69 protein-coding genes (1 of these 69 running past the window's edge) are annotated in these 51710 nt (G+C 68.3%); 43 read left to right on the top strand and 26 right to left on the bottom strand.

Features of this window, described 5'->3' with window-relative positions; translation table 11 throughout:
- Together OCL97_RS06150 and OCL97_RS06155 are read right to left on the bottom strand one after the other, a co-directional pair.
- Positions 1-115 carry the 5' portion of a type II toxin-antitoxin system VapC family toxin gene (locus OCL97_RS06150; protein ID WP_377368548.1) on the bottom strand. The gene continues 260 nt to the left of window position 1, outside the view, so 115 of the gene's 375 nt are visible here — the first part of the coding sequence; the start codon lies at positions 113-115; the stop codon falls past the left edge of the window.
- A gap of 8 nt (positions 116-123) precedes the next feature.
- Positions 124-372, bottom strand: a complete 249-nt coding sequence (locus tag OCL97_RS06155) for a type II toxin-antitoxin system Phd/YefM family antitoxin (protein ID WP_377368550.1) — start codon at positions 370-372, stop codon at positions 124-126.
- 235 nt (positions 373-607) lie between these two features.
- Between OCL97_RS06155 and OCL97_RS06160 the strand changes: the two genes are divergently transcribed.
- The 3 genes from OCL97_RS06160 to OCL97_RS06170 all read left to right on the top strand — a co-directional run bounded on the left by OCL97_RS06160 (position 608) and on the right by OCL97_RS06170 (position 3010).
- A complete protein-coding gene (locus OCL97_RS06160) occupies positions 608-916 on the top strand; it encodes a hypothetical protein (protein WP_377368552.1) in 309 nt (102 codons plus the stop codon).
- Positions 917-1181: 265 nt separating this feature from the next.
- On the top strand, positions 1182-2516 hold the full coding sequence (locus OCL97_RS06165; RefSeq protein ID WP_377368554.1) for a site-specific DNA-methyltransferase: 1335 nt from the start codon (positions 1182-1184) through the stop codon (positions 2514-2516).
- Positions 2513-3010, top strand: coding sequence for a DUF5681 domain-containing protein (locus OCL97_RS06170; RefSeq protein WP_377368556.1), 498 nt, complete (start codon positions 2513-2515; stop codon positions 3008-3010). The genes OCL97_RS06165 and OCL97_RS06170 overlap by 4 nt, the downstream gene beginning before the upstream one ends.
- 16 nt (positions 3011-3026) lie before the next feature.
- Here the strand turns inward: OCL97_RS06170 and OCL97_RS06175 are convergent, their stop codons facing one another.
- The gene (locus tag OCL97_RS06175; protein ID WP_377368678.1) at positions 3027-4163 is read right to left on the bottom strand and encodes a hypothetical protein; all 1137 of its coding nucleotides are present in this window, start codon (positions 4161-4163) and stop codon (positions 3027-3029) included.
- Between OCL97_RS06175 and OCL97_RS06180 the strand changes: the two genes are divergently transcribed.
- Positions 4101-4232, top strand: a complete 132-nt coding sequence (locus OCL97_RS06180; RefSeq protein WP_377368674.1) for a helix-turn-helix domain-containing protein — start codon at positions 4101-4103, stop codon at positions 4230-4232. The two genes, OCL97_RS06175 and OCL97_RS06180, sit on opposite strands and share 63 nt — an antisense overlap.
- A 373-nt stretch (positions 4233-4605) precedes the next feature.
- Here OCL97_RS06180 and OCL97_RS06185 read toward each other — a convergent pair whose 3' ends face one another.
- Positions 4606-5442: a WecB/TagA/CpsF family glycosyltransferase gene (locus OCL97_RS06185; RefSeq protein ID WP_305338413.1), complete on the bottom strand. Its 837-nt coding sequence runs from the start codon at positions 5440-5442 to the stop codon at positions 4606-4608.
- 47 nt (positions 5443-5489) lie between these two features.
- Between OCL97_RS06185 and OCL97_RS06190 the strand changes: the two genes are divergently transcribed.
- The 4 genes from OCL97_RS06190 (at position 5490) to OCL97_RS06205 (ending at position 10664) form a co-directional block, all read left to right on the top strand.
- Entirely contained in the window at positions 5490-6287 is a 798-nt protein-coding gene (locus OCL97_RS06190) for an APH(3') family aminoglycoside O-phosphotransferase (protein WP_377368558.1), read from the top strand.
- On the top strand, positions 6287-7744 hold the full coding sequence (locus tag OCL97_RS06195) for a cryptochrome/photolyase family protein (protein WP_377368560.1): 1458 nt from the start codon (positions 6287-6289) through the stop codon (positions 7742-7744). The genes OCL97_RS06190 and OCL97_RS06195 overlap by 1 nt, the downstream gene beginning before the upstream one ends.
- Before the next feature lie 79 nt (positions 7745-7823).
- Positions 7824-9149 (top strand): cation:proton antiporter, encoded by a 1326-nt coding sequence (locus OCL97_RS06200; protein WP_377368562.1) that lies wholly within the window; start codon positions 7824-7826, stop codon positions 9147-9149.
- A 75-nt stretch (positions 9150-9224) separates the two neighbouring features.
- The gene (locus OCL97_RS06205; RefSeq protein WP_377368564.1) at positions 9225-10664 is read left to right on the top strand and encodes a hypothetical protein; all 1440 of its coding nucleotides are present in this window, start codon (positions 9225-9227) and stop codon (positions 10662-10664) included.
- Positions 10665-10678: 14 nt separating this feature from the next.
- Here OCL97_RS06205 and OCL97_RS06210 read toward each other — a convergent pair whose 3' ends face one another.
- The gene (locus tag OCL97_RS06210; RefSeq protein ID WP_377368566.1) at positions 10679-10822 is read right to left on the bottom strand and encodes a hypothetical protein; all 144 of its coding nucleotides are present in this window, start codon (positions 10820-10822) and stop codon (positions 10679-10681) included.
- A 352-nt stretch (positions 10823-11174) separates the two neighbouring features.
- Here OCL97_RS06210 and OCL97_RS06215 point away from each other — a divergent pair, with 352 nt between their 5' ends.
- The gene (locus OCL97_RS06215) at positions 11175-11678 is read left to right on the top strand and encodes a GFA family protein (RefSeq protein WP_377368568.1); all 504 of its coding nucleotides are present in this window, start codon (positions 11175-11177) and stop codon (positions 11676-11678) included.
- A 19-nt stretch (positions 11679-11697) separates the two neighbouring features.
- Complete coding sequence (locus tag OCL97_RS06220) at positions 11698-12156, top strand: Rrf2 family transcriptional regulator (protein WP_377368570.1); 459 nt, start codon at positions 11698-11700, stop codon at positions 12154-12156.
- Positions 12157-12266: 110 nt separating this feature from the next.
- Here OCL97_RS06220 and OCL97_RS06225 read toward each other — a convergent pair whose 3' ends face one another.
- Positions 12267-12941, bottom strand: coding sequence for a NifU family protein (locus OCL97_RS06225; RefSeq protein ID WP_377368572.1), 675 nt, complete (start codon positions 12939-12941; stop codon positions 12267-12269).
- A 108-nt stretch (positions 12942-13049) separates the two neighbouring features.
- On the opposite strand from OCL97_RS06225, the gene OCL97_RS06230 reads away from it, so the two are divergent.
- From OCL97_RS06230 to OCL97_RS06240, 3 genes are read left to right on the top strand one after another with little or no spacing between them, the layout of a single operon-like run.
- Positions 13050-13499, top strand: a complete 450-nt coding sequence (locus tag OCL97_RS06230; RefSeq protein ID WP_377368574.1) for a group III truncated hemoglobin — start codon at positions 13050-13052, stop codon at positions 13497-13499.
- Positions 13496-13690, top strand: a complete 195-nt coding sequence (locus tag OCL97_RS06235; RefSeq protein WP_377368579.1) for a hypothetical protein — start codon at positions 13496-13498, stop codon at positions 13688-13690. Before OCL97_RS06230 ends, OCL97_RS06235 begins: the two co-directional genes overlap by 4 nt.
- 29 nt (positions 13691-13719) lie before the next feature.
- Positions 13720-14034, top strand: a complete 315-nt coding sequence (locus OCL97_RS06240; RefSeq protein ID WP_377368676.1) for a 2Fe-2S iron-sulfur cluster-binding protein — start codon at positions 13720-13722, stop codon at positions 14032-14034.
- A gap of 3 nt (positions 14035-14037) precedes the next feature.
- Here OCL97_RS06240 and OCL97_RS06245 read toward each other — a convergent pair whose 3' ends face one another.
- The 3 genes from OCL97_RS06245 to OCL97_RS06255 are packed head-to-tail and all read right to left on the bottom strand — an operon-like array spanning position 14038 to position 16391.
- A complete protein-coding gene (locus tag OCL97_RS06245) occupies positions 14038-15195 on the bottom strand; it encodes a glutathionylspermidine synthase family protein (RefSeq protein WP_377368581.1) in 1158 nt (385 codons plus the stop codon).
- A complete protein-coding gene (locus tag OCL97_RS06250) occupies positions 15192-15932 on the bottom strand; it encodes a PspA/IM30 family protein (protein WP_377368583.1) in 741 nt (246 codons plus the stop codon). Before OCL97_RS06250 ends, OCL97_RS06245 begins: the two co-directional genes overlap by 4 nt.
- A gap of 24 nt (positions 15933-15956) precedes the next feature.
- Positions 15957-16391: a YjfI family protein gene (locus OCL97_RS06255; protein ID WP_377368585.1), complete on the bottom strand. Its 435-nt coding sequence runs from the start codon at positions 16389-16391 to the stop codon at positions 15957-15959.
- Positions 16392-16525: 134 nt separating this feature from the next.
- On the opposite strand from OCL97_RS06255, the gene OCL97_RS06260 reads away from it, so the two are divergent.
- The 3 genes from OCL97_RS06260 to OCL97_RS06270 are packed head-to-tail and all read left to right on the top strand — an operon-like array spanning position 16526 to position 18221.
- On the top strand, positions 16526-17164 hold the full coding sequence (locus OCL97_RS06260; RefSeq protein WP_377368587.1) for a DUF2491 family protein: 639 nt from the start codon (positions 16526-16528) through the stop codon (positions 17162-17164).
- Between the two features lie 18 nt (positions 17165-17182).
- Positions 17183-17596 (top strand): DUF350 domain-containing protein, encoded by a 414-nt coding sequence (locus tag OCL97_RS06265; RefSeq protein ID WP_377368589.1) that lies wholly within the window; start codon positions 17183-17185, stop codon positions 17594-17596.
- 7 nt (positions 17597-17603) lie between these two features.
- Positions 17604-18221 carry a DUF1190 domain-containing protein gene (locus tag OCL97_RS06270; RefSeq protein ID WP_377368591.1) on the top strand — a complete coding sequence of 206 codons (618 nt, stop codon included), beginning with the start codon at positions 17604-17606 and terminating at the stop codon, positions 18219-18221.
- A 64-nt stretch (positions 18222-18285) separates the two neighbouring features.
- Here OCL97_RS06270 and OCL97_RS06275 read toward each other — a convergent pair whose 3' ends face one another.
- The 4 genes from OCL97_RS06275 to OCL97_RS06290 are packed head-to-tail and all read right to left on the bottom strand — an operon-like array spanning position 18286 to position 20774.
- On the bottom strand, positions 18286-18696 hold the full coding sequence (locus OCL97_RS06275) for a type II toxin-antitoxin system VapC family toxin (protein ID WP_305339074.1): 411 nt from the start codon (positions 18694-18696) through the stop codon (positions 18286-18288).
- Positions 18696-18947, bottom strand: a complete 252-nt coding sequence (locus OCL97_RS06280; protein ID WP_377368593.1) for a type II toxin-antitoxin system Phd/YefM family antitoxin — start codon at positions 18945-18947, stop codon at positions 18696-18698. Before OCL97_RS06280 ends, OCL97_RS06275 begins: the two co-directional genes overlap by 1 nt.
- A 54-nt stretch (positions 18948-19001) precedes the next feature.
- Entirely contained in the window at positions 19002-19820 is an 819-nt protein-coding gene (locus OCL97_RS06285) for a transglutaminase-like domain-containing protein (RefSeq protein ID WP_377368595.1), read from the bottom strand.
- An 18-nt stretch (positions 19821-19838) separates the two neighbouring features.
- Positions 19839-20774 (bottom strand): transglutaminase family protein, encoded by a 936-nt coding sequence (locus OCL97_RS06290; RefSeq protein WP_377368597.1) that lies wholly within the window; start codon positions 20772-20774, stop codon positions 19839-19841.
- Between the two features lie 44 nt (positions 20775-20818).
- On the opposite strand from OCL97_RS06290, the gene OCL97_RS06295 reads away from it, so the two are divergent.
- The 7 genes from OCL97_RS06295 (at position 20819) to OCL97_RS06325 (ending at position 24940) form a co-directional block, all read left to right on the top strand.
- Complete coding sequence (locus OCL97_RS06295; RefSeq protein ID WP_377368599.1) at positions 20819-21559, top strand: N-formylglutamate amidohydrolase; 741 nt, start codon at positions 20819-20821, stop codon at positions 21557-21559.
- Positions 21560-21729: 170 nt separating this feature from the next.
- On the top strand, positions 21730-22419 hold the full coding sequence (locus OCL97_RS06300) for an alternative oxidase (RefSeq protein ID WP_304782363.1): 690 nt from the start codon (positions 21730-21732) through the stop codon (positions 22417-22419).
- Positions 22420-22457: 38 nt separating this feature from the next.
- Positions 22458-22826: a response regulator transcription factor gene (locus tag OCL97_RS06305; RefSeq protein ID WP_377368601.1), complete on the top strand. Its 369-nt coding sequence runs from the start codon at positions 22458-22460 to the stop codon at positions 22824-22826.
- Entirely contained in the window at positions 22823-23248 is a 426-nt protein-coding gene (locus OCL97_RS06310; RefSeq protein WP_377368603.1) for a group III truncated hemoglobin, read from the top strand. Before OCL97_RS06305 ends, OCL97_RS06310 begins: the two co-directional genes overlap by 4 nt.
- Positions 23249-23355: 107 nt before the next feature.
- Entirely contained in the window at positions 23356-23958 is a 603-nt protein-coding gene (locus tag OCL97_RS06315; protein ID WP_377368606.1) for a TetR/AcrR family transcriptional regulator, read from the top strand.
- The gene (locus OCL97_RS06320; RefSeq protein WP_377368608.1) at positions 23955-24602 is read left to right on the top strand and encodes an SRPBCC family protein; all 648 of its coding nucleotides are present in this window, start codon (positions 23955-23957) and stop codon (positions 24600-24602) included. Before OCL97_RS06315 ends, OCL97_RS06320 begins: the two co-directional genes overlap by 4 nt.
- On the top strand, positions 24599-24940 hold the full coding sequence (locus OCL97_RS06325) for a hypothetical protein (protein ID WP_377368610.1): 342 nt from the start codon (positions 24599-24601) through the stop codon (positions 24938-24940). Before OCL97_RS06320 ends, OCL97_RS06325 begins: the two co-directional genes overlap by 4 nt.
- Positions 24941-25012: 72 nt before the next feature.
- On the opposite strand, the gene OCL97_RS06330 is transcribed toward OCL97_RS06325, so the two are convergent.
- Entirely contained in the window at positions 25013-25630 is a 618-nt protein-coding gene (locus OCL97_RS06330) for a glutathione S-transferase family protein (protein WP_377368612.1), read from the bottom strand.
- Between the two features lie 100 nt (positions 25631-25730).
- Between OCL97_RS06330 and OCL97_RS06335 the strand changes: the two genes are divergently transcribed.
- The 7 genes from OCL97_RS06335 to trxC all read left to right on the top strand — a co-directional run bounded on the left by OCL97_RS06335 (position 25731) and on the right by trxC (position 31005).
- Complete coding sequence (locus tag OCL97_RS06335; protein ID WP_377368614.1) at positions 25731-27104, top strand: spinster family MFS transporter; 1374 nt, start codon at positions 25731-25733, stop codon at positions 27102-27104.
- A 111-nt stretch (positions 27105-27215) separates the two neighbouring features.
- Entirely contained in the window at positions 27216-27572 is a 357-nt protein-coding gene (locus OCL97_RS06340; RefSeq protein WP_377368616.1) for a hypothetical protein, read from the top strand.
- On the top strand, positions 27572-28180 hold the full coding sequence (locus OCL97_RS06345; protein ID WP_377368618.1) for an SOS response-associated peptidase family protein: 609 nt from the start codon (positions 27572-27574) through the stop codon (positions 28178-28180). Before OCL97_RS06340 ends, OCL97_RS06345 begins: the two co-directional genes overlap by 1 nt.
- A gap of 63 nt (positions 28181-28243) precedes the next feature.
- Complete coding sequence (locus OCL97_RS06350) at positions 28244-28513, top strand: type II toxin-antitoxin system TacA family antitoxin (RefSeq protein ID WP_377368620.1); 270 nt, start codon at positions 28244-28246, stop codon at positions 28511-28513.
- A gap of 3 nt (positions 28514-28516) precedes the next feature.
- Positions 28517-29035: a GNAT family N-acetyltransferase gene (locus OCL97_RS06355; RefSeq protein WP_377368622.1), complete on the top strand. Its 519-nt coding sequence runs from the start codon at positions 28517-28519 to the stop codon at positions 29033-29035.
- A 109-nt stretch (positions 29036-29144) separates the two neighbouring features.
- Positions 29145-30491, top strand: a complete 1347-nt coding sequence (locus OCL97_RS06360; RefSeq protein WP_377368624.1) for an ATP-grasp domain-containing protein — start codon at positions 29145-29147, stop codon at positions 30489-30491.
- A gap of 70 nt (positions 30492-30561) precedes the next feature.
- Positions 30562-31005 carry a thioredoxin TrxC gene (gene trxC, locus OCL97_RS06365; protein WP_304782337.1) on the top strand — a complete coding sequence of 148 codons (444 nt, stop codon included), beginning with the start codon at positions 30562-30564 and terminating at the stop codon, positions 31003-31005.
- Here the strand turns inward: trxC and OCL97_RS06370 are convergent.
- From OCL97_RS06370 to OCL97_RS06380, 3 genes are all read right to left on the bottom strand, one after another.
- Entirely contained in the window at positions 31002-31454 is a 453-nt protein-coding gene (locus tag OCL97_RS06370; protein WP_377368626.1) for an Hpt domain-containing protein, read from the bottom strand. The genes trxC and OCL97_RS06370 overlap by 4 nt on opposite strands.
- Positions 31455-31523: 69 nt before the next feature.
- Entirely contained in the window at positions 31524-31883 is a 360-nt protein-coding gene (locus OCL97_RS06375) for a c-type cytochrome (RefSeq protein WP_377368628.1), read from the bottom strand.
- 24 nt (positions 31884-31907) lie between these two features.
- On the bottom strand, positions 31908-32270 hold the full coding sequence (locus tag OCL97_RS06380; RefSeq protein ID WP_304782331.1) for a DUF983 domain-containing protein: 363 nt from the start codon (positions 32268-32270) through the stop codon (positions 31908-31910).
- Positions 32271-32455: 185 nt separating this feature from the next.
- Here OCL97_RS06380 and OCL97_RS06385 point away from each other — a divergent pair, with 185 nt between their 5' ends.
- A complete protein-coding gene (locus tag OCL97_RS06385) occupies positions 32456-33829 on the top strand; it encodes an aminotransferase-like domain-containing protein (RefSeq protein WP_377368630.1) in 1374 nt (457 codons plus the stop codon).
- Here the strand turns inward: OCL97_RS06385 and OCL97_RS06390 are convergent.
- Entirely contained in the window at positions 33826-34743 is a 918-nt protein-coding gene (locus tag OCL97_RS06390; protein ID WP_377368632.1) for a class I SAM-dependent methyltransferase, read from the bottom strand. The genes OCL97_RS06385 and OCL97_RS06390 overlap by 4 nt on opposite strands.
- A 102-nt stretch (positions 34744-34845) precedes the next feature.
- Between OCL97_RS06390 and OCL97_RS06395 the strand changes: the two genes are divergently transcribed.
- On the top strand, positions 34846-35094 hold the full coding sequence (locus OCL97_RS06395; RefSeq protein WP_304782323.1) for a GlsB/YeaQ/YmgE family stress response membrane protein: 249 nt from the start codon (positions 34846-34848) through the stop codon (positions 35092-35094).
- 42 nt (positions 35095-35136) lie between these two features.
- Here OCL97_RS06395 and OCL97_RS06400 read toward each other — a convergent pair whose 3' ends face one another.
- Together OCL97_RS06400 and OCL97_RS06405 are read right to left on the bottom strand one after the other, a co-directional pair.
- On the bottom strand, positions 35137-35421 hold the full coding sequence (locus OCL97_RS06400; RefSeq protein ID WP_377368634.1) for a hypothetical protein: 285 nt from the start codon (positions 35419-35421) through the stop codon (positions 35137-35139).
- A gap of 197 nt (positions 35422-35618) precedes the next feature.
- Entirely contained in the window at positions 35619-36236 is a 618-nt protein-coding gene (locus OCL97_RS06405; protein WP_377368636.1) for a hypothetical protein, read from the bottom strand.
- A 159-nt stretch (positions 36237-36395) separates the two neighbouring features.
- Between OCL97_RS06405 and OCL97_RS06410 the strand changes: the two genes are divergently transcribed.
- From OCL97_RS06410 to OCL97_RS06445, 8 genes are all read left to right on the top strand, one after another.
- On the top strand, positions 36396-37742 hold the full coding sequence (locus OCL97_RS06410; RefSeq protein WP_304782318.1) for a spinster family MFS transporter: 1347 nt from the start codon (positions 36396-36398) through the stop codon (positions 37740-37742).
- A gap of 124 nt (positions 37743-37866) precedes the next feature.
- Positions 37867-40287, top strand: a complete 2421-nt coding sequence (locus tag OCL97_RS06415) for a beta strand repeat-containing protein (protein ID WP_377368638.1) — start codon at positions 37867-37869, stop codon at positions 40285-40287.
- A gap of 101 nt (positions 40288-40388) precedes the next feature.
- A complete protein-coding gene (locus tag OCL97_RS06420; RefSeq protein WP_377368640.1) occupies positions 40389-41126 on the top strand; it encodes an SDR family NAD(P)-dependent oxidoreductase in 738 nt (245 codons plus the stop codon).
- An 11-nt stretch (positions 41127-41137) separates the two neighbouring features.
- The gene (locus tag OCL97_RS06425; RefSeq protein ID WP_377368642.1) at positions 41138-41905 is read left to right on the top strand and encodes an SDR family NAD(P)-dependent oxidoreductase; all 768 of its coding nucleotides are present in this window, start codon (positions 41138-41140) and stop codon (positions 41903-41905) included.
- Positions 41906-42021: 116 nt separating this feature from the next.
- Positions 42022-42291 (top strand): hypothetical protein, encoded by a 270-nt coding sequence (locus OCL97_RS06430; RefSeq protein WP_377368644.1) that lies wholly within the window; start codon positions 42022-42024, stop codon positions 42289-42291.
- A gap of 68 nt (positions 42292-42359) precedes the next feature.
- The gene (locus tag OCL97_RS06435; protein WP_377368646.1) at positions 42360-42554 is read left to right on the top strand and encodes a hypothetical protein; all 195 of its coding nucleotides are present in this window, start codon (positions 42360-42362) and stop codon (positions 42552-42554) included.
- A 179-nt stretch (positions 42555-42733) separates the two neighbouring features.
- Positions 42734-43279, top strand: coding sequence for a hemerythrin domain-containing protein (locus tag OCL97_RS06440; protein ID WP_377368648.1), 546 nt, complete (start codon positions 42734-42736; stop codon positions 43277-43279).
- Between the two features lie 460 nt (positions 43280-43739).
- Entirely contained in the window at positions 43740-44393 is a 654-nt protein-coding gene (locus OCL97_RS06445; protein ID WP_377368650.1) for a Crp/Fnr family transcriptional regulator, read from the top strand.
- A 9-nt stretch (positions 44394-44402) separates the two neighbouring features.
- On the opposite strand, the gene OCL97_RS06450 is transcribed toward OCL97_RS06445, so the two are convergent.
- Positions 44403-44612: a hypothetical protein gene (locus OCL97_RS06450; RefSeq protein WP_377368652.1), complete on the bottom strand. Its 210-nt coding sequence runs from the start codon at positions 44610-44612 to the stop codon at positions 44403-44405.
- Between the two features lie 105 nt (positions 44613-44717).
- Positions 44718-45149 carry a hypothetical protein gene (locus OCL97_RS06455; protein WP_377368654.1) on the bottom strand — a complete coding sequence of 144 codons (432 nt, stop codon included), beginning with the start codon at positions 45147-45149 and terminating at the stop codon, positions 44718-44720.
- Positions 45150-45324: 175 nt separating this feature from the next.
- Here OCL97_RS06455 and OCL97_RS06460 point away from each other — a divergent pair, with 175 nt between their 5' ends.
- The 3 genes from OCL97_RS06460 (at position 45325) to purB (ending at position 49126) form a co-directional block, all read left to right on the top strand.
- The gene (locus OCL97_RS06460) at positions 45325-45705 is read left to right on the top strand and encodes a hypothetical protein (RefSeq protein WP_377368656.1); all 381 of its coding nucleotides are present in this window, start codon (positions 45325-45327) and stop codon (positions 45703-45705) included.
- 517 nt (positions 45706-46222) lie between these two features.
- Positions 46223-47731 (top strand): spinster family MFS transporter, encoded by a 1509-nt coding sequence (locus OCL97_RS06465; protein WP_377368658.1) that lies wholly within the window; start codon positions 46223-46225, stop codon positions 47729-47731.
- Between the two features lie 66 nt (positions 47732-47797).
- Entirely contained in the window at positions 47798-49126 is a 1329-nt protein-coding gene (gene purB / locus OCL97_RS06470; protein ID WP_305336769.1) for an adenylosuccinate lyase, read from the top strand.
- A gap of 6 nt (positions 49127-49132) precedes the next feature.
- Here purB and OCL97_RS06475 read toward each other — a convergent pair whose 3' ends face one another.
- The 4 genes from OCL97_RS06475 to OCL97_RS06490 form a co-directional block, all read right to left on the bottom strand.
- Positions 49133-49873 carry an ABC transporter ATP-binding protein gene (locus OCL97_RS06475; RefSeq protein WP_377368660.1) on the bottom strand — a complete coding sequence of 247 codons (741 nt, stop codon included), beginning with the start codon at positions 49871-49873 and terminating at the stop codon, positions 49133-49135.
- Complete coding sequence (locus OCL97_RS06480) at positions 49870-50661, bottom strand: MlaE family ABC transporter permease (protein ID WP_377368662.1); 792 nt, start codon at positions 50659-50661, stop codon at positions 49870-49872. The genes OCL97_RS06475 and OCL97_RS06480 overlap by 4 nt, the downstream gene beginning before the upstream one ends.
- A gap of 1 nt (position 50662) precedes the next feature.
- Positions 50663-51124, bottom strand: a complete 462-nt coding sequence (gene mlaD, locus OCL97_RS06485; RefSeq protein ID WP_377368664.1) for an outer membrane lipid asymmetry maintenance protein MlaD — start codon at positions 51122-51124, stop codon at positions 50663-50665.
- 9 nt (positions 51125-51133) lie between these two features.
- Positions 51134-51710 (bottom strand): MlaC/ttg2D family ABC transporter substrate-binding protein (locus OCL97_RS06490; protein ID WP_377368666.1); only part of this gene is annotated, 577 nt, incomplete at its 5' end.

Raw genomic sequence — 51710 nt, forward strand, 5'->3', positions numbered from 1 at the left:
AGAGACTGGCCGGGCTGAAGAACAGCTCGTTCGCCGGATCATTTAGCAACCGAACCGCTTCCGCCGGCATCTGGTCTGAGCCGCCCGCCGCCCACAGGAGCAAGTGGGTGTCCAACAACAGCTTCACTCGGTCGGGCCGGCAAACAGGTCGTCAATCTCGCCGACTCCCATTTGATCAAAATCCTCCGGGACCTGGATCCGGTCGGCCATGAATCCGAGTCGCTGGACCTCGCCCGACGCCGGGGTGCCCAAAGCCATCACCTTCACAAGCGGTCGCCCCGCCTTGGCGATGATGAAGGCTTCGCCCTTAGCCGCCTCATCTACAAGCCGCGAGAGGTGGGTCTTGGCCTCGTGGATGTTGATCGCCTTCATCAGGTCACCTAAACTTAGTCTACCAACCTTAGTCTACCCGAACCTGCCCGCGGTTCAACCGGGGTCTACATGCTAACAGAAGTCCGCTGGGCAGGAGGCAAGCCGTGAGCGAGTTCGAGAGCCACCCCGGATACGCCCAAACGTTGGTAGGCGGCGCCGGTCGCGCCTGATCTTGTCCTTCGCCGCAGGCCAACCACGTTCCCGTGGACGGTCTTTGCGAGGAGAGGATGTCAATATGGACAATCAAAAGCTCAAGATCGCGGCCGCCGCGTGCCAGCTCGATTTGGCCCGGGCCGATTTCTGGGAAGACGTGGAGGAAATGAAGCCCATCCAAGTGGGGGCAATCCTCTGTGAGGCCGATGACGTTGCTTTTGGTTGGTCGGGTAAGTTCGATGGCCGAGCGATGTTTTCAGTTCTCGTCGAGAGCACTCCGGGCGTGAGGACTTGGTGCGAGTGTGAACTGCATTTCAGCGGACACATGGAGGCTGGCGAACCGCTGATCTACTGCATGTCGGCGGACGTTGAGCAGAATGCGGAGGCGTAGCCTCAAATAGGGGTTGCAGCAGCCTCGAACCTGCTGTTGGCTCCCGCGGCCTGAGACGAGGTGGAGCTGGGCGCCCTTTGGGCGCCAGCGTGATGCGTTCAGCTCTGATGTAGTCTCACCAAGTGACGGCGTGACGCCCGATAGGCCCGAGACCTCCCCGCCCTTTGCGGGTGGCCTTGGCGCATCAATCGGAGCCGCCAGGCTAGACGCAGGCGCGCTCCGAACACTCGGAGCTTCCATTTTGCCTATCCATGAAAATCAACAAGTGCAGCTGCTGCCCGTTGGGCGCTTGAAGCCCTTCGCCAACAACGCGCGAACCCACTCTGAAAAGCAGGTGGCGCAGATCGCTGCCTCGATTCAGGCCTTTGGCTTTGTGAATCCGATCCTCATTGACGCCGAGGACCATGTGATCGCCGGCCACGGTCGGCTGGAGGCCGCCAAGCGGCTCGGGCGCGAGAGCGTGCCGACCTTACGCATTGAGCACCTCAGTGAGGACGAGAAGCGCGCCTATGTGCTGGCCGATAATCGGATCGCGCTGAACGCGGGCTGGGATCCCGAAATTCTGAGGATCGAGTTCCAGCACCTGACCACTGTCGAACTGGATTTCGATGTCGAGGTGACCGGATTCTCGACCGCGGAAATCGACCTCACCATCGATGGCGCCGGTAAGCCGCAGAGAGATGACCCGGCTGACGCCGTGCCAGACAGGCCGTCCGCTGCCACCGCCGTGACCCGCCGTGGCGATCTCTGGGTTCTCGGTGACCACCGACTCTTGTGCGGCGACGCTACGCAGCAGGTTTCCTTTGAGACGCTGATGGGGGAGAGCCGCGCGCGCATGGTCTTCGCTGACCCTCCGTACAACGTGCCGATCGATGGACATGTCTGCGGGCTGGGCGCCGTGAAGCATCGTGAGTTCGCGATGGCGTCAGGCGAGATGACGCGGCCCGAGTTCGTGGGCTTTCTGACGTCTGTGTTCGGGAACCTTGCTGCGGTCAGCCTGGATGGCGCGATCCACTTCCAGTGCATGGATTGGCGCCATGCGGGCGAGATGATTGAGGCTGGCGAGGCCGTTTACTCGGAGCTGAAGAATCTCTGCGTGTGGGTGAAGGACAATGGTGGCATGGGCTCGCTCTATCGTTCCAAGCATGAGCTGGTCTTCGCCTGGAAGGTCGGCTTCGCGCCGCATACAAATACCGTCGAGCTTGGAAAGCATGGGCGCTACCGGACCAATGTCTGGGAGTATGCGGGCGTCAACTCAATGAGAGCGGGACGTATGGCTGAGCTCGCCATGCATCCGACCGTGAAGCCCGTCGCCTTGGTTTCCGACGCGATTAAAGACGTCTCTAAGCGCGGAGAGATTGTCCTCGACTGTTTCGGGGGCTCTGGATCGACTCTGATCGCGGCTGAGAAAACGCGCCGCCAGGCCAGGTTGATGGAAATCGACCCCGTCTATTGCGATGTGATTGTCGGCCGCTGGCAGGCTCTGACGGGTAAGGTCGCGCGTCTCGACGGCGGTTTGAGCTTCGCCGAGGTGCGTGCTGAGCGCGCGGCTGAAATCGAACGGCTGGCTGACCTCGCCTTGGGGGAGGTGACGCAGTGAGCGCTATTGATCGGACGGCCAGCGGCCGCTTTGCAAAGGGCAGTTGCCCGAACCCAAAGGGCCGTGGCGCGAAGTCGCCGAAGCTCCCGAAAATCCATCGCTTTGCTCAGATGAATAACCACGCAGCGTTTGCGATCGCTGAGCAGACCGTGACGATGACTGTGGGCGGCGAAGTCAGAGAAGTGAGTCTATACGAGGCGAATCTCTTCCAGCTCGCGACCGCCGGCGCTCAGGGCAATCGAATGGCGGCCAAGGTTTTTATAACCGAGGTTCAGCGGGCGGCGCATGACTACGAGGAGCACATTGGAACCTCGAACGCCTTCATTCTGCGGAACCGCGAGCTCGAAGCGATCTGCCAGGCTCAGCAGGAACGACTGAACGAGCTGGGCGAGTCGCCTCCGAAGGGCGGCGGGGTCTGGGTCGTTTCGGACCGGAAGCATGCCGAGCTTCAGGCCGACCGAGAGCGTCGGCGCGGGGCCGAGTCGTCGGAGTAGCGTGAATACCGCGACTCTATGCGCCGAGGGCGATGGCGCCTTCGCGTAGGTCGCGGCAAAGTCGGTCGAGGTCGGCGACCTCGGCCGGCGATGGGTCGCGGCCTTCGAACCTGAAGCGGCGATGCTCCAGGAAGAGCATGATCCAGAGATCTGAGACCGTACCGATCCAACGGCCGTCCAATGCCCGCCGCTTGCGCATCGACTCCATATGGCTGCGTGCCTCGGGCGGCCCCTCGACTCCAAGCAACCTGTACCCGTCGATCAAATGAGCGAATTCAGCTGACGTGTCCCACCTCAGGTCGTCTGGGATCGAGCTGAAGTCGCCCTTGGCGGCTTGATCCAGCCACCACGCAGAATGTGCTGCGTCGCCGCCCCCACGGCGCTCCGCCAGATGAGCGCGCAGGATCTCAAGTGCGACACGCGGGGCCGTCGCCCCAAATAGCCGCTGCACCAGCCGCTCCATGGTCTCGACCCGCTCGAAACGGCCCTTTGAGACCTCACGAAGGTCCTGGCGCAGGGTCTTGATCCCCTGGGTGTTGGCCTTGGAGTGGCGTGCGATCTTGTCGCCGAGGGGCGGAAGTGGTGCGCCGGGGGCGCCGCCGAACCAGTAGAAGGGGCCAATCTCCAAGGTCTGGGGATTGGCCACCATCCACACCACACACCCGCTCGCCTTCCGCCCGAGACCGAGGTTGATATTGACGGAGGACCGCGCCCCTCCCCGCATCATGCCTTTGAGCTGGATGTGGCGAATGACCTCCCGGGCGTCGACGACCAGATCGTAGCCCTCACTGTCGAACTCAGAGCGCAGAACCTCGAATGAGCATCCGACCTGGAGCAGCAGGATCTTGGAGAGCTCCACCAGGAAGATGTGCTCGAGCGTCTTCTCCAAAAGGACCGAGTGCTTGGGACTCGAGAGGTCAAACATGACCCTTGGTTCGCTCTGGCCAGCCATCAAGTCCAGAGAAATGAGACTCATCGTCCGTAGAACGATCGTCATCATCGGCGCGCGATGGCGAGCATGGATGTCCGCCGGCGCCTCGCTGAGAATATGAAGCGCATGAGGCGTGAGCGCGGGTGGTCGCAGGAGCAGCTGGCGCACGAGGCGGGGCTCGATCGCACCTATGTCAGCGGGATGGAGCGCCAGATCCGCCATCCAACGATCACGAGTGTCGAGAAGGTCGCGACGGCCTTGGGCGTAACGTTCGGCCAGCTTCTCGACTGAGGCTGTCGCCGCGTCGATAGCGGCGAGCGGTCCTGTTCCAGATCGTTTCAGGCCCTGTTTCTGTGGGGAACAGGGCCTGTTTAATGGGTGGTTTCACCCCCAACCCACCGTGCCGAAACGCCGGAATGCTAAAACAAAGCGGGGTGATAGCGCACCATTGCGAGACCGCCGGGCTCAGGAATTTAGTAAGAACAGGCAGATCAGGCGCCGCCGCCGTAATCAGGTTGTCACGACGGGAGGGCCGCATCCGGTTCGGATGCATTAGTCGTCTAATTTTAAGTCTGGCGCGTCTACCAGTTCCGCCATGTCCCCGCGCGGTGCGCCCGGGGGACGGTAGGGCATCGGACCCGGTGAGGCCATAGGCGGCCGGGACCTAGGCGGAGGTGGTGATCCGGAGCGGCGCGCGGCGCCGGGCGATGGCGGCGGCGATGTCCTTGAAGGCCAGGGGCAGCAGGGCCCAGGGTTCCAGGCAGTAGCGCGCGAACATCCGACGCGGCTCCTGGGCCAGGCGGAAGGCCCAGACCAGGCCGGCGTCGCTCATCCAGGGCGGCGGCGCGACCTGGACGTCGGCCTCATAGTCGAAGGCGGCCCCTACCGGCATGATCACGCAGTCGGGCAGGGCCTCGAGATTGGCTTCGATCCACAGCTCCTGGCGCGGCATGCCCATGCCGACGAACAGGATGTCGGGCTTGAAGGCGGCGATCTGCGCCAGGGCCTCTGTATTGCCAGCGGAGCCGGGCGTGGCGTCGAAATAGCCGTCGCGGCCGCCGATCACCGCGCCCGGATACTTGGCCATCAGCCGCTCCGAGGCGGTCTCCACCACCCCCGGCGCGCCCCCGATGTAGAAGACCCGGTAGCCCTTGGCCGCCACCATGCTCCAGAACAAGGGGCGGAAGTCGACATAGCTGCAGCGGTGGAAGGTGCGGCTGGGCATCCCCAGCAGGCGGGCGAAGAAGATCACCGGGGTGGAGTCCATCTCGATGATGTCGGCCTTGGCGAAGAAGCTGGCCAGCTCGGGGCGCGTCTTCAGCAGGTAGAGGCTATGGCTGTTGTGGTTGGCGATGATCGCCTTGCGGCCCGCGGCGATGAACCGCCCGATGTGATGCATCACCTCCTGCGGCCGCATCAGGTCGATGTCGCCCCCCAGGATGCGAATGCGTTCCGTCGTCCGGCGGGCGGTGCGGAATGGGGCAGGCTGGGCGCCGTCCATGGCGTAAGGCTTCCGTCAGTGGCGTTCAGAGGCGAGAGACTAGGGCGGTGGCGCTTAACAAAGGGCTGAGGGTGCGGATCGAACGGGTGCTGGCGGCGGCGGGGCTGACGGGCGGCGAGGCGCCGGACCTTGTCGGCCACGGCCAGTCAGGCGACCTGGTGGCCCGCTGCGGCGGCGCTTTCGTCAAGATCACGCAACGGTCCCAGAGCTGGAACGCGCGGGCGCTCGAGCGCGAAGCCGAAGTCCTGCGCTGGCTGGCCGGAAGGGCGCCCGTCCCCAAGGCCCTGTGGTTTGGCCAGGTCGACGATGATCTGGCCCTGTTCATGGAGGCCGCGCCGGGAACCGCGGTCTCCCACGTCGGGAAGCCTGAGGCCGAGGCCGCGCTGGCGGCCACCATTCGAACCCTGGCCGCCCTGCACGCCACGCCCATCGCCGACTGCCCTTTCGACCTGCGGCTTTCGATCAAGCTGGCGGAGGCCCAGGCCCGCGTGGCCGACGGCGCGGTCGACGAAAGCGACTTCGACGCCGAACGGCTGGGCCTGAGCGCGCAGCAGGCCTGGGACCGGCTCACCGCCATGATTCCCGTCACGGAGGACCCCGTCCTGACCCATGGCGACGCCAGCCTGCCCAACTTCGTCTGGAACGGCGGGGCGCAGGTCACCCTCATCGATCTCGGCCGCTTCGGGATCGCCGACCGCTATCAGGACCTTTCACTGTTCCTGCGCTCGGCCGAGCGCAACCATCCGCAGGTCGACGCCGTACATCTGCTGGCGCGCCACTATCCCCTGGCCGATCTGGACCAGGCGCGCCTCGACTTCTACCGGTTCCTCGACGAGTTCTTCTGATGTCCCCACCGATCATCGTCTGGTTCCGCCGCGACCTGCGCCTGGCCGACAACCCGGCTCTGGAGGCCGCGGTGCGCGCCGGCGGGCCGGTCATCCCGATCTATGTGCTGGACGAAACCCCGGGCCTGCGGGCGCCGGGCGCAGCCTCGCTCTGGTGGCTGGACAAGTCCCTGGCCTCGCTGTCGGCGGATCTCGAGGCCGCCGGATCGCGGCTGGTCCTGCGCCGTGGCGTGGCCGCCGACATCGTCCTGCAGCTTGCCCGGGAGACCGACGCCGCCGAGGTGCTCTGGAACGCCGTCTTCGATCCCGGCCATGGCGAGCGCGACAAGGTCCTGGCCGAGGCCCTGAAGCGCGAGGGCGCAGAGCCCCACCGCTTCAACGGCGGCCATCTGGTCAACCTCGATGACGTGAAAACCAAGGCGGGCGGCGACTTCAGCGTCTTCACCCCCTTCTGGCGTACGGCCCGCCAGGCGGTCATCGACGGCGGGTCGATCCCGGCGCCCTCGGCCCTGGCCACCCCCGCCGCCTGGCCCGCGTCCGATGCGCTGTCGGACTGGCGCCTGCACCCCACCGCGCCGGACTGGTCCGGCGGCTTCAGCGATTGGCGGCCCGGAGAGGCCGGCGCCCACGACGCCCTTGAGGTCTTCACCGCCCAGGCCCTGAGGAGCTATTCCACCGGGCGCGACCGGCCGGCCGTCAACGGCACCTCGCGCCTCTCCCCCCATCTGCACTTTGGCGAGATCAGTCCCAAGGCCTGCTGGCGCGCCGCCCAGGCCGCCGCCCATCACGGCCAGGCCAGCGACGGCGAGGCCGAGAAATTCCTGGCCGAGCTGGGCTGGCGAGAGTTCAACGCCGCCATCGCCCGCGGCCCCGATCTCGCCAAGACCAACTTCGACCGCAAGTTCGACGCCTTCCCCTGGCGCGACGATCCTCAAGGCCTGGAGGCGTGGAAGCGTGGCGTCACCGGTTACCCCATCGTCGACGCCGGCATGCGCCAGCTCTGGACCACCGGCTGGATGCACAACCGCGTCCGCATGATCACGGCCTCCTTCCTCACCAAGCACCTGCTGATTGACTGGCGGTTGGGAGAGCAGTGGTTCTGGGACACCCTGGTGGACGCCGATCACGCCTCCAACGCGGGCAACTGGCAGTGGGTGGCGGGGTCGGGCGCCGACGCGTCGCCCTATTTCCGCATCTTCAACCCCATGCTCCAGAGCGAGAAGTTCGATCCGCCCGGCGACTACATCCGCCGCTGGGTTCCCGAACTCGCCCGGCTGCAGGCCAAGGTGATTCACGCGCCGTGGACCGCGGCCGCCCCGGTGCTGGCCGGGTCCGGCGTGCGGCTGGGCCACGACTACCCCCGGCCCATCGTCGACCACGCCCTCGCCCGCCAGCGGGCCCTGGACGCCTATGCCGTGATACGGACCGCGCCAGGGGCTACGCCCGACGAGGACTGAGAAGCCGCTCTCAAGCTTCTCGCGGCGGGTTATCCACCCAGCTGTTGCAACAGACCTTGCCCAGGCGGGTTAGGGCTGGATGCCAGACTTTGGGCCCAGCCTCTACATCGTCACTCTCACGGGCCTGGGCCTGCTGATCGCGCTTGTCGCGTGGCTTCCCCTGGCGTTGAAGCGCCTGCCGCTGTCGCTGCCGATCATTTGCATCGCCTTGGGAGCCGGCCTGTTCAGCCTGCCGCAGGTCGGCCTGCGCCCCCTGCCCTTCAGCTATCCGGAGATCACCGAGCGGTTCACCGAATTCGTGGTGATCATCGCCCTGATGGGTGCGGGTCTGAAGATCGATCGGGTCTTCCACGTCCGCCGCTGGGCCGTGACCTGGCGGCTCCTGGCCATCACCATGCCGCTCTCCATCGCCGCCATCGCCCTGCTTGGCGTCTGGGCCGGCCTGCCCTGGCTGGTCGCCCTGCTGCTCGGCGCAAGTCTCGCCCCCACCGACCCCGTGCTGGCCGCCGACGTCCAGGTAGGACCGCCGAAGACGGGCGAGGAGGACGAGGTTCGGTTTGGGCTGACGTCAGAAGCGGGCCTCAATGACGGCCTGGCCTTCCCCTTCGTCCACCTGGCCATCGTGCTGGCGCTGTCCAGCCAGACCGGCGAGCCCTGGCTGGCCGACTGGCTGAGCTACAACCTCGCCTGGAAGCTCGCCGCCGGGGTGTTGGGCGGCTGGGTCATCGGCCGGCTGTTCGGTTGGCTGACCTTCCGCGTCCCGTCGGAGAGCAAGCTCGCCAGCACCGGCGACGGCCTGATCGCCATCGCCGCCACCTTCGTGTCCTACGGGGCGACGGAGATGCTGCACGGCTACGGTTTCCTGGCGGTGTTCGTGACCGCCCTGACCTTGCGCCACTCCCACAGGCAGCACGAATTCCACCGGGAAATGCACGACGTCACCGAACAGGTTGAGCGCCTGGCGATGATGGTGCTGCTGCTGCTGTTTGGCGGCGCGCTGGTGAGCGGACTTCTCCGGCCCCTGACCCTGGTCGATGTGGGGCTCGCCACGGCAGTGCTGCTCGTGGTTCGGCCAGCCGCCGGCCTGATCGGCATGATCGGCCTGAAGGCTGATCGGGGCGAAAAGCTCACCCTGGCCTTCTTCGGCATCCGTGGGGTCGGTTCGATCTACTATGTGGCCTACGCGCTCAACCACGCCGCCTTCCCGGAGGCCGAGCGGCTGTGGGCCATCGTGGGCCTGATCATCCTGTTGTCGATCCTGATCCACGGCCTGACCGTCACGCCCATCATGCGCAAGCTCGACCGCAGCCAAGGCCGCGACCCGGACGCGCCCGAGCGTCCTGATGAGGAGCCCCCACCCGTCCTGGCCGATGCGCCCCCTGAAGGCCAGACCCGCGAAGCCTGACGTTGGCGTACCAGGTTCTGGCGCACGATCGAGCTCCTGGCTATCGTGGCCGAGTATCTGTTGGGGGACAGAGTCATGAGAAAAGCAGGCGAACGCCTGTCGGGGCGCCAAGGGACGTTCGTCCTGGGTCTGGCCGCCTTCAGCATCATGGCGACGTCGGCCGACGCCGCCGCCAAGCGCCGGCGTCCCCCCGCCAAGCCAACTCCCGCGCCGGCGGCGCCCATCGATCCCCATGCCACTGAGCGCGCGCAGATCGCCGCCTGGCGTGACCGGCTGTTGTCCTCGACCTTTGTTCCGGAACGCACCCTGGCCATCCTCGGCGACGGGACCATGCCGAGGTTCGGGCAGAAGGCCTGCGACAAGGAGGCCGCCCCCGCCACGGTCGCGCTGGAGATCAAGCCCAAGGCCGGGAAAGGGCGCCCCGGCGAAGACCACAGGATGATCGGCTACCGGGGCGACAGCGGCGCCTGGTGCATGGCCGCGGGCGTCGGGGTCATAACCTTCGCCGATGGGTCGCGCTGGCTGGGCCAGGTGTCAACGGTGGGCGACGGCGGCGTTGGCCGCAACTTCCTGCCGCGCCCCGACGGGCTGGGGGAGATGATCGCCCAGGATGGCTCCCGATCGCCCCAGAAGGTGGCCGCGCGCGCGGACATCCCGTGGGGCTTTGATGTGCGCGAAGCCCTGCCTCCGCCCCCGGCGGGAGCCGTACCCATCTCCCTGGCCGCCACGCCCCCAGCGCCGAAAGCCGTCGCCAAGCCTCCGGAAAAACCCGTCGAGAAGGCTCCGCCGAAGCCCGTCGTGAAGGTCGCGGCGAAGGCCCCGCCCGCTCCGGCTCCGGCTCCACCCACAGCAGCGAAGTCGCCCATGGGTCTGCTGGCGGGTTTTGGCGCCGCAAAGCCCGCCGCGCCGTCGGCTGCCGGCCAAGCCAAGCCGGCGAAGGCCGGCGTCTTCGCCCTGGTGGGAGGCGCCCCCTCGCGCGCCGCCGCGCCAAGTCCAGTCACCCCGGTGAAGCTGACCGCCGCCCCGCCTCCGGTCAGGGTTTCGCCGTCCCTGGCGGCCGCCAAGGCCGGCCCGGCGCTGGCGCGCCAGGCCTTTGAAGTCGTCGACGGGACCACCGGCCTCTACATGTCCCCCTTCACCTCCGACGGCGTCACCTCGGCCTGGATCACCAAGTCCATGCAGGTGAAGGCAACGGGGCAGATCGGCTCGATGGCTGGCAACTATCTTGGTCAGAAGGCGATGGAGCAGGTGCCCTTCGTCGGCGGCTTCCTGGGCAAGAAGGCGGGCGCGGCGGTCGGGCGCCAGGTGGCGCTAAGCGCCATTGGCGGCGAAGAGTTCCTGCGCTCATCGACTGACCTCTCCTTCAACAGCGCCGAGGCCCTGGTGGGCTGGACCCTGGCCAACCACGGCGCGCGCGAAGACATCGGTCAGGTCATGCAGGCGGTGATCGCCATCTATCCGGATGTCCAGACACCCTATCTGGTGGCGGCCCAGCAGATGAAGAAGAAGCCCTGAGATCGGGCCGTGGGCTAAGCTCGCGCTTCGACCCGGGACCTGGCGCCGGCGAACCCAGCGAGGGCGCAGAGGGTCAGGACCGCGAAGAGAACGAGGCCAAACAATATCTGTCCGGCCGGGTGCAGCCAGTAGAGCAAGGCCATGAGGACTGTGGTCATCACATTCGCCGCCAGCGCGAGGACCCGGCCAAGTCCAGTTGGCTCTCGCAGGGCCAGCAGGTTGAGCAGGCCTACGGCGAACACCCCCACGCCTGTGCCCGCGAACCAGAGCGCCGGGACAGTCAAGTCTGCATAGAGACGAGTTGTCATATAGATGTGACCAACTGCAAGCAGAAGCGCCGCCCAGGTTCCAATCCAATGCATTCGCGCGAACACGGCGCCCTCCCTCTACCTTGGCCATCCACCTGACCGCGTCTCACTGACTGGTCGCAGCCATGGATTGTCTTGGACACGACTTGCGCAACGGCGCAATGACGGCGTGTTAAGCGCCTCCTGAGATTGAAAGACGCAAATGGCTCCCAATCCCACCAAAGACACCCGTCTCGCCTGTGAATGCGGCGCCGTGGAATTCAGGGTGTCTGGGTCCCCGATTCTCGGGGCCGCGTGTCATTGCGGAGATTGCACCGCGGCGGCTGCGCAGTTTGAAGCCCTTGGGGGAGCCCAGTCCCTGCGCGACAGCGAAGGCGGCACGCCGTGCATCCTGTTTCGCAAGGATCAGGTCACCTGCCTGAAGGGCCACGACCATCTGCGCGACCATCGGCTTGACCCCCAATCGTTGACGCGGCGGGTCGTCGCCACCTGCTGTGCAAGCCCGATGTTCCTGGACTACGAGAAGGGGCACTGGTTCTCGGTGTACCGCGCCCGCCTGGGGCCGGACGCGCCGCAGCTTCAGATGCGTATACAGACCGGCGAGATGTCACGGCCCGCGGGGCCCTTGCCGAGCTACACGGGCTATCCGCCCAGATTCGTGCTCAAGCTGATGGCCGCCCGTCTCGCCATGATGATGGGCCGGTGAACGCGAGCGCCCTTCGTCCATGCGACTGACCGTCTATACCGACTTCTCGCTGCGGGTGCTGATGTACGTGGCCCTGCATCGCGACCGCCTGCCCACCATCGCCGAGATCGCCGCCAGCTACGGCATCTCCAGGAACCACCTCATGAAGGTGGTCTATGAGCTCGGCCTGGCCGGCTACATCGAGACGGTGCGGGGCAAGAACGGCGGCCTGCGCCTGGCCCGCGAGCCCGAGACGATCATCCTGGGGGAGGTGGTGCGCCGCACCGAGCCCGACATGGCCCTGGTCCCCTGCTTCGATCCGGTCAATGGCGCCTGCGTCATCACCCCGGCCTGCAAGCTCCGCCGCGCCCTGCACGAGGCGCGCGCCGCCTTCCTGCAGGTCCTGGACGGCTACAGCCTGGCCGACCTGGTGGAGAACCAGGGCGCCCTGCAGGCCCTGTTGGCCCGGGGCCCGCCCACCGAGATCTCCGACCCCTAGAGCATGTCAGGCGCAAGTGGGCGCCGGTTCGACGCCCGAAAATGCTCTAGATTCAAGAAGATAGACCCTTTTGATCCGATCCGGTTGATTCAACCTGATCCGGAAACGGTCTAGACGCGTTCGGGCGCGATCGGCCGGCCCTGGTGGCTGAAGGCCGTGCGGGCTGGCGGTCCCGGTCGGCCGTCGAGGCGCGCGGCCCAGGCCTTCAGGCGCTCGCCCACCGAGACGGTCGCCGACGGCTCGGCCTCGACCTCCTCCACCCCGGCCACCTCGGGCACGTAATACTGGACGATCCGCTGCACCCCGCCCTTCAGGGTCAGGCGCGCCGACGGGCAACCGCCGCAGGCGCCGCGCATGTGGATCCAGAGCACGCCGGCCTGGGAGTCAAAGCGATCGAACTCGATATCTCCGCCGTCGCGCGCCACGCCGGGCCGCACATGCCGGTCCAGCACGCCGCGGATCTCCGCCTCCAGATCGGTGTCGCCGGAGGTCTCGGACGCGCCGGCCGGCGCGGCGCCCCGTGGCGGGGCGCGGACCTCCCGTTCCAGGACGACGCTCAGGGCGGCGACGACCTCCGGGCCCAGCCGGGCCCAGGGCCGACCCTGGACCCGGGTTACAGTCACGAAGCCTGGCGCGACAAAGACCCCGCCGACCCCCGGGAGCGCCAAGAGCGCGACGGTCAGGACGCTTTCCAGCGCCTGGAGCCCCTCCCCGCCCCCGGCGTCCGCCGAGGGTGAGAACTTCATGGCGTCCGGATTGGGCGTCGGTTCGGTGGTGATGAACACGGTCGCTCCTGCCCGCAGGCGCGCGCGGCCGATCCGCGCGGAGGCCTAGCCAGCCTTAAACCAATATTGTAGATACATGTTCCAATCGCAACCTAAACAGATCCCCCCATGAGCTCCCCGTCCATTTCCGCGTCCCCTCCCCGCCACGGCCCCGGCGTGGCCGTGGGCGTCACCGAGGCGATGATCGGCGACCTGGTCCACGGCTTCTACGCCACGGTCCGGACCGACCCCACCCTGGGCCCGATCTTCAACCGGATCATCGGCGACGAGTGGGACGCCCACCTGGCCAAGCTCTGCGATTTCTGGTCCTCGGTGATGCTGATGACCGGCCGCTTCAGGGGCTCGCCCATGGTCGCCCACAGCAAGATCCCCGAGATCGCGCCGGCCCACTTTGTCCGCTGGCTGCACCTGTTCCGCCAGAGCGCCGAACGGCTGTGTCCGCCGCAGGCCGCGGCCGTGTTCGTCGCCAAGTCGGAGATGATCGCCCAGAGCCTGCAGTACGGGATCGCGGCTGCCCGCGGCGAGCTTCCACCCCTTACCGGCACGACCGGATCATGACGCCCCGCCCCCGCTCCATGGAAGGACTGACCTTGCTCCATTTCCTGATGCTGCCCGCCAACGCCGTCTGCGACGCGCTCGGCGTCGTCGACGAGCACGAGCGCGGCATGATCCGCATGCTCGTCAACATGCTGCTCTGGACCACCCTGGGCGCCGTGGTCTTCATGGTGGCCTGGGTGCTGGTGGTCTGATCCCCTCGACCGCTCACGGCGTCACCTTCATCACCCACCAGGGCGAGGCCTATCGCCTCCCCCTGCGTCCGGGATGGACGCTGATGAACCTGGCGCGGCTGGGCAAGGTCCCCGGCATCGACGGGGTCTGCGGCGGCAATTGCTGCTGCGTCACCTGCCATGTCCATGTCGACCCGGCCTGGCGCGCCCATGCGGGCGAGCCGTCGGCCATGGAGGAGTCCATGCTGGACTTCGCCAGCGAGGTCGATGCCGGCTCGCGCCTGGCCTGCCAGATCAGGATCACCGAGGACCTGGCCGGCCTCGTGGTCCGCCTGCCGGAGCAGCAGTTGGTCCTGGGCCTCTGAGCCTCAGGCTTCGATGATGTGCGGGACGAACCGGGCCAGGTTCTTGGTGATCACGCTGTCGTCCTCCCGCACGCCCACCCCAGCCGGCTCGGCGCCGACGATCCAGGCCCCCACCACCGGCCGCTTGCCGTCGAAGTCCGGCGGCGGGTGATAGGCCTGCAGGATCGCCCCCTCGGCGCCATAGCCCTGGTCCAGCACTGGCTCGTCACCGCCGACGACCTCGACATTGGCGCCCTCGCGCGAGAACAGCGGCTTGCGCACGTACCGGGGTCCAAGCGCGCTCGCGCCGGCGTCCCCCTCGAAATAGGCCTCCAGCAGATTGGGATGGCCCGGGTGGCGTTCCCAGAGCAGGGGCAGGATCCCCTTGTTGGACAGGATCGCCTTCCACGGCGGCTCCAGCCAGCTGACCTTGGCGGTGGCCAGGTAGGCGGCGTAGGGCTCCCGCAGCATATGCTCCCAGGGATAGAGCTTGAAGGCCGCCTGCAGCAGCAGCCCCTCGCGGTCGGCGAACTGTCCCTCGGCGTTCACCCCGATATCGGTCATGGCCACGAACTTCGGATCGAGCCCGGCCTGGCTGGCCAGGTCCTCGAAGAACCTTACCGTCTGACGATCCTCGATGGCCTCGGCGTCGCTCGCGAAGTGGACGAACCCGCCGGTGGGAAACAGGGTCGCGAACCGGTCGCGCAGGGCTTCGAACAGGCTGTTGAACTGGTCGGTGCCGGGCGCCAGGGCGCCGGAGGCCAGCAGCTCCTCGAGCCAGAGCCACTGGAAGGTCGCCGCCTCGAACACACTGGTGGGGGTGTCGGCGTTGTACTCATAGAGCTTGGGCTTGGCGGTTCCGTCATAGCCGAAGTCGAAGCGGCCATAGAGGGACGGCTCCTTGGCGCGCCACGAGCCGGCGATGAAGTCCCGATGCTCCGCCGGGATCGCCAGGCGTCCCATCAGTTCGTCGCTTCGCGAGGCCTCGTCCACCAGGTCGAGGCACAGCTCATGCAGTTCGGCGGCCGCCGGCTCCAGATCCTCCTCGACCTCCGCCAGGGTGAAGGCGTAGGCCGCGCTTTCGTCCCAATAGGCCCGGCCGTCGGTGTGGTGGTAGACGAACCCCACCGCGTCGGCCTTTTCCCGCCAGTCGGGGCGGGGCTCCAGCGTCAGGCGTCTCACCCTTGGTCGTCACCGGTCTTGGCGGCGCTCTTCTGCTCGATCTGCAGGACGGGCGCCGGAGCCGACAGGCGCGCCAGGATATCGTCGGCCGAGGACTGGCCAGGACCGATGCCGGCCAGCCGCAGCTTTTCGTCCAGGTCCGCGCCGGTGCGCATGTCTTCCAGTTCGCCGGCGGCCTTGATCCGCTCGCCGCGCACGGCCTGGCGTTCCTTGATCCGGGCCAGGCTGTCGGCCGCCGACCCCAGGGACGATCCGGCGCCGGCCCCGCGGGCGGCCACCGAGGCCTGGGCGCGCTGTACCGACTCGTTGACTTTCACCACCTCCACCTCCCGGCGCAGGGTCTCGATCCGGCGGTCGGTGGCGGCGATGGCGGTGTGCAGCTGCTCCTCGGCGGCGCGCATGTCGGCGATCTGCGGCTCCTTCACAGACACCTGCTGCTCCAGGTCGGCGATCCGCTGGGCCACCTGGCGGGCCAGGTCCATGTCGCCCTTGCCCACGGCGGCGCGGGCCGAACTCTCGTACTTGATGGCCTGCTCACGGAAGCTGGCCACCTCCTTCTCCAGGATGCGCCGGCGGGCCACCAGGCCAGCCATGTCGTCGCGGGCCTTACCCTGGGCGGTGTCGGCGTCGCGGATCTCCTGATCCAGGATCTTGATGGCGTTGGCGTCGACGACGCCGGCCGCGGCGTCGTGCGCGCCCGCGCGGCCCAGGGTGAACAGCTTGCGCCAGATGGTCATGGGAGAGGCTCCGGAGGCTCGGGTTTAGGCGGCGGGGGCGAAGGAGGTGCGCAGGTCGGAGGCCGCCTCGAGGGCGTTCTCAGCCAGCATGCGCAGCTCGACGAGGATGTCCTCCAGGGAGGAGCTCGTGGCCAGCTCGCCGAACAGTTCATAGAAGTCGCGGTCGGCCACGGTGGTGATGCCGAAGTTCGACAGGGGCACCAGCTTCTGGGCCTTCAGCAGGAATTCGTTGAAGGCGTGGCGGTCTTCCTGTTCGTCCACCGGCCACAGCAGCACCGAGGCGGCGATCTGCTGGTCGCTGACGCTGACGAAGATTTCCAGGTCGCCGGCGTCGGGCATGGTCACCAGCAGCACCGGGTCGGCGCCCTCCACCACGCGAGCGGCGAGGGCCTCCCCCTCCCCGCTTGCCGCCTCCAGGGCGGTCTTCAGGGAGCGAACAGTCCAGGCGGTCTGCGTCATCAGGCGATCCTTCGGTGGTGACAGGTTCATACAAGATGGGTGGCCGGGCGCCAGCCGTCGAGAGCCACCTTCACCCTTTTGCGCGCAAGCACGCCGTCCTAGATAGGAGATCGGTCTTACCTCGGGTTCAGGTCATGTTCAGTAAGCTCTTCGGTCGCAAAGAGGCCGCCCCCGTCTCGGCCCTGCCAGAGATCCGCAACGTGACGCTGGGCCGGACGCTGTGGGTCGACCCCCTGGCCTGGCGTCGTCTGGGCTCGGAGCGCCGCTTCCCCCTGGACCAGGACACCCTGGAGATCACCGCCCAGGGGCTGGTGGACCTGAAGGAGGGCGGGTTCGTCCACCGGTTCTACACCGACGACCACGCCATGTTCCAGGCGGTCTCCGACGACCGCGAGGGCCAGAGGGTCACCGACATCACCATCTTCGTGCCTTGGGAAAGCACCTATCCGGGCGGTCGAGCCGACCGGGACGCCTGGGCCCAGCGGCTGCGGGCGCGGACCTTCACGAGCGCCGGCCTGCCAGACTACACCCGCTTCTGGTTCGGCGAGGAGGCCGAGAGCCAGGATCCGGTGACCTTCTGGGAAGACCTGCACGACGACCGGGATGGGGTTCCCGATCGCCGGATTTTCCAGACCTGCATGCTGTTTTCGCGAGAATTGCCGGGCGACGCGCGCGAGCTTCTGCTAGCCATTGAGCAGGAGACCGAAGACGGCGAGGTGTCGTTCGAGGTCATGCTCGGCGTGCCTCTCGAGGTCGGCGAGTTCAAGGCCTGACGCTGGAGATTTGCTGAGATGTTCGACCTCTACGGCTTCACCGCCAGCGCCCTTGCCTTCCTGGTGGCCTTCGTCGCCGCCGGACTGTTCACCGTTATCTTCAAGGTCCTCTACCAGTGGGCGACGCCCTATAATGAGGCCAAGCTGATCCGGGAGGGCAACACCGCCGCGGCCCTCGCCCTGGGCGGCGCCCTGCTCGGCTACGTCATTCCCCTCGCCTCGGCCCTGTCCCACACCATTAGCCTGATCGAATTCTGTGCCTGGGCGGCCCTGGCCGGCGTCATCCAGATCGCCGCCTTCACCCTGATCCGGATGATCGTGATGAAGGATGTCACCGCCCGCATCGAGCGCGGCGAGATGGCCGCCGGCGTCTATCTGGCCAGCATCTCCCTGGCGGTGGGCATGCTCAACGCCGCCTGCATGACCTCCTGAATCGCCCATGTCCGATCCCCGCCCCCGCAAGCGCTCCGGCGCCGTCACCCTCACCAGCCTGATGGCCGGCTCGGCCATCTCGATCTCCGCCTGCGACAGCGCGCCGCCTGCCACCCAGTGGGGCGATCCCCCCGCGGCAAGCTCGGGCCGCACCGTGGAGGCCTCCAGCTTCACCTCGCTGGCCGACTGCACCGCGTCCGGCAGCTTCACCGCCGAGCAGTGCTCCACCGCCCTGGCCCAGGCCCAGAAGGACAGCGCCGAGAACGCGCCCAAGTTCGGGGACCAGAAGAGTTGCGAGGAACGCTACGGCGTCGACCAGTGCGTGCCCCGCTCCAGCCAGGGCGGCGGCAGCTTCTTCACCCCCCTGCTCACCGGCTTCATTATCGGCCAGGCCATGAACAACCTCGGCGGCTATCGCGGCGCGCCGATGTATCGCGACCGCGACGGCGGCTTCACGGGCGGTTCGGGCTATCCTGTGTCACGCGACTACCTCACCGGACGCACGCGGGTGAATTCCGACAGCTTCGACGCTCCCCGGGCCAACGCCCCCACCCGCGTCCAGAGCCGCAGCTCCATCATCTCCCGCGGCGGATTCGGCGGCGGGTCCCGGTCCTACGGCGGCTAGTCCGAAAGGATTGAGTGCAGCCGGCTAGCGTGCTTCGGGCCTTGGAGCGTGAGCTTGCGCCCGGTCAGCTCCAGGGGTTGAGCAGCGTCACCCCCATCGGGACAAAGTCGACCTGATTGCGGGTCACCACCGTCATGCCGTGAACGAGGGCCGTGGCGCCGATCAGAGCATCACGCTCTGATCGCGGATCAGGCACATGAAGGCGCGCGCAACGCAGCGCCACCGCGGCGTCCACCGGCAGCACCCTGTCCGCAAAGGTCGGCATAACCTGGCTGTCGATCCAAGCCCGCAGTACGGCGCCCTGGGCGGCGTCCCGACGCGCAATGCGCAGAGCGCCCATCTCGATCTCCAGCAAGGTGATCGCCGAGAGGAAGAGAAGCGATGTCGGGGTCTCCTGCGCCCAGGCCAGGAGGCCCGGGTCGGCGCGCTCGCGCCGCCGCAGCTCGGAGACAACATTGGTGTCCAGGAGAAACATCAGTCTAGGTCGGCGGGTCGAAGTCCCAGATCGCTCACCCGGGGGGCGTCGAAATCGAAGTCCGTGGTCTGGGCGAGGGCCTCGGCGAGGCTCAGCGTGCGGCCGGCGAGTACTTCATAGTCCTCGATTGTCAGCAGCACATGGGCAGGCCGCCCCCGATCGGTGATGAAGACCGGACCACGGCGCGCGGCCTTTTTCGCACCACTGGCGTCCTGGTTGAACTCCCGGCTGGAGAGGGTCGTGATCGCCATGCTCCACTCCTATTGTAGATACGTATCTACAATAGGATTCCCACGCCCGCTCGGTCAAGCCTGAGCCACGTCCGGCAGGTCATAGCTCACGACCTTGAAGCTGCTGAGGATCGCGGTCCCGAAGGTGTTGGCGATGGCCACGTCGGTGGCGTCACGGCCCCGCGCGATCAGCACCCGGCCGATGCGGGGCATGTTGTTGCGGGCGTCGAAGGCGTGCCACTGCCCGCCCAGGTAGACCTCAAACCAGGCGCTGAAGTCCATTTCGCCCACGATGGGCACGCCGATGTCGCCCAGATAGCCCGTGCAGTATCGCGCCGGGATGTTCATGCAGCGGCAGAAAGCGACCGCCAGATGGGCATAGTCGCGGCAGACACCGCGGCCTTCGCAATAGGCCTCGAAGGCGGTCATGGTCGGCCGGGCGTGCTCGTAGCCGAACTTGATGTGGTTGTGCACCCAGTCGACGATGGCCTGGACGCGGGGCCAGCCCGGCTCGGTGTGCTGGAACATCGACCAGGCGATGTTGCTCAGCCGGTCGGTCTCGCAATAGCGGCTGCCCAGCAGGAAGATCAGCACCTCGTCCGGCAGGTCCTCCACCCGGGCCTGGGGGGCGTGGGGGGAGATCACGTCAGGCTGGCCGTCGTCGGCGATGATGAAGTCGGCCGACAGGGTCAGGCGGCCCGCGGGCGCCAGGACCCGGCTGCAGATATTGCCCCATCCGTCCAGGTACTGGCGCACGTCCAGCATCGGGTCGGTGCGCAGCCAGTCGGGGGTTTCCAGGTCGTGCCGCCGCGTCGGGTGGACGCTCAGCATCAGCAGCATCGGAACCGGCGCCGGGCAGTCGTAGATGATCTCAAAGCCCGTCTGAATGCGCATCAGTCCCCTGGGTCGTCGTTAGCCTTCCGCGCCAATGGCTCGGAACGGCATAGGTTGCACATCGAGCTCTCCTTCGTCGCGGACATCAACCTCGACCTCCATGCCGAGATAGTCCGCGGCCTGACCTGACCAGCTTCCGTGCAGCGGCACCGCCTGGCGGGGATCGCGGGCTATCGCGACGCGCACCAGATCGGCGTTGCCGACGATGCCGTTGGTGGGATCGAACTCCACCCAGCCACAGGCTGGCAGGTAGACCCGCACCCAGGCGTGGGTGTGCCCGGCGCTGGCGCGGCTGAGGCCCGCGCCCACCATGGGACTGTAGATGTAGCCGGAGACGAACCGGGCCGCGAGACCGAGGCTGCGGGCCGCCTCCATCATCAGGATGGCGTAGTCGCGGCAGGTCCCGCTGTGGAGGGTCAGGGTTTCAAGGGGGTCCTGAATGCCGCGCGCCAGGCGGGAATTGTACTTGAACTCCGCATAGATGGCCTGAGTCATGTCGCTGAGCAGGGTCTGCAGGCTGGTCTTCCCCACCGGCTTCACAAACCGCCGGGCCCAGGCGTCGATCAGGCCCTCGGGGTCGGGATAGTGCCGCTGCATGGACTGCTCGAGATCGGGCAGGTCCTCAGGGCTGTAGTCGAAGGGCATGGCCCCGGTATAGACCTCCACCTCCCCCTCGACGTCGGCGAAGGCCGGGAGGGGCGTGTGGTCCAGGCGAACCCGGCTGTCAAAGATCAGTTCCTCTGTGCGGCCGGTGAAGCCCGCAATGCTGACGCAGTTGCCGAACACGTCGTGCACCGAACGCATGCGTTCCGGTGTGGGCGTGATGGTCAGGTCGCAGGACAGGATGCGCTGGTCATAGCTCTCGCGCGGCCGCAGCATCATGCGGTGCTCGCCCAGCGCCACCGGAGTGCGGTAGCGGTAGCGGGTGACGTGGCGGATCGAAAGGATCGGCATTGGGTGAGCGTGAGGCCGATTTGTCGCCAAGTTCTAAACGAATCTTGCACCGCGACGATCCGTCCCCGGTGCATGTCACCAATCCGGGCGGGGCCTGCCCGCTGCTGCTCATCGGCGACCATGCCGGGCGGGCGATCCCGAAGGGTCTGGGCGGCCTCGGCCTGACAGCCGCCGACATGGACACCCACATCGCCTGGGACATCGGGATCGGCGGCCTGGGGGACCGGCTCGCCGAGCGCCTGGAGTCCTGCTTCATCCGCCAGACCTATTCGCGCCTGGTGATCGACTGCAACCGGCGGCCCGGGGCGCCGGCCGCCATGCCCGAGGTCAGCGACGGGGTGACCATCCCCGGCAATCTCGGCCTGGACGCCCAGACCATGGCCGGGCGGCGGGCGGAGATCTACCAGCCCTATCAGGACGCCATCGCCGCCGAGCTGGACCGCCGGGCGGACCGGCCAACGATCCTGGTCTCCCTGCACAGCTTCACCCCGGTCATGCAGGGCCACGTGCGGCCCTGGCGCATGGGAGTCCTGCACCGCGACGACTCCGCCTTCTCGAGCCGGGTGCTGGCCCTCCTTCAGCGGGAGCTGGGCGACGCCGCCGGCGACAACGCACCCTATCGCATGGACGAGACCGACAACACGGTCCCCCTGCACGCCGACCCTCGCGGCCTGGACTATCTGGAGCTGGAGGTGCGCCAGGACCTTATCGCGGAGCCTTCCGGCCAGGCGGCGATGGCGGAGGTCCTCGAGCGGATCCTGACCGAGGCGCTCAGGCCTGGTTGATGGTGTTGCCCTTGACCTGGGCGCGGCCGTCGGCGGCCAGGCCGGTGCGGTCCCGGTCAGGATCAGGCCTCCCAAAACCCCACCTCCGGAGAACTGCGTAGGGGAAAGCCCCGAATGTCGCCGTCTCCCCCCCTTGGGTACACCCCGCTGGCAAGCCCAAGGAGTTTCCCATGACCGCGCCGCTTGTCGATCTCTCGATCCACCACACCCCCAAGGGTGTCTCTGACCGGGTGGCGTTCGGCTTCACCAAGCTGCTGCGTTTCTGCGCCGACACCTTCTTCGCCAAGCGCTACGGCCACCGGGCCATCGTGCTGGAAACCGTGGCCGCCGTGCCCGGCATGGTCGGCGCCACCCTGAACCACCTGAAGTGCCTGCGCCGCATGTGCGACGACAACGGCTGGATCAAGACCCTGATGGACGAGGCCGAGAACGAGCGGATGCACCTGATGACCTTCATCGAGGTGGCCAAGCCGACGGCCTTCGAGCGCTTCGTCGTGGTGGCCGTGCAGTGGGTCTTCTACCTCTGCTTCTTCGGCCTCTACCTGGTGTCGGCCAAGACCGCGCACCGCGTCGTCGGCTATTTCGAGGAAGAGGCGGTGATCAGCTACACCCACTACCTGGCCGAGATCGACGAGGGCCGGTCGCCCAACGTGGCCGCCCCCGAGCTCGCCAAGCGCTACTGGGGTCTGGCCGATGATGCGACCCTGCGCGATGTCGTCGAAGTGGTGAGGGCCGACGAGGCCCACCACCGTGACGTCAACCACGGCTTCGCCAACCAACTGGCCAACCTGCCGCAAGGCGCCGTGGCGCCCTGCCCGCCGCACATCGAGTTGCAGCCGACCTGGAAAACCGCTGCGTAACGAGGCCTTCGGTGATCCCTTCTCCTCAAGAGGGCACGGTGTTCATCGTCGATCACGACGAGGCGGTGCGCGCCGCGCTGAAATTCTCGCTGGAAATCGACGGCCACACCGTCGAGGTCCACGAGAACGGCGAGGCCCTCTTCCAACGGGCCGAGAGCCCCATGACCGGGTGCCTGGTCCTTGAGCACGCGCTGCCGGGTATGAACGGGCTGCAACTCGTCCAGGAACTCAGGCGGCGGCATGTCGATCTGCCGGCCATCCTCGTCACCACCCAACCCTCGAGGGACGTCCGCACCGAGGCCGCCGCCGCCGGGGTTCCGATCGTGGAGAAACCGCTCTTGACCGACACCCTGCTCGTGACCGTCGAGGAGGCCCTGGCTCTTCACGCCAACGGACCGGCCTCATGACCCCTCGCGGGGGACCGGGCGCGGCGGCCGGCGTCACCGAGCCGATGATCGCCGACCTGGTGCACGCCTTCTACGCCAAGGCCCGCCTGGATCCGGAGCTCGGCCCCATCTTCAACCGCGTCATCGGCGACGGATGGGACGAGCACCTCGCCAAGCTGTGCGACTTCTGGTCATCGGTGCTGCTGGCGACCGGACGTTTCAAGGGCTCGCCGATGCAGGCCCATGTCCGCATTCCCGACCTGGATCGCCGCCACTTCACGCGGTGGCTGACCCTCTTTTCCGAGACCGCGCAGGAGGTGTGCCCTGCGGCGGCGGCGGACCTGTTCATGGCCAAGGCCGCGATGATCGCCGAGAGCCTGCAACTGGGCATGGCCACCTCCCGCGGCGAACTCCCCGAACTCCTCCGGACTCCAAGCTCATGAAGCTGCTGCAAATCCGGATCACCTCCGCATTCGCGTAACGGCGTGACGCCACGCTTGAACGCTCATTCAAGCTGTGCTTGAGTGAGCGTTCAACTGGGACGCCCGCCTTGGAACCGACGCGCCAACGCATCCTCTTCGCGGCCCTCGCCCTGTTCGGCGAGAAGGGGTTCCTGTCGACTTCCATCGCCGACATCCTGAAGGCGGCCGAGGCCAATGCGGGCAGCCTCTACCACTTCTTCCCCACCAAGCAGGACCTGCTGATCGCGGTGCTGGAGACCTATCGCGACGGCATCTATCCGATGCTGCTGGCCCCGGCGTGGGCCGGCCAGGACGATCCGGTAGAGCGCATCTTCGCCCTGCTGGCCCGCTACCGCGACATGCTGGCGGCCACCGACTGCGCCTATGGCTGTCCCATCGGGTCGCTGGCCCTGGAGCTGCACGAGCCCGATCCCCCGGTGCGCGACCTGCTGTCGGCGAACTTCACCGGCTGGGCGGGCCACGTACGGACCTGCCTGGACGATGCGGGGCCTCGCCTCCCCGCCGGCCTGGACCGGGCCAAGCTCGCCACCTTCATCCTCACCACCATGGAGGGGGGCGTGATGCAGTCGCGCACTCACCGAACGCTGGAGGCCTTCGACGCCTGCGTCGAGATGCTCCGCGACTATCTCAACCGGCTGGAAGCCGACGCCGCCAAGGGGACCCTGCAATGACCAGACCGATCGGCGTGATCGCCGCGACCCTCACCCTTCTCCTCGCCGGCGGCGCCCAAGCCGCCAGCTGGAAGGACTTCCCCGGCGTGGAGAACAGCGGCTTCACCGAGGTTGACGGCGACCGGGTGATGCAGCTCTCCATCGTGGTCCCGGCCCCCCGCGCCGAGGTCTGGCGCGCCTTCACCACCTCCGACGGCTACCGCACCTGGGCCACGCCCCTGGCCTCGGTGGACCTCAAGGTCGATGGGATGATCGAGACCAACTATGACGCCGCCGCCAAGTTGGGCTCGGCCGAAAACATAAAGAACCAGATCACCGCCTATGTGCCCGAGCGCCTGTTGGTGGTGCGCAATGTCCAGGCGCCCACCGGCTTCCCGGGGGCCGCGGAGTTCGCGCGCACCGCCGTGGTGATCGAACTGTCCGAGCTGACGCCGCAAAGCACGCGGGTGACCCTGTCTGGGGTCGGCTATGGCGCGGGGCCGGTGTTCGACAACCTCTATCGCCAGTTCGAGTGGGCCAACGCCTATTCCCTGGCCGAACTGAAATCCCGGTTCGTCACCGGCCCCATCGACTGGGCCGCGCGCGCCGCCAAGGAGAAGGCCGCTGCGGCCGATCGCAAGGTGCAAGGGGGCGCCAAGCCATGAACACCAAACTGATCCTCACCACCGTGGCTGTGGCCACCGCCGTGCAACTGGCCATGGTGATCGCCGGCCACTACGTGCCCTTCATCAAGAACAATGTCTTCGCCCTGGGGGGCATGGCCATCTCCCTGGTGGCGGGCCTGGCCTACGCAAAGCTGGCCGGCGGAGGCTGGGTCCCCAGCCTGGCCGGCGGCGCCCTGGTCGGCGGCCTCTGCGCCCTGATCGGCATCGGGGTCTCCCTGGCGCTCAAGGACGTCGCGCCGATGATCCTGGCCCTGGGCACCCTCAGCTCGGCGGTGACCGGCGCCATCGGCGGGGCGATCGGCAAGCTGCTGGGCTAGCTGCGTCCAATAGGCGGTCGCTTGGTCGAGGAGTCCCGGCCGAGCGCCCCCGGCCGGTTGCGGCGAGGCCGACTATTCGGCGCGCGCCGCGGCTTCCCATTCCAGGAATTCCGGCGTCTCCAGGATCGTGGCCACATAGGCGCCGGCCGCGCCCGTCGGCTTGATCCCGTAGGTGCGGAAGCGGCTGGCGACCGGAGCGTAGAAGGCGTCGGCGATGGACCAATCGCCCAGCAGGAACGGGCCGCCGAACCTGCCGAGCAGCTCGTTCCAGAGTTCGGTGATGCGGGCGACGTTCTTGCTCGTCGCCTCGGAGAGGTCGGCCTGGCGCGGCTCGAGGTCGATGGCCATCGGGCATTCCTGCCGCAGAGCCTGGAATCCGGAGTGCATCTCGGCGGACGCCGAACGGCCCATGGCGCGGGCGACCGGGTCGTCTGGCCACAGCTTGGCGGCCGGAAACCGCTCGGCCAGGTACTCGCAGATGGCCAGCGAGTCCCAGACCACCAGCTCTCCGTCCTTCAGGGCGGGCACCAGGCCGGACCTGGAGACCGGGCGGATCGCCTCATAGGTGGCGTTGTTCTCCTGGCGCAGCGCGATCAGGGTTTCGGTGAACGGGGTTCCGGTCCGCTTGAGGGCCAGCCATGGCCGCAGCGACCAGCTGGACCACCTGCGGGTTCCGATCAGCAATTCCATGACTTACCTCCGCTAAAATCACGCAGCCGCTATTGGCGTGAGCGCTCGGGCGCCGTCTAGTGTCGCCAACAATCAAAAACCATCCGAGGAAACCCCCATCATGACCGAGGCATCCGCCCCGGCCCCTATCGGCGCCAGCATCTCCGACGGCACGGGTCCGGCCGTTCCCCTGGTCTCCGACGCCTACCGCCGTTACGCCCTCGTCGTCCTGATGTTGGTCTACACGCTGAACTTCCTCGACCGGCAGATCGTTACGATCCTGGCGGAGCCGATCAAGAACGACCTGGGCCTCGCCGACTGGCAGCTGGGCCTGATGACGGGCCTGGCCTTCGCCATCTTCTACACGGTGCTGGGCCTGCCGATCGCCCGCCTCGCCGAGAGCTTCAACCGGGTCTGGATCATCGGCGGCTCGCTGGCGGTCTGGTCAGGCTTCACCGTGCTTTGCGGCCAGGCCGGCAACTTCGCCCAGCTGGTGGGCGCGCGCATCGGGGTCGGTATCGGCGAGGCGGGCTGCACGCCCACCGCCCACTCCCTGATCGCCGACTATGCGCCCAAGGAAAAACGCGCCTCGGCCCTGGCCTTCTTCTCCATCGGCACCCCGCTGGGGGGCCTGCTGGGCCTGGCCATGGGCGGGCTGATCGCCGACGCCTACGGCTGGCGCACCGCCTTCCTGCTGGCCGGTGTGCCCGGCCTGGTGTTCACCATCGTGGTCATGCTGACCCTGAAGGAGCCGCGCAAGGCCATGAGCGCTGCGGCCGCCGCCGCCCATGCCCCGGGCAAGGGCCACTTCGCCGCCACCCTGAAGTACCTGCGCGGCAAGCCGGTGTTCTGGCTGATCGCCTTCGCCGCCGCCGTGAAGGCGTTCATCGGCTACGGCCACGCCCCCTTCACCGCCTCCTTCTTCCTGCGCAACCACGCCGAGGAAGTGGCCCAGATGGCCGACCGGTTCGGCCTGGGCTCCGTGGGCTTCCTGGGCCTGGCGCTCGGCCTGATGGGCGGCACCGCAGGGATCATCTCCTCCTGGGCCGGCGGCGCCATCGCCGACTGGGCCGCCAAGCGCGACATCCGCGCCTATATGAGCGTCCCGGCCGTCGCCTCGCTGATCTCGCCGTTCATCTACGCCACCGCCATCCTGCTGCCCTCGGCCTTCTGGGCCCTGTGGCTGCTGATCCTGCCGGGCCTGCTGGGCTCGCTCTGGTACGGGCCGGTCTATGCCAGCGCCCAGAGCCTGGTGCCGCCGCAGATGCGCGCCACCTCGGCCTCGATCCTGATCTTCATCATCAACCTGGTGGGCCTGGGCCTGGGGCCGCTGTTCGTCGGCATCCTCTCCGACGTCCTGGCCAACGGGCCGCTGGCGCTGGGCTCGGCGGAGGGCGTCCGTTGGGCGCTGATCCTCTCGGCCTTCCTGGGCGTTATCGCCACCGGGCTCTTCTGGCTGGCGCGCCGCTCCATCCGCGAAGAGATCGTCTCCTGACACCGAGACACTGACTGGCCTGCGCCGCCTGCCTCATCCCGGCGGGCGGCGCAGGTCAGATCGGCGCGGGCTGCTGTTGGCCTGGGCCGGCGCCCGTGGTCTAGTCGAGCCATGTTCAAGTCGATCCTCGCCGCCGCCCTCGCGCTCGTCATGGTCTCGTGCGCGCCCGCGCCACCCCCGGCCGTGGTCGCCTCGGCCAGTCCCGATGTCGCCGCCTGCACCGCCAAGGGGGGCACGGTCCGCCCCGTCTGCCGCATGCAGCGGCCGGCCTGCGTCATCGCCTATTCCGACGCGGGCAAGACCTGCTCCGACAAGTCCGACTGCCAGGGCCGCTGCCTCTATGAAGGCGAGGCGCCCACCGATTCCGCCGCCGCCGTCACCGGTCAGTGCCAGGCCACATCGGACCCCTGCGGCTGCTTCACCACCGTGGTGCAGGGCAGGATGGGCCCCGGGCTCTGCGTCGACTGATGTGTAACGAATACGCGCGCAAGAAGTCCCTGGACGAGCTGCTCGCCGAGTTCGCCAGCGTCTTCGACGCCCCGCCCCTGTTCGAATGGGAGAACGACCACACCCCCAACGACCTGTCGGGCAAGGCCAGCGTGAAGATCCGCGACACCGCCCCGATCTTCCGGCTGCGGGATGACAGGCTGGTCGCCTCCATGACCCCCTGGGCCTGGCCCGGACCGGGCGGCAAGCCGGTGTTCAACTTCAAGTCCGAGGGCCGCGACTTCAGCCGCAACGACCGCGTGCTGATCTTCGCCGACGGCTTCTTCGAGTACACGGCGCCCCTGGCTCCGAAGGTGAAGCTGAAGGACAAGCACCAGTTCACCATGGTGGGGCAGGACTGGTTCTGGATCGTCGGCATCGTGAAGGAAGGCTGCTTCTCGATGCTCACCGCCGGCCCTGGCCCCGACGTCGCCCCCTACCATGACCGCGGGATCATCCCCCTGGCGCCCAAGGCCGGCCTGGACTGGCTGACCCTGGCCCGCCCGCAGGCCGCGCTTCTCACTCCCCCGCCCGCCGGCAGCCTGACCCACACCCTGCTGCGCAAGGACGGAACAGATTTGGCGGCTTGACCTCACGCTTCTTGCCTCGCACGGCGTTTTGCCGTACATCTTCGACACTAAAGGGATGCCGCCATGACCGCCGGGCGCGAGCTGAAGAAAGAACGGATCGAACTGCGCGTGGCGGCCTCCGCCAAGGAACTGATCCAGCGCGCCATGGCGGTCAGCGGCCTGACAGCCGGGGATTTGGCCTATGACGGCGCCCGCCGGGTTCTGGATGAGCATGAGCGGATGGTGCTCACCGGCGCCGATCGCGAGGCCTTCCTCGAGGCGGTGATGAACCCGCCCGAACCCACCGGCCGGCTCGTGGCCGCGCTGCGCCGGCGCCGTGACCAGTTGGGCTGAGACTTGGGCCTTACGATCCAGCCGCTCGCCAGGACGCATGATCGCAGCGCCTTCAGCTGCGGCCAGGACGACCTCGACGCCTGGTTTCGGCGTCAAGCGGGGCAGGACGAGCGCCGCAATGTCGCTCGCGTCTTCGTCGCCGTGGATGACGACCTGGGAGTCGTCGGGTTCTACAGCCTCGGCGCCTTCAGCCTCGCCATCACCGATCTCCCGCCGGCCCTGGCCGACAAGCTGCCCCGCTATGACGCCATTCCCGCGGCGCTGATCGGCCGTCTGGCCCGCGACGCGCGTGTCCGCGGTCAAGGCATGGGGGACCTGCTCATGGCCGACGCCATCTGCCGCGTCCTGGAGGCGGGGACCCGCCTGGGCATCTTCGCCATCCTGGTGGACGCCAAGGACGCCGGCGCGGCGGCCTTCTACCGGGCCTTTGGCTTCGAGGCCTTTCCGTCCCGCCCCGACCGGATGTTCCTGCTGACCGCCACAGCGCGGACGGCGCTGGAGAGACTCAAGGGGCCGCCTTGACTTGGCGCATGGCGCGCCCCGGGGCGCTCCGGCGATCCTTCAACCCTTCCCGCCCCCGATTGCGTCCCCCATATGAGCGTCAGTCCCGCAGACCGAAACGGCCGACCCGATGACCGATGACCTGACGTCGAACTGCTCGCCGGGCCCAGGGCCCCTGCAGGATCGGCTCAATCGCGACTGTTTCTGCATCGATGTCGACGAGGCCAGCGTCTGGCGCGCCGTCGACGCGGCGGCCGGGGGCGTGATCTCCGGTCAGGCCCTGGCCCAGGAACGCCCCCACCTCTTCTCCACCGGCCCGGCCTTCATCTCCCAGGACGAGGTCGCGGCCATGGAGGCGGTGGCCGGCGCCATCGAGACGGTGGCGGAGCTTCCGGCCTTCCAGGCGGCCGTCCTGGCCTGGGGCCCCGCGAGCGCCCGGACCGCCCAGGGCCCGCGCGGCGCCCTGATGGGCTACGACTTCCACCTGACCCCCGACGGGCCCAAGCTCATCGAGGTCAACACCAACGCCGGCGGGGCCTTCCTCAACGCCCTCCTGGCCCAGGCCCTGGCAGCCTGCTGTCCGGAGGTGGCGGCGGTGACGGCGCCCCGCTCCCTGGCCGAATTCGAGGACGCGGTCTGGGAGATGTTCCAGGCCGAATGGCGGCTGCAGGGCAAAACCGGCAAGCCGGCCCTGGCGGCGATCGTCGACGACGCCCCCCAGGGCCAGTACCTCTATCCGGAGTTCCTGCTGGCCCAGGCCTTCCTGGGGCGGCGCGGGGTCGAGACCCTGATCGTCGATCCCGCCGACCTGCGGATGGTCGACGGCCGCCTCACCACCACCGACGGCCTGGCCATCGACCTGGTCTACAACCGTCACTGCGACTTCGGGCTGGAAACCCCGCAGACCGCGGCCTTGCGGGAGGCCTACCTCTCCGGCGGCGCGGTGGTGACCCCCAATCCGCGCAACCACGCCCTGCTGGCCGACAAGCGCAATCTCACCCTGCTGTCGGACCCCGAGGCCCTGGCCCGCCTCGGCGTCGCACCCCACCTGATCACCGCCCTGCGGGGCCTGCCCCGCGCCCGCCTGGTGACCCCGGCCAACGCCGAGGCCCTGTGGGCCCAGCGCAAGTCGCTGTTCTTCAAGCCCGCCGCTGGCCACGCGGGCAAGGCGGTCTATCGCGGCGACAAGATCACCCGCGGCGCCTGGGCCACGGTGACGGCGGGCGGCTACATCGCCCAGGACTTCGCCGCCCCCAGCGAGAGGCGGGTGCGCATCGCAGGCGACCCGCAGGTGCGCAAGATGGACGTGCGGCTCTACACCTATGCCGGCAAGACCCTGATGGCGGCGGCCCGTCTCTACAGCGGCCAGACCACCAACTTCCGCACCCCCGGCGGCGGCTTCGCCCCCGTCGTGGTGGTCGCCTCGGACGCGGTGGCCTGGACGGACGGGAACGGACAGCTGTGCGCGCCGACTTGACCTGGCGCATGGCGCGCGGGCCTGGGGCGCCTATCTAAGGTTCCGCGCATTAGCCGCCAAGGAGGCCGCCATGTCCGTTCAGATCGTCTGCGTCCACTGCGACGCCGTGAACCGCCTGCCGCCCGAGCGCGATCCCAAGGCCGGCAAGTGCGGCAAGTGCCACAAGGCCCTGTTCGACGGCCATCCCGCGGCGCTCACCACCGCCCGGTTCCAGAAGCATGTGGCGGGCAGCGGCGTTCCGATCATCGTGGACTTCTGGGCGGCCTGGTGCGGGCCCTGCAAGGCCATGGCCCCGATCTTCGAACGCGCCGCCGCCGAGCTGGAGCCCCGCGCCCGCTTCGTGAAGATCGACGTGGACGCCGAACCCCAGCTCTCGGCGCGGTATGGGATCAAGGGCATCCCGGCCCTCTTTGTCTTCCAGGACGGCAAGATCGTCGCCAACCAGTCGGGCCTCGCCGACCTCAACCTGCTCCGCCGCTGGGTCGAGACCTATGGGGCGAAGGCGGCGGTCTAAGCTCTCTGTTCCATAAGCTGGCGCAGATCGCCCTCCAGCTGGGCCACCAGCTTGCGGCCGAAGGGGTCGGCCTGGCTGCGGACCTTCTTGCTGGCCAGGGTGCGGATGGCGTCGATGTGGTCGTCGATCAACGGCAGGCGGGACTCAAAGGGCAGGTTGTCGTCGTCGATCAGGACGCAGAGGCCGGCGGCCAGCTGGTGGATCAGGGGATAGCCGAAGGTGGGGGCCAGGCCCTTCATGTCGTGGGCGCGCATATAGAGCACGCTGACCGCCTCGATGCCGTAGCCGTCCCTGGGCAGGGCCTCGCGCGCCGCGTCCAGCTTGGCCACTTCCTCGTGCATCCAGCCGTCGAAATTGTCGGACAGCGCCTGCACAGCCGCCTGCGCCTTGGCGACGCTCCCCAGCGCCTGGGTGAGGGATTGCCGTGATGAGGTTGCGTTTCCCGCCATTCTTCCCTCCGCCGTGTAACCCTGTTCTATCCACCGAGAGACAAACAAACGGTTATGCGCATTTTGGGGTCAGGGGTTTGGCTTGGCGGTCCCCGACTGGATGCGGTTGAGGTAGTCGATCACGGCGGTGACATCGTCGGGCCCGAACCTGAACTCCGGCATCTGCGGGTGTCCCACCAGGATACCTTCGGCCAGGGCCTCCCCCAGGTTCTCGACGGGATATCTCTTGTGCAGGTCGCGGAACGGTGGCGCGGAGGGCTCGGAACTCGGCCCGGTCGCCGCCAGGGAATGGCAGCGGCTGCAGTGCTTCAGCACCAGGTCCCGGCCCCGGTCGGCCGAGGCGTCGGTGGCCGCGTCCTGCGCTGAGGCCTGTGCGGCGATCAGGGCGCCGCCCAGCAGGGCTGCGAGAATCAGGACAGGTCGGGCCATCAAAGTCTCCAGGCCCGGCCGCGACTACTGGGTCGCTGTCGCCCGGGCGCTCCACTGTACCCCGATGAAGGCCCCCTTCACCACCGGCAGCAGCGCCAGGGTGGTGGCGGCCACCAGGGAGAGGGTGAAGGGCAGAACGAAGGCCACTGGCGCCTGCCAGATGAACGGGAAGCAGAGCAACGGCGCGACCACCAGGTGGCCCACCAGCATGATCGTGAAATAGGCCGGGCCGTCGTCGGCGCGATAGGCGCCGTTGTCGTGGCCGCACGCCTCACAGGTGGACCGCACCGCGAGATAGCCACGGAACAGAGCGCCCTCGCCGCAATTGGGACAGCGGCGTTGCAGGCCCCGTTTGAAGCCTTCGCCGGCCGACCGCTTGGCGTCCATGTCGCTTGTTCCCTCAAAGGTCGCGTCCCTTCTGGGCGCAAGAGGAATATAGGGCGCCATCAATCTCCACTCAATAGATATTGCATGCATCGAGGCGGGCGTCGTCACACCAAAGCACCGCTGTGAGCCAACTCTTGCGGGCCCCCGCTATGAACCATACAATATCTAAATGTATGGAGACTTCCATGAGCGATAGCTGGCGCCCCGACCTTGGCCGTGCGGCGGGGCCGGTCTATCTGGCGATCGCCGAGGCCATCGCCGCTGACCTCGCGGCGGGCCGGCTGGCCCCTGGCGAGCGCCTGCCGCCGCAGCGGACCCTGGCCCAGCATCTGGGCATCGACTTCACCACCGTCAGCCGCGCCTATGCCGAGGCGCGCCGCCGGGGCCTGGTGGAGGGCCGGGTCGGCCAGGGCACCTATGTCCGCGCCGCAGAGCTCCCCGCCCCCCGCGCGGGCCCGGTGGATCTCAGCATGAACCTGCCGCCCCACTTCGAGGACGCCGCGCTGACCGCCCGCATGTGGCGCGAGGCCGGCGAACTCCAGGCGACGGGTCTCGACCTGCTGCTACGCTACCAGGAAGCCGGCGGGGCCCTGGCCGACCGGGAGGCCGGCGCGCTCTGGCTGCGGGACCGGCTCCCGGGTCTGGATCCTGAGCGGGTCACCGTCTGTCCCGGCGCCCAGAGCGCCCTGCTGGCGGTGATCGGCACGCTCGCGGCGCCCGGCGAGATCATCTGCGCCGAGGCCCTGACCTATCCGGGACTGAAGGCGCTGGCGGCCCAGCTCCGCCTCACCGTCATCGGCCTGGCCATGGACGCCGAAGGGGTCCTGCCCGAGGCCTTCGCGGCGGCCTGCCGCGACCACGCGGTCAAGGCCTTGTGCTGCACGCCCACCCTGCAAAACCCGACGACGGCCACGATGTCCCTGGCCCGCCGCGAGGCCCTGGTCGGCATCGCCCGCGCCCACGCCGTGCCCATCGTCGAGGACGACGCCTACGGACTGCTGCCGCAGGACAGCCCGCCGCCGCTGGCCGCCCTGGCTCCGGAGCTGACCTTCCATATCGCGGGCCTGGCCAAGCACGTCTCCCCGGCCCTGCGCATCGCCTACCTCATCGCGCCCGACGGCCGGTCGGGCGCCCGCGTGCGCGCCGCGATCCGCGCCACCGCCGCCATGGCCTCCCCGCTGACCGCCGCCATCGCCACCGCCTGGATCACCAGCGGCGTGGCCCACCAGGTGCGCGACGCCATCCGCGCCGAGGCCCGCGCCCGCCAGCGCCTGGCCGCCCGCCTGCTGCCGGTCGGCAGCTCCACCGCCCATCCTGACGGCTTCCATCTGTGGCTGACCCTGCCCACGGGCTGGACGCGCGGCGAGTTCGCCATCCAGCTGCGCGCCAGCGGCATGGGGGTGGTGGTCTCCGACGCCTTCGCCACGGTGGCCGGTCCGCCGGAAGCCGTCCGCATCGGCCTGGGCGGCCCGGCCTCCCGCGCCCAGATCGAGCGCGCGCTCGCCGCCATCGCAGACACCCTGGACGGCGCCCCGGTGATGACCTCCGCGGCGGTCTAGGCGAGCCGCGTCACCACCGTCGAACTCTCGATGGGCAGGCCGCCGCCGTAGCCGTCGAAGGTGCGGCTCTCGACGCGGTAGTTGTCTCCCAGCACCGCCTCCAGGAACGGCAGGGCCGGGGCGTAGGCGAACCGGCCGCCGACCCTCAGCGACGCAAGAATCCGCATGTAGGCCCGGGCGTAGTCGAAGGCCAGTTCGTGGTCCGACAGGTGGTGATGCAGGAAGTGCAGGGAGAAGCCGAGATGGGAGATGACCGTCCCCCAGATACCCCGCCCATAGTCCTGGGTCAGCCAGTCGGCCTGGACCACCCCCGGCGCCTGGGCGTCGCGGTCCATGCCGACGCCCTCGATCCCGGCGTTGCGCAGGTAGTCCACCAGGGCGGCGGTGGCCCCGCAACCCACGTCGAGCACGGGGGTCTCAACCCGGTCCAGGCCCAGCACCGCAATCTGCAGGGCGGGCGAATACTCCGCCTGCACCGTGTCGCGCAGCCGCGCCCCGAAGGCCACCTTCAGGGCCAGGGCCAGCCGCTGGTGGTGCTCGGCCAGCAGTTGCGGCAGGCCGTCCTCGACCTCCTGCTGGGACCGCGCCTCGTCCAGCAGCTCGGCAGTGTCGGCCAGGGCCTGAGCATAGACCTGGCCAAGCTCGGCGCGGGTCTGCGCCGTGGCGTAGAGGAACTGGTTGTGGCGATGCAGCCAGCGGACCAGCTGGTCAGCCAGGTCGCCCGCCGCGGCGGCCGAGGCCAGCCATGGCCCCAGCACCTCGCGATAGACCCACAGATAGGCCGGAAGGTCAGCTTCGACGGTGGTCAGCTCGGCCTCGCCGGCCGCCACCATGTCGAGGCTCAGGCCGGTTCGGGCGATGCGGCGGCGGATGCGCCGCCACAGGCCAAGGACCAGGGCTTGGTTGCTATTCATGCCGCTCGCCTGTCACCTCGCGGGCGGTGATGCAAGCGCGACTGAACCTTGGCCTTCGCTCTGCGTTTCCACCCCGTCACGAAATCAGAGAGGGCTAACATCATGAGCGGCGTAGGAATTATCGGCGCGATCATCATCGGCATCCTGGCCGGCTGGATCGCGGAGAAGGTCATGGGCCGCAGTCATGGCCTGCTGACCAACCTCATCGTGGGCGTGGTCGGCGCCCTGCTGGGCGGCTTCCTCGCCGGCGTCATGGGGATCAACTTCGGCGGCGTCATCGGCAGCCTGGTCATCGCCACCCTCGGCGCGATCCTGCTGCTCTTCCTGCTGGGCCTCGTCCGCAGGCGCTAAGCGAACAGGGCCTCTTCCCATCGGGAGGAGGCCCTCACCGTTCTAGATCTTCGACAAACGGCGACGGTTGGCCCGCACCTTGCGGCGATAGTGCGCCACCGTCCTGGACGCCGCCCCGTGGGGCGTGGTCCCCAAGCCTCCCGTCGCGGCCCGCATCTGCAGGGCCAGGGTCGAGGCGATCTTCTCGTCGATCATCAGGGCCGCCTCGGTCTGAGCGGCCGGTCCTCCGGCGGCCATCTTCAGGGCGCGCAGGCCGATCACCGAGGACGCCTCCATACCCAGGATCCAGGTGTCCATCGTCAGCTTCATCCAGGGATTGGTGCGCATGGCTTAGTCCTTCGTCAGGACGGCGGGCCGCGCCGTACGGTCTTGGATATTGGACCTTAGGGGTCTTCGACAGGCTTCGGATGACCGCTGAGCCCGTCGCGCAACGATTGACAGTGGCTGGCGCGTCAGGAGGCGATTGCGCCGACACCCAGCTCAGTGCGGCGCGCTTCTGCTCACCCCGTTCCGCGCCCAGGCGATCACGGCCGCACCGGCTTCAGACCGCTGGTCTGAATGCGCCACTTGCGCTGCTCGGCCGAGGCGCCAGGCACGTCGTTGACGCGCTTCAGGGTGATCGGACCCTTGAGGTTGAACGGGGCGCCGGTCTTGAGCCGGCCAAAGGCGATGGCCGGGACCTCGACATAGGACGACCCCGCCGCCCCCTCGATCTGGCCCGGCGCGCCGACATTTCCAGAGTACTGGGAATACTTGTCGAAGCTGGCGACGAAATCGGCCTGGCTCATGCCGCTGGCCTTGCCGCCGTCGCCCCACAGGGCCCAGGCGTCTGCGTACTTCTTCTCGCCGATCAGGGCGAAATAGGTCTGCACCACATCGGCCGCGCCCTGGGCGCTCTGCGGGGTGAAGGGGGCTTCGGAGATCGGGGTGCGGTCGTCGGCCAGGCCGGCGGGCGTGCCAGGCGCCGGGGCCTCGACCGGCGCGTTGGGATCCTGCGTTGGAACTGGACTGGGCGCGGGGGCCGGGGCCTCGGGAACACTAGCCGGGAACTGGGCAGGCGGTGTCGGCGGGGCTTGCGGATTGCAGGCGGCCAGCGCGAGAACGGAGGCGCCCGTTGCGAACAGGAGGCGGTAAGCGGCCATGAGGGTCCCTGTGGTGATCAGGCAAGCTGAACGCGCGAAGCGTCCAAGGGGTGCGTCACTTCGAGGCGTCCCGGGCCGACAGGTCAAGCGGCGGTGGCGCACGGACCTCAACTGAGCCAACCTGACACCAACGATAAAGAAGTCAGGGAGCCCAAGACCATGGTCGACGCCGCCACGCCCGCCGTGCCTGCCGCGGAGGAGGCTTCCCCCTTCAACGCCCGCTACCGCGCCTTCGCCCTGACCATCCTGCTGGGCGCCTACATCCTGTCGTTCCTCGACCGGCAGGTGGTCTCGATCCTGGCCGAGCCCATCAAGAAGGACCTTGGCCTCGCCGACTGGCAGCTGGGCATGCTGACGGGCCTGGCTTTCGCGCTCTTCTATACGACCCTGGGCATTCCCATCGCCCGCCTGGCAGAGCGGTTCTCGCGGCCCTGGATCATCGCGGCCTCCATGGCGCTGTGGAGCGGCTTCACCGTGCTGAGCGGCCGGGCCCAGACCTTCCCGCAGATGCTGATCGCCCGCATGGGGGTCGGCTTCGGCGAGGCCGGCTGCAACCCCTGCGCCCATTCCCTGATCGCCGACTACACCCCCAAGGAGAAGCGCGCCTCAGCCCTGGCCACCTATTCCCTGGGCATCCCCATCGGCACCCTGCTGGGCCTGGTGATGGGCGGTCTGATCGCCGACGCCTATGGCTGGCGCGTGGCCTTCTATGTGGCCGGCGCGCCGGGCCTCGCCCTGGCCCTGGTGGCCGGCTTCTGCCTCAAGGAGCCCCGCAAATACATGTCGGCGCTCGCCACCAGCCAGGCCGAGGCCGCACCGCCGCTGTCGGTCGCCTTCAAGGTGCTGGGGGGCAAGCCCACCTTCTGGCTGATGGCGGTGGCCGCCGGGCTGATGGCCTTCGTGGGCTATGGCCAGGGCGCCTTCAACGCCGCCTTCTTCATGCGCCTGCACGGGGATGAGCTGGCCCTGCTGGCCGCGCCCTATGGCCTGAAGTCCGCCGGCTTCCTGGGCCTGGCCCTGGGTCTCATCGGCGGCGCGGCCGGTATCGTCGGCACCCTGCTGGGGGGCTGGTTCGCCGACATCGCCGCGCGCCGGGACGCCCGCGGCTACGCCGTGGTCCCGGCCCTGGCCGCGGTCCTGGCCCTGCCCTCCTACTACTTCATCTACACCGTCGAAAATCCGATGACGGCGCTCTGGCTGACCATCATCCCCAGCATCCTCGGCTCCCTCTGGTACGGCCCGGTGTTCGCCACCGCTCAGAGCGTGGTGCCCGCCCACACGCGGGCCACGGCGGCGGCCCTGCTGCTCCTGGTGCTGAACCTGATCGGTCTGGGGTTCGGCCCCCTGTTCGTCGGCCTGCTCAGCGACGCCCTGGCCACCCTGGGAGGTCTTGGCGCGGCCGAGGGCCTGCGCTGGTCCATGGTCCTGACCTCGCTGTTCACCCTGATCAGCGCCGCCATCTTCTGGATCGCCCGCAAGACCATGGTGCGCGACCTGGTGAGCTGAGGCCTGTTCCTTCCTCCCCCGTTCACCGGGGGAGGAAGAGCTCACCACCTGGACTGGCTGTTCTGCGCAAGAAATCGCCCGGCGGTTGATCATCGCTTAAGCGTGAACCTCTACGCTCGGCGTCATGCCGATCTCGTACCTCTCGGCTGCGCAGATTTCCGCCCTCTCGGCGACGGTCTTGCAGCCGCTCTCGACCACGAAGATGCAGCAGCTCACCTCGACCCAGGTGGGCGCCCTCAGCGTGACCGGGATCGGGACCCTCTCGGTGACCCAGGTCGCGGCCCTGTCGGCCAGCCAGGTCAAGGGCCTGAAGGCGACCCAGATCGCCCACTTCTCCAGCGCGGTGGTGTTCGACACCGCCCAGCTCACCGCCCTGAACGCCAGCCAGCTGGGCGGACTCAGCTCCAGCCAGCTCGGCGCCCTGGACACCACGCGCCTGGCCGCCCTGGCCGGGACCCAGCTCGCCGGCCTCTCGGCCACCAACCTCTCGGGCCTCACCGCCACGCAGATCGGCGCCCTGTCGGCCACCCAGGTCAAGGGTCTCACCACCAGCCAGATCAAGGGCCTCAGCGCCGCCGATATCGACGAGTTCAACCTGACCCAGCTCGGGGGCTTCACCGCCACCCAGATCGGGGTCCTGGCCACCACCCACCTGGCCCAGTTCGACGCCACCGAGATGGCCTCCCTCTCCACCACCCAGGTGAAGGGCCTCAACACCCTGCAGCTGCGCGACCTGGACGCCACGACTCTCGGGAAGCTGACCGCCACCCAGGTGGGCGCGCTATCGGCCAGCCAGGTCGGCGCCATCGCCGCCACCAATCTCTCAGCCCTGGCGCCCAGCGTCATCGCGGCCCTGTCGTCGACCCAGATCTCCGGCCTCACCAACACGGCTCTCGCCGCCTTCGACGCCACCCAGGTCGCGGCCCTGACCACCACCCAGGTCAAGGGCCTCACCGCCACCCAGGTGCGCGGCCTGGAAGCCGCCGACTTCGACAAGTTCACCTCGGGCCAGATCGGCGCCCTCACCGCCGCTCAGCTCGGCGCGCTCTCGAGCACCAACCTGGCCAGCCTGGACGAGACCGAGATCCAGGGCCTGGCCACCACCCAGACGGCGGGCTTCACCGCCACCCAGATGGCCAGCCTCTCGACGACCGACTTCGCCGAGCTCGCCACCACCCAGATCGCCGCCCTCACCGCCAGCCAGATCGGCGGCCTTTCCGTCACCAACCTGACCTCGCTCTCGGCCACCCAGTTCGCGGCCCTGGACCCGGCCAGGATCAGGGGCCTGACCGCCAGCCAGCTCGGCGGCCTGGAGGCGGCCGACTTCGCCCGCTTCACCCCGACCCAGATCGTCAGCCTCACCGCCGCCCAGATCGGCGCCCTGTCGGCCACCAATATCGGCGCCCTGAACGCCACGGTGGTCCAGCAGCTCAGCAACACCCAGCTCCAGGGCCTCACCGCCTTCCAGGTCCGCGCGCTGACCGCCACCGATGTGCGCGAGTTCACCGCCACCCAGATCCAGGGCTTCACGCCTGGCCAGTTCGGCTCGCTCTCGGCCAGCGCCCTGCCGGCCCTGTTCGACACCCAGTTCGAGGGGCTCAGCGCCCTGCAGCTCGGCGGCCTGTCGGCCTCCGGGGTCGCGGCGCTCAACGACACCCAGATCGGCTGGCTCTCCACCACCCAGCTCCGCGGCATCAGCGCCGCGGCCCTGGGAGGCCTGTCGGCCACCGACTTTAGCCGCTTCAGCCCGACCCAGATCGACGACCTGGCCCCCGCCCAATTGGCCGGCCTGTCCTCGACCAATCTCTCGTCCCTCGACGCCACCCAGATCACCGGCCTCACCACCAGCCAGGTGCGGGCCCTGACCGCCACCCAGATCGGCGGTCTCTCGGCCACCGACATCGGCGAGTTCGACCTCACCCAGCTCGGCGCCATGACCAGCGTCCAGATCAACGCCATCGGCCCGGCCACCCTGGCCTCCCTGGACGAGACGCGGCTTGGCGCCCTGGCGGCCACCCAGATCGCGGGCCTGACCGCCACCAACTTCTCAGCCCTGACGCAGACCCAGGTCGCCGGCCTGTCAGCCACCCAGATCCAGGGCGTCAGCGCAGCCAATATCCGTAGCCTCAGCGCCACCGACTTCGGCGAACTGACCGCCACCCAGCTCGTGAGGCTGACGGCCGGCCAGGTGGGCGCCCTGACCCCCACCAATCTCTTCGGCCTCTCGGCCACCCAGTTTGGAACCCTGGCGGCGACCCAGATCGCCGGCCTGACCGCCAGCCAGCTCTCGGCCCTTGAGCCGCCCCAGTTCGAGGCCTTCACCGCGACCCAGATCGCGGCCCTGCCCGGCGCCCAGATCGCCGCCCTCAGCACCACCCTGATCGGCGCCCTGACCACCACCCAGGTCGCCGCCTTCGAGGCGACCCAGATCCCCAGGCTCACCGTCACCCAGGTGCGCCAGCTCTCCACGACCCTGGTGGCGGCCATGAGCCCGGCCCAGGTCAACGCCTTCACCGCCACCCAAATCCAGAATCTGTCAGCCTGAACCGCCGGCCATCTGACTTTTCCGCTCCCCTTCACAGAGGAGGAAAAGTCGTTGCCTGACGCAGGGATAGACGCGTCTGATCTCCTGACAGGGAGCCCGCCATGTCCGATCTCGACTTCACCGGCCAGACTGTCCTCGTGGTGGGTGGGTCCAGCGGCATCGGCAACGGGATCGCCCACGGCTTCGCCCGCCGTGGCGCCCAGGTTCATGTCTGGGGCACCCGGGCCAAGGCCAGCGACTATGACGGCGTCGAAGGCTCCGACCTCGCAGGGCTCACCTATGCCAGCGTCGATGTCTCCGATCGCGCCGCCATCGCCGTCCAGGCGCCGGATCTGTCGGCCCTCGACGTCCTGGTGCTTTGCCAGGGCACGGTCATCTACCGGCGCGGGGAGTTCGCGCCCGAGGGTTGGGACCAGGTCATGGCGGTCAATCTGGACAGCCTGATGGACTGCTCCAACGCCTTCCACGACCGGCTGGCGGCGGCCAAGGGGTCGATCATCATCGTCAGCTCGGTGTCGGGCTTCCAGTCCAACCGCGGCAACCCGGCCTATGCCGCCTCCAAGGCCGGCGCCGTCAGCCTGACCAAGACCCTGGGTGAGGCCTGGGCCCGCGACGGCATCCGGGTGAACGGCTTGGCGCCGGGTCTGGTGGCCACCAAGCTTACCGCCGTCACCACCCAGAACCCGGACCGCCTGGCCGGCGCGCTGCGGGCCATCCCCGCCGGCCGCATGGGCACGCCAGACGACATGGCGGGCGCAGCCCTGTTCCTCGCCTCGCCCCTGGCCTCCTACGTCAATGGCCAGACCCTGATCGTCGACGGCGGCCTCTCGCTCTCCTGAAGGATTTCCAGATGTCGTTGAGCCGCTCGGTCCAGGGTTCCGTCGTCCTCATCACCGGGGCCGGCGGCGGCATGGGGGCGGCCACCGCCCGGGTCTTCGCCGCTGAGGGCGCCCACGTGGCCGTCACCGACCGCGATGGCCAGGCCGGCCAAGGCGTCGCTGACGCCATCACCGCCCAGGGTCAGTCGGCGCGCGCCTGGGCCCTGGACGTCTCCGATCCCGCCCGCATCATCCAGGTGGTCGATGAGATCGCCACACGCTTTGGCGGCCTCGACTGCCTGGTCAACAATGCCGGGATCTCCGGCTTCGCGGCCATCGACGACGACACCTACGAGGCGGTCTGGGAGCGCTCGATTTCCGTCCTCTTGACCTCGCACCACCGAGTGATCCGCGCGGCTCTGCCCCACCTTCGCAAGTCCGCGGCGCCGCGCATCGTCAATATCGCCTCGACAGAGGCCCTGGGCGCGACCGCCCGCGACAGCGCCTATGCGGCGGCCAAGGCCGGGGTCACCGGCCTGACCCGGGCTCTCGCCGTCGAGCTTGGCCGCGAGGCGATCACCGTCAACTGCATCTGCCCCGGGCCCATCCTCACCGGCATGACCGACGCCATACCCGACGAGGCGCGCCAGGCCTATGCCAAGCGCCGCACGGCCCTGGGCCGCTATGGCCTCCCAGACGAGGTCGCCCACATGACGCTGAGCCTCTGCCTACCCGCCGCCAGCTACCTCACCGGCGTCACGATCCCGGTCGATGGCGGGCTGATGGCCAGGAACGCCTAGGGGGCCCAATCGTTGACACCTGCCGGATCGGGCAGTTGCTCAAAGCTGCGTGACCAGGCGTGGCGTCTGATTACCGCGTCACCATTCCGGGTATAGTACGCCTGAGGAGAGCCGCCATGCCGACATCAGACGCAGACCACAGCATCTTGGTCGTCCCGGTGGAGGGCGGCTGGAGGGTGCACTCCCCCTTCGATGACACGCCCTTGATGTTCCTCTCCGGCGCCAAGGCCGAGGAGAAGGCCAAGGCCCTGGCCGAGCGCCTGGCCGCCGCCGGCCGTGACGCCCGCGTCCTGATCCACGACCGCACCCAGGCCCTGGTCGGCACCTGGCGCTATTTCGCCTACGAAGCGCCCCTCGCCGAACTGCCGGTGCGCCGCGAGGCCTAGCGCCACCGTCGGAACACCTGGCCCGGTCTCCCTGTTGATAGGCGGTACGCCACACACAGGAGCATCCCATGGCCGAGAACCGCACCCCGCAGGACCAGAGCGCCACCCCGCAACACCCGGCCCCGAGCCAGCAACAGCGTCAGGACGAGAACACCAACACCAACGGCGGTGAGCAGTCCAAGACCGGCACGGGCCTCGGAACCGGCGTCGAGACCGGCGCCATCGAACCCGGCAACAGCCAGGGCGCCAACAACGCCCGTTGAAGTCGCCACACGGACAGGAACGCCCGCGCGCCTCGTGCGCCGCGGGCGTTTTCGCGACCGGTTCGCAAGCGCTGCAATTCGTGACCGTCTGTCGGATATCCGCCGGAACTCCGCCAGCGCCAGGTTGTTTTCCGACTCAGGGCGACAGCGCCCGCAAATTCAGATGAACGAGGGACGTTATGGCGACTGCCGCGAAGGCCGACACGGCCACGAAGACCGCTTCCAAGAAGACTGCGCCGCGCCGCACGCGCCGCACAAACCGCCGCGATCCGCTGGCCATCAGCCTGCTCAAGAAGGACCACCGCGAGGTGGACGCCATGTTCGACGAGTACGAGCAGCTGGAAAAGGACGCCGAGAAGCTGGCCCTGTTCAACAAGATCGCCCTGGCGCTCAAGGTCCACACCCAGATCGAGGAGGAAATCTTCTATCCGGAAGAGCGCGGCGACGTGGAAGACGACCTCATGGATGAGGCCTATGTCGAACACGACAGCGCCAAGAAGCTGATCGCCGAGATCGAGGCGATGAAGCCGTCCGACCAGTTCTACGACGCCAAGGTCAAGGTGCTGGGCGAATACATCAAGCACCACGTCAAGGAAGAGGAAGAGCCCGGCGGGATGTTCTCGCAAGCCAAGAAGGGCGACGAAGACCTCGACGAAATGGGCGAGCGCATGGCCGCCCGGAAGAAAGAACTGATGGCTGAGCTGGCCCCGGCCCAAGCCAACTGATCCGGCCGCCGCGCGCGCTTTCCCGCGCGCGGCGCGCCTGCCCTTCACACGACTGATGAGATCGCGCCGCCCCAGCATCGTCTGGGGCGGTTTGCTGTGTGACGTACCCCAGCGGCCAGGCCATCCCCCACAGGGACCACGTTCCTTCAAAGATTGATCGACCGGCCTCGCGTGACTTCGAGGGGGCCAAAAAGGACAGGCGCCTAGACCCAAAGTCGGAAATCTATCATTTCATGTATTGAACAGCACATAGTGCGTATTCGAAAATACTTACTACCACCTACATCGGCTTTTTCTGTTTTTCGAAATACATTCCGTAAATACGGTCGAACAATTATATGCTCACGCGCTGCGTTATCTGTGACACACTCGACCCGTTGCGATGTTTTTAGTTGACCGATTGGTCTGGACCTCAGTGAATTTTAGAAACTATCTTCTGTCCGCCTTAGAGCCCGAAGACATGGCCGTGCTTGGCCCCTTTCTGACCGAAACCGCCCTGTCCGCGGGCGAGGTGCTGCACGACGTCGATCAGCCCATCGAGGCGATCTTCTTCCCCTCCAGCGCCGTGGTCTCGGTGGTCACCCCCACCCGGGACGGACGCAGCGTGGAAAGCGCCACCATAGGGTTTGAGAGCGTCAGCGGCCTGCCCTCGGCGTTGAGCGGCGAGCCCAGCTCCAGCCGCGTCTTCGCCCAGGTCGCGGGCGGCGCCATCCGCCTGCCGGCCGCCCAGCTGCGCGACCGGGCGTTCCAGAGCGCGCCGCTCCTGCACCTGCTGCTGCGGCACATCGAGGCCAATATCAGCCAGGCCCAGCAGTCGGTGGCCTGCAACGCCCTGCATGAGGCCGGCCAACGCCTGGCGCGATGGCTGCTGATGACCCAGGACCGGGTGTCGGGGCCCGTCGTGCCCCTGACCCAGGAGTATCTGGCGATCATGCTCGGCGTGCAGCGCACCACCGTCACCCTGGTGGCCAGCGCCTTCAAGCGCGAAGGCCTGATCGACTACCGGCGCGGGGCCATCACCATCCTCGACCGGGCCGGGCTCGAACGGGAGGCCTGCGAGTGCTACGGCCTCGGCAAGATCCGCTTCGACCGCCTGCTGAAGGTCGCGGCCTGAGGCCTGGGCTCAAGTCGCCAGCGGCCCGCCGCCGGCTTCCCGCCGTTCGCGATGGATCAACTCATCGTCGCGCCAGATCTCGACCTCGGCGGCGCTGCCATGCTCGGCCAGGATCTGCAGCCCCTTGCTCATGGCCGCCGCGTCATCCGTAAGCTCGACGGCTTCGAACGTCAGGCCGGAACCGCCGGCGAGATAGGGATAGAAGATGTAGGCGGGCACGGGGGATATCCCTGGGGGAAGCGACACCACACCACCAACCCTGACCGCCCGTCTGTCCGATACCCGACTTATTGACCCGCGGAGATGTCGCCTGGGTGACGCGGCTCAGCGCAACACATCAAACACCAGCGCACCAAGAGCGGCGGCAAGCAGTGTTCCGCCCTGGCGCAGAGCCTTGATCTGGCTGGCGCCCACTCGCGCGCCATCGAGGAAGTCAGTGAGCGCAGCATCGAGCTGGGCCGCCATGTCCAGGTCGGCGATTTCGAGCGGGGGCGCCGCGTTGGGCCTGATGCCACGATTGAGAATGACGGCCGCGAGGCCAGCCAGCACCGCGGTTCCCGCGCTCAGCCCAGACGCGTCCCGCACAGCCCCGACCGCCGCGAAACAGCACAATAGAGCGCCGGTGATCATGAGCAGGGTCAGCGCCCAATTCCTCCGCTGGCGGTGTTCGGGCCCTCTCGCCCCACACAGCCGAACGTAGGCCAGCTCCTCTTCGAGAGTGAGGCCGCCCACGTCCAGCATTGTGTCTGGTTTCATTCTTCGGCTCATTGGTGAGCAAGGCAGCGAGCCTCAAACTATTATGGCGGCCCTGGCTTGCAAGTCGGGGATGTTGCGCGACAAGGGGGATGAGAGTCACGAGCCTGCGTTTGCGGGGTCTGACCGCCGCCTGGGTGGCTCTTATGGTCTTTGCGGCCGCCGATGGGGCTTGCTGATGGTACGAAATCTGCGGGTGTTGATTGCGGCGACGGCGATGGCTGGGTTTTCCCATCTCGGGGCCTCGGCGGCGATGCTGTCCAATGAGCAGCCTGTTCCGGCAGCTCTGGTGTCCGAAGTGCGCCGAGCCTTGGCCGCCGAGCCCTATAACCGTGAACTCTACGCCCCGTCCCTCAGCTTGGGGGGCAATGGCAGGGCGCTCTGTGGGCTGGTGGATGCGCAGCGCCGCGGGATGCCTCTTCGGTTCATCTACCTCAGGCCCGAGGCTGGACCCGTCGCCGTCGAAATAGACGACGGGATCGATGCCGCCGGGTTCGCTGAAGTCTGGCGAGTGGCGGGATGTGGCCTGCGAGGCGCCGCCAGCAGCCTTACTCCCTAGACGGCGGGATTTGGCGGCACAGGCCTGTGCCGCCACGCCGGGCCGCATCTTCCGTCGCATCGTAGCGTCCCGCGCTTTCGTCGCGATTTTGGATGACCACTCCAGCCTCGATGAGTTCCTGGGAGAGATCTCTCCAGTACGGTTTGCAGCTGACCCCGTAGCAGGCGTCGTAGCGGACCTCGCAGACGCCCGCGCGGGGGCGCTCATCGGCCCCGCCAACCAAGCGGCACGTGACGTCGTGGTCCTGGATGATGTGCTCAAGCTCCCAGACTGCCCCGGCGGCGCAGGTCGCGGTTGACCGGTAGTCAGGGCACGATCGTTCCGAGGCGACGAACTTTGCAGTCCAAGCTCAGCCAGAGCAACCAGCTCTCCCTGGCGCGAGGCCGGAACACCCGCCCCCGTCGGGGTTGGTCACCCGCACACCACCGATGTCGGTCGGGAACCTGTCGGGCCCCTTCCCCTTCCCCACCGGCTCCGCCTAAAGTCCGCGCCAGAGAGTGCATGGGGGGATGTGCGTATGACTGCGGCGGCGGACGCCGGCGGCAAGCCGGTCTATTCGGACAGCTATAAGGGCGTGGTGCTGGGCCTGCTGGTCACGGCCTACACGCTCAACTTCATCGACCGGACCATCATCTCCACCATCGGCCAGGCCATCAAGGATGACCTGAAGATCACCGACACCCAGCTCGGCCTGTTGGGGGGGCTCTATTTCGCCCTGCTCTACACCCTGCTGGGCATCCCGATCGCCCGCCTCGCCGAACGGTTCAACCGCGTCAACATCATCTCCGCCGCCATCCTGATCTGGTCGGGCTTCACCGCGCTCTGCGGGACGGCCACCAGCTTCGCCCAGCTGGCCGCCTACCGCTTCGGCGTCGGGTTCGGCGAGGCGGGCCTCTCCCCGCCCGCCCACTCCCTGATCAGCGACTATTACGAGCCCAAGCGGCGGGCGAGCGCGCTCTCCATCTATTCCTTCGGCATCCCGCTCGGCACCATGCTGGGCGCCGTGGCCGGCGGCTGGCTGGCGCAGAACTTCTCCTGGCGCATCGCCTTCCTGATCGTCGGCGCGCCGGGCATCATCATCGCCATCATCATGAAAATGGTGATCAAGGAGCCGCCGCGCGGCCATTCCGAGCCTGAACAGGCGCCGGCCTCGCCCGAGGATGTCGCGCCGCCGGCTCCCAAATTCTCCCTGGCCGGCGAGTTCAAGGAACTGGCCGCCGTCTCGGCCACCCTGTTTGGCAAGTGGCCGGTCCTGCACATGGTGCTGGGCGTCACCATCGCCTCCTTCGGCTCCTACGGCTCGGGCCAGTTCGTGCCGCCCTACTTCACCCGCGCCTTTGGCCTGGACTACGCCCAGGTCGGGCTGATCACCGGCCTGGTGGGAGGCTTCTCCGCCGGCATCGGCACCCTGCTGGGGGGCTTCATCACCGACCGTCTCAGCAAGCGCTCGCCGCGCTGGTACGCCCTGACGCCGGCCATCGGCCTGGCCATCGCCACGCCCATCTATGTCGCGGCCTATCTGCAGCCCTCATGGCAGACCGCGGCCCTGATCCTGCTGATCCCGGGCATCTTCCACTACACCTATCTGGGCCCCACCTTCGGGGTGGTGCAGAACATGGTGCCGACCCACCGCCGGGCCACGGCCACGGCCCTGCTGTTCTTCTTCCTCAACCTGCTGGCGCTCGGCGGCGGCCCGCCCTTCACCGGCTGGATCATCGACCAGTTCGCCCAGTTCAACTTCAACCACCTCGGCGCGGGCGGGACGCTCGCGGGCCTCGGCGGCCTGTTCGGCGGCGACCTGGGGGCCGTCAGCTTCGCCACCGCCTGCCCGGGCGGCAAGGCGCCCGACGGGGCCAGCCTCGCCCTCGTCGGCCAGTGCAAGGCCAGCCTGGTGGAGGCCACCCGCTCGGGCGTCATCGTCTCCATCTGCTTCTACCTCTGGGCCGCCTTCCACTACCTGCTGGGCTCCATCGGCCTCACCAAGGCGCTGGCCAAGGCCCGCACCGACCGCGGCGAAGCGGCTTAAACGGCACATCCGGGGTGGCGAAATCGGCCCGGTGGCGCTATCCACCGGGCCGTAAGGAGCCCTCGCATGATCCCCCGCTACGCCCGCAAGGAAGCCGCTGACATCTGGTCGCCCCAGACCCGTTTCAAGATCATGTTCGAGATCGAGGCCCACGCCGCCGACAAGATGGCCGAGCTGGGGGTCATCCCCAAGCTGGCCGCCCAGACCATCTGGGAAAAGGGCCGCGACGCCATCTGGGACGCTGACCGCATCGACGAGATCGAGCGCGAGGTGAAGCACGACGTCATCGCCTTCCTGACCCACGTCACCGAGATCGTCGGCCCGGAAGCCCGCTTCCTGCACCAGGGCATGACCAGCTCCGACGTCAACGACACGGCGCTCGCCGTCCAGCTCAGCCGCGCCACCGACCTGCTGATCGACGACGTGGACATGGTGCTGACCGCCCTGAAGCGCCGCGCCTTCGAGCACCGCCTGACGCCGACCGTCGGCCGCAGCCACGCCATCCACGCCGAGCCCACCACCTTCGGCCTCAAGCTCGCCGGCCACTACGCCGAGTTCCAGCGCGCCAAGGAGCGGCTGGCGATGGCCAAGTTCGAGATCGCCACCTGCGCCATCTCCGGCGCGGTCGGCACCTTCGCCAATGTCGCGCCTGAGGTTGAGGCCCACGTCGCCGAGCAGCTGGGCCTGGCGGTCGAACCGGTCTCCACCCAGGTGATCCCGCGCGACCGCCACGCCGCCTATTTCGCCGCCCTCGGCGTCGTCGCCTCCTCCATCGAGCGCCTGGCCACCGAAATCCGCCACTTGCAGCGCACTGAGGTGCTGGAGGCCGAGGAGCCCTTCGAGGTCGGTCAGAAGGGGTCCAGCGCCATGCCGCACAAGCGCAACCCGATCCTCACCGAGAACCTGACGGGCCTCGCCCGCCTGATCCGCTCGGCCGTCGTGCCGGCCATGGAGAACGTCACCCTCTGGCACGAGCGCGACATCAGCCACTCGTCGGTCGAGCGCGGCATCGCCCCGGACGCCACCGTCCACCTGGACTTCGCCCTGCGCCGCCTGGCCGGCGTGGTGGAGCGGCTGGTGATCTATCCGGAGAACATGCTCAAGAACATGGACCGGCTCGGCGGCCTGGTTCACTCCCAGCGCGTCATGCTGGCCCTGACCCAGAAGGGCGTCGCCCGCGAGACCGCCTACGCCTCGGTCCAGGGCGCGGCCATGAAGGTCTGGCGCGGCGAAGGCCTGTTCATCGACCTGCTGCTGGCCGACGAGACCGTCACCCTCTCCGAAGCCGAGATCCGCGACCTCTTCGACCTCGGCTACCACTTCAAGAACGTCGACGTGATCTTCGCCCGGGTGTTCGGGCAGGAGGCCATGGCGATGGCGAAGGCCGCGGAATAGCCCAGCCTACCCGGCGACAAAGGCCCGGACATGGGGGTTGCTCGTCTGGTCTAGCTCCCCGGGGGCGCCCTGCCAGACGATCTGCCCGTCGTGCAGCATGGCGATCTGGTCGCCGATCCTGCGGGCCGAGGCGAGATCGTGGGTGATCGACACCGCGGTGCAGCCCAGCCGCCTCACCTGGTCGACGATCAGGTCGTTGATCACCGCGGCGGTGACCGGGTCCAGGCCGGTGGTCGGCTCATCGAAGAACAGCACCTCCGGATCGGCGGCGATGGCGCGGGCCAGCCCGACGCGCTTCTGCATCCCACCCGAAAGCTCCGACGGGAAGACATCGGCGACGGCCTCCTCGAGGCGCACCCTGGCCAGGGCGTCAAGCGCCCGGATCCTGGCGGCCTTGCGCGACACGCCGTCGGCGTTGATCAGCCGGAAGGCGACGTTCTCCCAGACCGTCAGGCTGTCGAACAGCGCCGCGCTCTGGAACAGCACGCCTGAGCGGGCCAGCAGCCGCCGCTGCAGCCGGCCGCCAAACCCCGGAAGCCCCCGGCCGTCCAGCACGACCCGCCCCCCGTCGGGCGCCACGAGGCCGAGCGCCAGCTTGAGCATCACCGACTTGCCCTGCCCTGAACCGCCGATGATCACCATCGAGCGCCCGGTCTCGACGCTGAGATTCAGCCGGTCCAGGACGGTGACGTCCCCGAACCGCTTGGTGACGTTGCGCCATTCCAGCTTGGGCCGCGCGCCACTCATCGGCGGGTGAACAGGGTGGTGAGCAGGTAGTCGGAGGCGAAGATCAGGATCGCGGCCGAGACCACGGCGTCGGTGGTGGCCCGCCCGACCCCCCGCGCCCCGCCGGTGGCGCGGTAGCCGTGATAGCAGCCCATCAGGGCGACGATGAGCCCGAACACCATGGCCTTCAGCAGGCCGGTGCCCACGTCGCCGGCCTCCACGAAGTCCACCGTGGCGCGGATATAGACGGTGGGATTGAAGTCCAGGAACCCGACCGCGACGGCCCATCCCCCCCCGATCCCGATGATGTCGGCCACCACGGTGAGGAGCGGCAGGGCGACCACCGCGGCCACGATCCGCGGCGCCACGAGGTAGCCGAAGGGGTCGGTGGACAGGGTCCTCATCGCGTCGATCTGCTCGGTGGTGCGCATGGCCCCGATCTCCGCGGCGATGGTGGCCGAGACGCGGCCGGCCAGCATCAGGGCGGCCAGCACCGGACCAAGTTCTCGGGTGATCCCCAGGGCGACGATCTGCGGCATGATCTGCTCGGCGTTGAACCGTCCGCCGCCGGTGTAGATGTTCAGCGCCAGGGCCGCGCCCGTGAACACCGCCGTCAGCCCGACCACCGGCAGGGAGAAGAAGCCGATCACGGCCAGCTGGCGCAGGATCTGACCGGGGAACCAAGGCCCCAGTGCGATGGCCCGCAGGCTGCGCAGGGCGAACAGGGTCACCGCCCCCACCGTCTGCAGGCAGAGCAGCGCCAGGCGTCCGACGGCCCGCACTGGGATCAAGGCCGCGGCGGGCGCCATGTCACTGGCTCTCCGGCGCCGGGGCGGGCGGCCGCACCACCTGACCGATCAGGCCAAACAGGTCCACGGCGCCCTGGGTGTTCTCGATCTCCCCGCCGGGCTTGAGGTCCTCAGCCGCTCCGCCGGCCCCGATGGCGACATGCACGCCGCCAAGCAGGCTGTCGCTGGTGATCTTTGCGGTGGAATCGGCGGGCAGCCGGACCTTGGGGTCGATGGCCAGCTCCACCTTGGCCAGGTAGGTGTCCGGCTCCAGGGTGACCTTCGAGACCGTGCCGATCTTGACCCCGGCGACGCTCACGGTCGCGCCGGGCGTCAGAGAGCCGACCTCGCCGAACTTGGCGGTGACCTCGTATCCCCCCGGGGTCAGCCCGCCGCCGCCGGCCCACAGGCCATAGACCAGGAACGCCGCGGCCAGGCCCAGCACCAGCACGCCCATCAAGGTTTCCGCCCATTGTCCCCGCACGGCTGGCCTTCAAGTCCTGGAGTTGCGCTGAAGCTGGGCGATGAGCACGCTGATGTCGCCGCCGGCGTTGTCGATGGTGGAGACGAAGTCCTGCTGCTGGGTGATGGCCAGCCAGACCCCCCGGATCTGGACGTCGACGACCTTCCAGGCCACGCCGCCGCCCAGCACCCGCCAGGACACCGGGATCGGGTCGCGGCCGCCCCCCAGCACCAGGCTCGCCACCACCACGTCCCCCGGCGTCCGGGCCACCGAGCCCGTGACCTTCAGGGTCTCGCCCCGGAACTCGGAGATCCGGCTCTGATAGACGTTCTCGGCATAGGCCCGGAACACCGGGTTGAACCGCGCCCGCTCGGCTGGGGTGATGGTGCGCGCGTACTTGCCCAGCACGAAGTTGGTGATCTTCGGCACGTCGGCGATCTGGTCGATCAGGCGGCGGAAGGCCTGCTGCTTCTGCGCCACGCTCAGGCTGCGGTCGGCCAGGACCGACAGCACCTTCTGGGCCTGGACTTCGACGAAGGCCTCGGCCTGCGGATTGCGCGCGCTGCGCCGGGCCGCTGGCTGGGCCGCGGCGGCGGCGGCCAGCCCA

Origin of the sequence: Phenylobacterium ferrooxidans, assembly GCF_042714595.1 — a bacterium.
Taxonomy (GTDB): domain Bacteria; phylum Pseudomonadota; class Alphaproteobacteria; order Caulobacterales; family Caulobacteraceae; genus Phenylobacterium; species Phenylobacterium ferrooxidans.

Bases quoted from the DNA above. Each gene is read 5' to 3' on its own strand.
- OCL97_RS06155 (WP_377368550.1), bottom strand. From the start codon at position 372: ATGAAGGCGATCAACATCCACGAGGCCAAGACCCACCTCTCGCGGCTT.
- OCL97_RS06160 (WP_377368552.1), top strand. From the start codon at position 608: ATGGACAATCAAAAGCTCAAGATCGCGGCCGCCGCGTGCCAGCTCGAT.
- OCL97_RS06175 (WP_377368678.1), bottom strand. From the start codon at position 4,163: ATGGCGGATCTGGCGCTCCATCCCGCTGACATAGGTGCGATCGAGCCC.
- OCL97_RS06185 (WP_305338413.1), bottom strand. From the start codon at position 5,442: ATGGACGGCGCCCAGCCTGCCCCATTCCGCACCGCCCGCCGGACGACG.
- OCL97_RS06195 (WP_377368560.1), top strand. From the start codon at position 6,287: ATGTCCCCACCGATCATCGTCTGGTTCCGCCGCGACCTGCGCCTGGCC.
- OCL97_RS06200 (WP_377368562.1), top strand. From the start codon at position 7,824: ATGCCAGACTTTGGGCCCAGCCTCTACATCGTCACTCTCACGGGCCTG.
- OCL97_RS06205 (WP_377368564.1), top strand. From the start codon at position 9,225: ATGAGAAAAGCAGGCGAACGCCTGTCGGGGCGCCAAGGGACGTTCGTC.
- OCL97_RS06210 (WP_377368566.1), bottom strand. From the start codon at position 10,822: ATGACCACAGTCCTCATGGCCTTGCTCTACTGGCTGCACCCGGCCGGA.
- OCL97_RS06215 (WP_377368568.1), top strand. From the start codon at position 11,175: ATGGCTCCCAATCCCACCAAAGACACCCGTCTCGCCTGTGAATGCGGC.
- OCL97_RS06220 (WP_377368570.1), top strand. From the start codon at position 11,698: ATGCGACTGACCGTCTATACCGACTTCTCGCTGCGGGTGCTGATGTAC.
- OCL97_RS06230 (WP_377368574.1), top strand. From the start codon at position 13,050: ATGAGCTCCCCGTCCATTTCCGCGTCCCCTCCCCGCCACGGCCCCGGC.
- OCL97_RS06235 (WP_377368579.1), top strand. From the start codon at position 13,496: ATGACGCCCCGCCCCCGCTCCATGGAAGGACTGACCTTGCTCCATTTC.
- OCL97_RS06250 (WP_377368583.1), bottom strand. From the start codon at position 15,932: ATGACCATCTGGCGCAAGCTGTTCACCCTGGGCCGCGCGGGCGCGCAC.
- OCL97_RS06255 (WP_377368585.1), bottom strand. From the start codon at position 16,391: ATGACGCAGACCGCCTGGACTGTTCGCTCCCTGAAGACCGCCCTGGAG.
- OCL97_RS06260 (WP_377368587.1), top strand. From the start codon at position 16,526: ATGTTCAGTAAGCTCTTCGGTCGCAAAGAGGCCGCCCCCGTCTCGGCC.
- OCL97_RS06265 (WP_377368589.1), top strand. From the start codon at position 17,183: ATGTTCGACCTCTACGGCTTCACCGCCAGCGCCCTTGCCTTCCTGGTG.
- OCL97_RS06270 (WP_377368591.1), top strand. From the start codon at position 17,604: ATGTCCGATCCCCGCCCCCGCAAGCGCTCCGGCGCCGTCACCCTCACC.
- OCL97_RS06275 (WP_305339074.1), bottom strand. From the start codon at position 18,696: ATGTTTCTCCTGGACACCAATGTTGTCTCCGAGCTGCGGCGGCGCGAG.
- OCL97_RS06280 (WP_377368593.1), bottom strand. From the start codon at position 18,947: ATGGCGATCACGACCCTCTCCAGCCGGGAGTTCAACCAGGACGCCAGT.
- OCL97_RS06285 (WP_377368595.1), bottom strand. From the start codon at position 19,820: ATGCGCATTCAGACGGGCTTTGAGATCATCTACGACTGCCCGGCGCCG.
- OCL97_RS06290 (WP_377368597.1), bottom strand. From the start codon at position 20,774: ATGCCGATCCTTTCGATCCGCCACGTCACCCGCTACCGCTACCGCACT.
- OCL97_RS06300 (WP_304782363.1), top strand. From the start codon at position 21,730: ATGACCGCGCCGCTTGTCGATCTCTCGATCCACCACACCCCCAAGGGT.
- OCL97_RS06310 (WP_377368603.1), top strand. From the start codon at position 22,823: ATGACCCCTCGCGGGGGACCGGGCGCGGCGGCCGGCGTCACCGAGCCG.
- OCL97_RS06320 (WP_377368608.1), top strand. From the start codon at position 23,955: ATGACCAGACCGATCGGCGTGATCGCCGCGACCCTCACCCTTCTCCTC.
- OCL97_RS06325 (WP_377368610.1), top strand. From the start codon at position 24,599: ATGAACACCAAACTGATCCTCACCACCGTGGCTGTGGCCACCGCCGTG.
- OCL97_RS06330 (WP_377368612.1), bottom strand. From the start codon at position 25,630: ATGGAATTGCTGATCGGAACCCGCAGGTGGTCCAGCTGGTCGCTGCGG.
- OCL97_RS06335 (WP_377368614.1), top strand. From the start codon at position 25,731: ATGACCGAGGCATCCGCCCCGGCCCCTATCGGCGCCAGCATCTCCGAC.
- OCL97_RS06340 (WP_377368616.1), top strand. From the start codon at position 27,216: ATGTTCAAGTCGATCCTCGCCGCCGCCCTCGCGCTCGTCATGGTCTCG.
- OCL97_RS06345 (WP_377368618.1), top strand. From the start codon at position 27,572: ATGTGTAACGAATACGCGCGCAAGAAGTCCCTGGACGAGCTGCTCGCC.
- OCL97_RS06350 (WP_377368620.1), top strand. From the start codon at position 28,244: ATGACCGCCGGGCGCGAGCTGAAGAAAGAACGGATCGAACTGCGCGTG.
- OCL97_RS06360 (WP_377368624.1), top strand. From the start codon at position 29,145: ATGACCGATGACCTGACGTCGAACTGCTCGCCGGGCCCAGGGCCCCTG.
- trxC (WP_304782337.1), top strand. From the start codon at position 30,562: ATGTCCGTTCAGATCGTCTGCGTCCACTGCGACGCCGTGAACCGCCTG.
- OCL97_RS06370 (WP_377368626.1), bottom strand. From the start codon at position 31,454: ATGGCGGGAAACGCAACCTCATCACGGCAATCCCTCACCCAGGCGCTG.
- OCL97_RS06375 (WP_377368628.1), bottom strand. From the start codon at position 31,883: ATGGCCCGACCTGTCCTGATTCTCGCAGCCCTGCTGGGCGGCGCCCTG.
- OCL97_RS06380 (WP_304782331.1), bottom strand. From the start codon at position 32,270: ATGGACGCCAAGCGGTCGGCCGGCGAAGGCTTCAAACGGGGCCTGCAA.
- OCL97_RS06385 (WP_377368630.1), top strand. From the start codon at position 32,456: ATGAGCGATAGCTGGCGCCCCGACCTTGGCCGTGCGGCGGGGCCGGTC.
- OCL97_RS06390 (WP_377368632.1), bottom strand. From the start codon at position 34,743: ATGAATAGCAACCAAGCCCTGGTCCTTGGCCTGTGGCGGCGCATCCGC.
- OCL97_RS06395 (WP_304782323.1), top strand. From the start codon at position 34,846: ATGAGCGGCGTAGGAATTATCGGCGCGATCATCATCGGCATCCTGGCC.
- OCL97_RS06400 (WP_377368634.1), bottom strand. From the start codon at position 35,421: ATGCGCACCAATCCCTGGATGAAGCTGACGATGGACACCTGGATCCTG.
- OCL97_RS06405 (WP_377368636.1), bottom strand. From the start codon at position 36,236: ATGGCCGCTTACCGCCTCCTGTTCGCAACGGGCGCCTCCGTTCTCGCG.
- OCL97_RS06410 (WP_304782318.1), top strand. From the start codon at position 36,396: ATGGTCGACGCCGCCACGCCCGCCGTGCCTGCCGCGGAGGAGGCTTCC.
- OCL97_RS06415 (WP_377368638.1), top strand. From the start codon at position 37,867: ATGCCGATCTCGTACCTCTCGGCTGCGCAGATTTCCGCCCTCTCGGCG.
- OCL97_RS06420 (WP_377368640.1), top strand. From the start codon at position 40,389: ATGTCCGATCTCGACTTCACCGGCCAGACTGTCCTCGTGGTGGGTGGG.
- OCL97_RS06425 (WP_377368642.1), top strand. From the start codon at position 41,138: ATGTCGTTGAGCCGCTCGGTCCAGGGTTCCGTCGTCCTCATCACCGGG.
- OCL97_RS06430 (WP_377368644.1), top strand. From the start codon at position 42,022: ATGCCGACATCAGACGCAGACCACAGCATCTTGGTCGTCCCGGTGGAG.
- OCL97_RS06435 (WP_377368646.1), top strand. From the start codon at position 42,360: ATGGCCGAGAACCGCACCCCGCAGGACCAGAGCGCCACCCCGCAACAC.
- OCL97_RS06440 (WP_377368648.1), top strand. From the start codon at position 42,734: ATGGCGACTGCCGCGAAGGCCGACACGGCCACGAAGACCGCTTCCAAG.
- OCL97_RS06445 (WP_377368650.1), top strand. From the start codon at position 43,740: ATGGCCGTGCTTGGCCCCTTTCTGACCGAAACCGCCCTGTCCGCGGGC.
- OCL97_RS06455 (WP_377368654.1), bottom strand. From the start codon at position 45,149: ATGAAACCAGACACAATGCTGGACGTGGGCGGCCTCACTCTCGAAGAG.
- OCL97_RS06460 (WP_377368656.1), top strand. From the start codon at position 45,325: ATGGTACGAAATCTGCGGGTGTTGATTGCGGCGACGGCGATGGCTGGG.
- OCL97_RS06465 (WP_377368658.1), top strand. From the start codon at position 46,223: ATGACTGCGGCGGCGGACGCCGGCGGCAAGCCGGTCTATTCGGACAGC.
- purB (WP_305336769.1), top strand. From the start codon at position 47,798: ATGATCCCCCGCTACGCCCGCAAGGAAGCCGCTGACATCTGGTCGCCC.
- OCL97_RS06475 (WP_377368660.1), bottom strand. From the start codon at position 49,873: ATGAGTGGCGCGCGGCCCAAGCTGGAATGGCGCAACGTCACCAAGCGG.
- OCL97_RS06480 (WP_377368662.1), bottom strand. From the start codon at position 50,661: ATGGCGCCCGCCGCGGCCTTGATCCCAGTGCGGGCCGTCGGACGCCTG.